This window comes from Enterobacter sp. BRE11 (assembly GCF_031844285.1).
Taxonomy (GTDB): Bacteria; Pseudomonadota; Gammaproteobacteria; order Enterobacterales; family Enterobacteriaceae; genus Pantoea.
The window spans coordinates 1-57,671 of sequence record NZ_JAUZUX010000018.1 but is presented as its reverse complement, the minus strand read 5'-3'; the positions used below and the strand labels follow the sequence as shown (position 1 = coordinate 57,671).

The 57,671-nt window shown below is 59.1% G+C and carries 46 protein-coding genes and 1 pseudogene (1 of these 47 running past the window's edge); 31 read left to right on the top strand and 16 right to left on the bottom strand.

Annotation, left to right across the window (positions count from 1 at the left end; translation table 11 throughout):
* Positions 1-49 carry the start of a GTP cyclohydrolase II gene (gene ribA / locus Q9R34_RS18005; RefSeq protein WP_485895495.1) on the bottom strand. Its footprint begins 548 nt before the window's first position, so only the first 49 of its 597 coding nucleotides appear in the window; its start codon is at positions 47-49; its stop codon lies off the left edge, out of view.
* Between the two features lie 229 nt (positions 50-278).
* Here ribA and pgpB point away from each other — a divergent pair, with 229 nt between their 5' ends.
* From pgpB to yciH, 5 genes are all read left to right on the top strand, one after another.
* Entirely contained in the window at positions 279-1,043 is a 765-nt protein-coding gene (gene pgpB / locus Q9R34_RS18000) for a phosphatidylglycerophosphatase B (protein ID WP_485895493.1), read from the top strand.
* Between the two features lie 128 nt (positions 1,044-1,171).
* The gene (locus Q9R34_RS17995) at positions 1,172-1,480 is read left to right on the top strand and encodes a LapA family protein (protein WP_485895492.1); all 309 of its coding nucleotides are present in this window, start codon (positions 1,172-1,174) and stop codon (positions 1,478-1,480) included.
* 6 nt (positions 1,481-1,486) lie between these two features.
* Positions 1,487-2,656 (top strand): lipopolysaccharide assembly protein LapB, encoded by a 1,170-nt coding sequence (gene lapB, locus Q9R34_RS17990; RefSeq protein ID WP_485895490.1) that lies wholly within the window; start codon positions 1,487-1,489, stop codon positions 2,654-2,656.
* A 200-nt stretch (positions 2,657-2,856) separates the two neighbouring features.
* Positions 2,857-3,579 (top strand): orotidine-5'-phosphate decarboxylase, encoded by a 723-nt coding sequence (gene pyrF, locus Q9R34_RS17985; protein ID WP_485895488.1) that lies wholly within the window; start codon positions 2,857-2,859, stop codon positions 3,577-3,579.
* The gene (gene yciH, locus Q9R34_RS17980) at positions 3,576-3,899 is read left to right on the top strand and encodes a stress response translation initiation inhibitor YciH (RefSeq protein ID WP_485895486.1); all 324 of its coding nucleotides are present in this window, start codon (positions 3,576-3,578) and stop codon (positions 3,897-3,899) included. Before pyrF ends, yciH begins: the two co-directional genes overlap by 4 nt.
* A gap of 83 nt (positions 3,900-3,982) precedes the next feature.
* On the opposite strand, the gene osmB is transcribed toward yciH, so the two are convergent.
* Entirely contained in the window at positions 3,983-4,198 is a 216-nt protein-coding gene (gene osmB / locus Q9R34_RS17975; RefSeq protein ID WP_434123274.1) for an osmotically-inducible lipoprotein OsmB, read from the bottom strand.
* 351 nt (positions 4,199-4,549) lie between these two features.
* Between osmB and araD the strand changes: the two genes are divergently transcribed.
* The 3 genes from araD (at position 4,550) to Q9R34_RS17960 (ending at position 7,571) form a co-directional block, all read left to right on the top strand.
* Positions 4,550-5,251 (top strand): L-ribulose-5-phosphate 4-epimerase, encoded by a 702-nt coding sequence (gene araD, locus Q9R34_RS17970; protein WP_485895484.1) that lies wholly within the window; start codon positions 4,550-4,552, stop codon positions 5,249-5,251.
* 329 nt (positions 5,252-5,580) lie between these two features.
* A complete protein-coding gene (kdgT, locus tag Q9R34_RS17965; RefSeq protein WP_434123276.1) occupies positions 5,581-6,564 on the top strand; it encodes a 2-keto-3-deoxygluconate transporter in 984 nt (327 codons plus the stop codon).
* A 140-nt stretch (positions 6,565-6,704) separates the two neighbouring features.
* Positions 6,705-7,571: a crotonase/enoyl-CoA hydratase family protein gene (locus tag Q9R34_RS17960; protein WP_033746837.1), complete on the top strand. Its 867-nt coding sequence runs from the start codon at positions 6,705-6,707 to the stop codon at positions 7,569-7,571.
* A 12-nt stretch (positions 7,572-7,583) separates the two neighbouring features.
* Here Q9R34_RS17960 and pdeR read toward each other — a convergent pair whose 3' ends face one another.
* From pdeR to Q9R34_RS17935, 5 genes are all read right to left on the bottom strand, one after another.
* Complete coding sequence (gene pdeR, locus Q9R34_RS17955; RefSeq protein WP_485895482.1) at positions 7,584-9,569, bottom strand: cyclic di-GMP phosphodiesterase; 1,986 nt, start codon at positions 9,567-9,569, stop codon at positions 7,584-7,586.
* Between the two features lie 159 nt (positions 9,570-9,728).
* Positions 9,729-10,013, bottom strand: a complete 285-nt coding sequence (locus Q9R34_RS17950) for a YbdD/YjiX family protein (RefSeq protein ID WP_485895480.1) — start codon at positions 10,011-10,013, stop codon at positions 9,729-9,731.
* Entirely contained in the window at positions 10,006-12,072 is a 2,067-nt protein-coding gene (locus Q9R34_RS17945) for a carbon starvation CstA family protein (RefSeq protein WP_485895478.1), read from the bottom strand. Before Q9R34_RS17945 ends, Q9R34_RS17950 begins: the two co-directional genes overlap by 8 nt.
* A gap of 181 nt (positions 12,073-12,253) precedes the next feature.
* Positions 12,254-14,188, bottom strand: coding sequence for an exoribonuclease II (locus Q9R34_RS17940; protein ID WP_485895476.1), 1,935 nt, complete (start codon positions 14,186-14,188; stop codon positions 12,254-12,256).
* A 122-nt stretch (positions 14,189-14,310) separates the two neighbouring features.
* Positions 14,311-16,614 carry an FdhF/YdeP family oxidoreductase gene (locus Q9R34_RS17935; RefSeq protein ID WP_434123281.1) on the bottom strand — a complete coding sequence of 768 codons (2,304 nt, stop codon included), beginning with the start codon at positions 16,612-16,614 and terminating at the stop codon, positions 14,311-14,313.
* 250 nt (positions 16,615-16,864) lie between these two features.
* Between Q9R34_RS17935 and Q9R34_RS17930 the strand changes: the two genes are divergently transcribed.
* The gene (locus Q9R34_RS17930) at positions 16,865-18,451 is read left to right on the top strand and encodes a PTS transporter subunit EIIC (protein ID WP_434123282.1); all 1,587 of its coding nucleotides are present in this window, start codon (positions 16,865-16,867) and stop codon (positions 18,449-18,451) included.
* Between the two features lie 49 nt (positions 18,452-18,500).
* Positions 18,501-18,710: a hypothetical protein gene (locus Q9R34_RS17925; protein WP_434123283.1), complete on the top strand. Its 210-nt coding sequence runs from the start codon at positions 18,501-18,503 to the stop codon at positions 18,708-18,710.
* 56 nt (positions 18,711-18,766) lie between these two features.
* Here the strand turns inward: Q9R34_RS17925 and Q9R34_RS17920 are convergent, their stop codons facing one another.
* Entirely contained in the window at positions 18,767-18,979 is a 213-nt protein-coding gene (locus Q9R34_RS17920; protein WP_434123284.1) for a hypothetical protein, read from the bottom strand.
* 499 nt (positions 18,980-19,478) lie between these two features.
* Here Q9R34_RS17920 and ymcF point away from each other — a divergent pair, with 499 nt between their 5' ends.
* Together ymcF and Q9R34_RS17910 are read left to right on the top strand one after the other, a co-directional pair.
* Complete coding sequence (gene ymcF, locus Q9R34_RS17915) at positions 19,479-19,634, top strand: cold shock small protein YmcF (RefSeq protein WP_434123333.1); 156 nt, start codon at positions 19,479-19,481, stop codon at positions 19,632-19,634.
* A 271-nt stretch (positions 19,635-19,905) separates the two neighbouring features.
* Positions 19,906-20,823, top strand: a complete 918-nt coding sequence (locus tag Q9R34_RS17910; RefSeq protein ID WP_434123334.1) for a LysR family transcriptional regulator — start codon at positions 19,906-19,908, stop codon at positions 20,821-20,823.
* Here Q9R34_RS17910 and Q9R34_RS17905 read toward each other — a convergent pair.
* The 5 genes from Q9R34_RS17905 to sapC all read right to left on the bottom strand — a co-directional run bounded on the left by Q9R34_RS17905 (position 20,799) and on the right by sapC (position 25,718).
* The gene (locus Q9R34_RS17905) at positions 20,799-21,926 is read right to left on the bottom strand and encodes a CMD domain-containing protein (RefSeq protein WP_485895473.1); all 1,128 of its coding nucleotides are present in this window, start codon (positions 21,924-21,926) and stop codon (positions 20,799-20,801) included. The genes Q9R34_RS17910 and Q9R34_RS17905 overlap by 25 nt on opposite strands.
* Positions 21,927-22,121: 195 nt before the next feature.
* On the bottom strand, positions 22,122-22,910 hold the full coding sequence (fabI, locus tag Q9R34_RS17900) for an enoyl-ACP reductase FabI (protein WP_485895471.1): 789 nt from the start codon (positions 22,908-22,910) through the stop codon (positions 22,122-22,124).
* A gap of 118 nt (positions 22,911-23,028) precedes the next feature.
* Complete coding sequence (gene sapF / locus Q9R34_RS17895) at positions 23,029-23,832, bottom strand: putrescine export ABC transporter ATP-binding protein SapF (RefSeq protein ID WP_434123288.1); 804 nt, start codon at positions 23,830-23,832, stop codon at positions 23,029-23,031.
* A complete protein-coding gene (sapD, locus tag Q9R34_RS17890; protein WP_103795928.1) occupies positions 23,833-24,828 on the bottom strand; it encodes a putrescine export ABC transporter ATP-binding protein SapD in 996 nt (331 codons plus the stop codon).
* The gene (gene sapC, locus Q9R34_RS17885; RefSeq protein WP_485895469.1) at positions 24,828-25,718 is read right to left on the bottom strand and encodes a putrescine export ABC transporter permease SapC; all 891 of its coding nucleotides are present in this window, start codon (positions 25,716-25,718) and stop codon (positions 24,828-24,830) included. Before sapC ends, sapD begins: the two co-directional genes overlap by 1 nt.
* A gap of 396 nt (positions 25,719-26,114) precedes the next feature.
* On the opposite strand from sapC, the gene Q9R34_RS17880 reads away from it, so the two are divergent.
* The 9 genes from Q9R34_RS17880 (at position 26,115) to arnF (ending at position 35,010) form a co-directional block, all read left to right on the top strand.
* On the top strand, positions 26,115-26,324 hold the full coding sequence (locus Q9R34_RS17880; protein ID WP_485895467.1) for a DUF1471 domain-containing protein: 210 nt from the start codon (positions 26,115-26,117) through the stop codon (positions 26,322-26,324).
* A 103-nt stretch (positions 26,325-26,427) separates the two neighbouring features.
* Complete coding sequence (locus Q9R34_RS17875) at positions 26,428-26,832, top strand: cupin domain-containing protein (protein WP_485895465.1); 405 nt, start codon at positions 26,428-26,430, stop codon at positions 26,830-26,832.
* Between the two features lie 792 nt (positions 26,833-27,624).
* A complete protein-coding gene (gene arnB / locus Q9R34_RS17870; RefSeq protein ID WP_434123292.1) occupies positions 27,625-28,761 on the top strand; it encodes a UDP-4-amino-4-deoxy-L-arabinose aminotransferase in 1,137 nt (378 codons plus the stop codon).
* A 1-nt stretch (position 28,762) separates the two neighbouring features.
* A complete protein-coding gene (gene arnC, locus Q9R34_RS17865) occupies positions 28,763-29,749 on the top strand; it encodes an undecaprenyl-phosphate 4-deoxy-4-formamido-L-arabinose transferase (RefSeq protein WP_485895463.1) in 987 nt (328 codons plus the stop codon).
* The gene (arnA, locus tag Q9R34_RS17860) at positions 29,746-31,725 is read left to right on the top strand and encodes a bifunctional UDP-4-amino-4-deoxy-L-arabinose formyltransferase/UDP-glucuronic acid oxidase ArnA (RefSeq protein WP_485895461.1); all 1,980 of its coding nucleotides are present in this window, start codon (positions 29,746-29,748) and stop codon (positions 31,723-31,725) included. The genes arnC and arnA overlap by 4 nt, the downstream gene beginning before the upstream one ends.
* Complete coding sequence (gene arnD / locus Q9R34_RS17855) at positions 31,722-32,606, top strand: 4-deoxy-4-formamido-L-arabinose-phosphoundecaprenol deformylase (RefSeq protein WP_485895459.1); 885 nt, start codon at positions 31,722-31,724, stop codon at positions 32,604-32,606. Before arnA ends, arnD begins: the two co-directional genes overlap by 4 nt.
* A gap of 33 nt (positions 32,607-32,639) precedes the next feature.
* Complete coding sequence (gene arnT / locus Q9R34_RS17850) at positions 32,640-34,301, top strand: lipid IV(A) 4-amino-4-deoxy-L-arabinosyltransferase (RefSeq protein ID WP_485895544.1); 1,662 nt, start codon at positions 32,640-32,642, stop codon at positions 34,299-34,301.
* On the top strand, positions 34,298-34,630 hold the full coding sequence (gene arnE, locus Q9R34_RS17845) for a 4-amino-4-deoxy-L-arabinose-phosphoundecaprenol flippase subunit ArnE (protein WP_434123296.1): 333 nt from the start codon (positions 34,298-34,300) through the stop codon (positions 34,628-34,630). Before arnT ends, arnE begins: the two co-directional genes overlap by 4 nt.
* Positions 34,627-35,010: a 4-amino-4-deoxy-L-arabinose-phosphoundecaprenol flippase subunit ArnF gene (gene arnF / locus Q9R34_RS17840; protein WP_485895457.1), complete on the top strand. Its 384-nt coding sequence runs from the start codon at positions 34,627-34,629 to the stop codon at positions 35,008-35,010. The genes arnE and arnF overlap by 4 nt, the downstream gene beginning before the upstream one ends.
* Here arnF and Q9R34_RS17835 read toward each other — a convergent pair.
* Positions 35,005-36,492: a sensor domain-containing diguanylate cyclase gene (locus Q9R34_RS17835; RefSeq protein ID WP_485895456.1), complete on the bottom strand. Its 1,488-nt coding sequence runs from the start codon at positions 36,490-36,492 to the stop codon at positions 35,005-35,007. The genes arnF and Q9R34_RS17835 overlap by 6 nt on opposite strands.
* 1,021 nt (positions 36,493-37,513) lie before the next feature.
* On the opposite strand from Q9R34_RS17835, the gene Q9R34_RS17830 reads away from it, so the two are divergent.
* Positions 37,514-37,909, top strand: coding sequence for a VOC family protein (locus tag Q9R34_RS17830; RefSeq protein ID WP_485895542.1), 396 nt, complete (start codon positions 37,514-37,516; stop codon positions 37,907-37,909).
* A gap of 51 nt (positions 37,910-37,960) precedes the next feature.
* Here the strand turns inward: Q9R34_RS17830 and Q9R34_RS17825 are convergent, their stop codons facing one another.
* A complete protein-coding gene (locus Q9R34_RS17825) occupies positions 37,961-39,049 on the bottom strand; it encodes an oxidoreductase (RefSeq protein WP_485895455.1) in 1,089 nt (362 codons plus the stop codon).
* 105 nt (positions 39,050-39,154) lie between these two features.
* Here Q9R34_RS17825 and Q9R34_RS17820 point away from each other — a divergent pair, with 105 nt between their 5' ends.
* From Q9R34_RS17820 to Q9R34_RS17780, 9 genes and pseudogenes are all read left to right on the top strand, one after another.
* On the top strand, positions 39,155-40,063 hold the full coding sequence (locus tag Q9R34_RS17820) for a LysR family transcriptional regulator (RefSeq protein ID WP_485895453.1): 909 nt from the start codon (positions 39,155-39,157) through the stop codon (positions 40,061-40,063).
* Between the two features lie 371 nt (positions 40,064-40,434).
* The gene (locus Q9R34_RS17815) at positions 40,435-42,081 is read left to right on the top strand and encodes a ShlB/FhaC/HecB family hemolysin secretion/activation protein (RefSeq protein ID WP_485895452.1); all 1,647 of its coding nucleotides are present in this window, start codon (positions 40,435-40,437) and stop codon (positions 42,079-42,081) included.
* 12 nt (positions 42,082-42,093) lie between these two features.
* A complete protein-coding gene (locus Q9R34_RS17810) occupies positions 42,094-53,109 on the top strand; it encodes a hemagglutinin repeat-containing protein (protein ID WP_485895450.1) in 11,016 nt (3,671 codons plus the stop codon).
* A complete protein-coding gene (locus tag Q9R34_RS17805; RefSeq protein WP_485895448.1) occupies positions 53,106-53,642 on the top strand; it encodes an Imm42 family immunity protein in 537 nt (178 codons plus the stop codon). Before Q9R34_RS17810 ends, Q9R34_RS17805 begins: the two co-directional genes overlap by 4 nt.
* A 431-nt stretch (positions 53,643-54,073) precedes the next feature.
* A pseudogene (locus Q9R34_RS17800) lies at positions 54,074-54,127 on the top strand (hypothetical protein); the annotation flags it as partial.
* Positions 54,128-54,151: 24 nt separating this feature from the next.
* Positions 54,152-54,661, top strand: coding sequence for an endonuclease toxin domain-containing protein (locus tag Q9R34_RS17795; RefSeq protein WP_485895446.1), 510 nt, complete (start codon positions 54,152-54,154; stop codon positions 54,659-54,661).
* Positions 54,661-55,158, top strand: a complete 498-nt coding sequence (locus Q9R34_RS17790; protein ID WP_485895445.1) for a contact-dependent growth inhibition system immunity protein — start codon at positions 54,661-54,663, stop codon at positions 55,156-55,158. The genes Q9R34_RS17795 and Q9R34_RS17790 overlap by 1 nt, the downstream gene beginning before the upstream one ends.
* Before the next feature lie 296 nt (positions 55,159-55,454).
* Positions 55,455-56,978: a polymorphic toxin type 17 domain-containing protein gene (locus Q9R34_RS17785; RefSeq protein WP_485895444.1), complete on the top strand. Its 1,524-nt coding sequence runs from the start codon at positions 55,455-55,457 to the stop codon at positions 56,976-56,978.
* A 14-nt stretch (positions 56,979-56,992) separates the two neighbouring features.
* Positions 56,993-57,220, top strand: coding sequence for a hypothetical protein (locus Q9R34_RS17780; protein ID WP_485895442.1), 228 nt, complete (start codon positions 56,993-56,995; stop codon positions 57,218-57,220).
* Positions 57,221-57,282: 62 nt separating this feature from the next.
* On the opposite strand, the gene Q9R34_RS17775 is transcribed toward Q9R34_RS17780, so the two are convergent.
* A complete protein-coding gene (locus Q9R34_RS17775) occupies positions 57,283-57,627 on the bottom strand; it encodes a SymE family type I addiction module toxin (protein ID WP_485895440.1) in 345 nt (114 codons plus the stop codon).
* Between the last annotated feature and the right edge of the window lie 44 nt (positions 57,628-57,671).

The following is a 57,671-nucleotide window of genomic DNA, read 5'->3' as shown; positions in this document are numbered from 1 at the left end:
CGCCCCAGGGCGTGGGCAGTTTGGCTTCTGCCACCCGTTTAAGCTGCATGTGACTCTCCAGAACCTTCAGAGGATGCGCTATTCTAAAACAGCGCACAGGCCAGTATGGCCTGAAAAAATTGGCAATATTGTGCCACAACGTGAAGTTGGGCTGGTAATTTGTCAGAGCGATTGTAGTGATAAAGCACGATTATCCAATGCGCAACAAGTTATGTTATTATTTTTTAAGATAAAGTTATTTACAAGCGGCAATATGATGCCGTACCAGAGGAGAAAGGATGCTGCAGATTTTGCGTCGTACTACGGCAGGCATGTTGCTGCTGATGATCATTCCGCTCGTAGTCTGGGCGTCCGGCTGGCGCTGGCAGCCCGGCGAAAGCGACGCGCTGCTGCGTTTCCTCTTCTGGATGACCGAAACCGTGACGCGCCCCTGGGGCACCCTGACCAGCCTGTTGCTCAGCCTGTGGGTGCTCTGGTGCCTGCGTTTTCGCCTCAAGCCTGCGCTGCTGCTGCTGGTGATCATGAACGCCACTATTCTCACCGGGCAATACACCAAATCCTATATCAAGGACCAGGTCCAGGAGCCGCGCCCCTATGTGGTCTGGCTAGAGCATAACCACGGCCTCGACGAACGCGAGTTCTACAGCATGACGCGCAAAGAGCGCGGTCAGCGCGTCGATCAGCTGCTCGCCAGCGACCGCATGCTGCCAGGCTGGCTGAAGCGCCACTGGGCGTTTGAAACCGGCTTCGCTTTCCCTTCCGGCCATACGCTGTTCGCCGCCAGCTGGGCGCTGCTGGTATTGAGCCTGCTCTGGCCGCGCCGCCGCTATGTCACCATCGCGGTGGTCGGCGTCTGGGCGGGGGCGGTGATGGCCAGCCGTTTGCTGCTGGGCATGCACTGGCCAGGCGATCTGGCGGTAGCGGTGGCGCTCTCCTGGCTGCTGGTCTCCTGCGCCACCTGGCTGGCGCAGCGCTTTTGCGGCCCGCTCACCTTGCCGCCTGAAGAGCGAAAGGAAGTGGCGCAGCGGGAAAACGGATTGTAATTCCGCGCTTTATCCCCATATTATTGATTGCGCTTGCGTAAACGCGATGCGCCTGGCGCTGCAGGGAGCAGTATTGTTGCCGCTTTTTTGGCATACTTCCACCGGATAACCTCACAACAGGATGCACTGTGAAATATTTGCTGATTTTCTTAGTGGTATTGGTCATTTTTATCATTTCCGTCACCTTAGGCGCGCATAACGACCAGGTCATCACCTTTAATTATCTGCTGGCGCAGGGCGAATTCCGTGTCTCTACGCTGCTGGCTGCGCTGTTCGGCGCGGGATTTGTGCTGGGGTGGGCTATCTGCGGTCTCTTCTGGCTGCGTGTCCGCGTCTCGCTGGGCCATGCGCAGCGCAAAATCAAACGCATGCAGGCGCAGCTGGATAAAAGTGCGCCACCTGCGGCCGCATCGGCCCCCGTTGCGGGCCGGGAATAGTCCTCCATGCATGAATTGCTGTTTCTGTTATTGCCCGTCGCTGCGGCTTACGGCTGGTATATGGGGCGACGCAGCGCGCAACAGAGCAAGCAACAGGAAGCGAGCCGCCTGTCGCGGGATTACGTTGCAGGCGTTAACTTTCTGCTCTCTAACCAGCAGGACAAAGCGGTCGATCTCTTCCTTGATATGCTGAAAGAGGATAGCGGCACGGTGGAGGCGCACCTGACGCTGGGCAATCTGTTTCGCTCGCGGGGCGAAGTGGATCGCGCGATACGCATTCACCAGTCGCTGATGGAGAGCGCCTCGCTCAATTACGATCAGCGCCTGCTGGCGGTCCAGCAGCTGGGGCGCGACTATATGGCCGCCGGGCTTTACGATCGCGCCGAAGATATGTTCAAGCAGCTGACGGATGAAACCGACTTTCGCATCAGCGCGCTGCAGCAGCTGCTGCTGATCCATCAGGCGACCAGCGACTGGCATCAGGCGATAGAGGTCGCCGAGCGGCTGGTGAAGCTGGGCAAAGATAAGCAGAAAGGGGAGATCGCTCACTTCTACTGCGAGCTGGCATTGCAGGCGATGAGCAGCGACGATCTCGACCGCGCGATGACTCTGCTGAAAAAGGGCGAGGCAGCCGATCGCCAGAGCGCGCGCGTATCGATCATGATGGGGCGTATTCTGATTGAAAAGGGCGAGTACGCGAAAGCGATCGATCATCTGCAGCGCGTACTGGATCAGGATAAAGAGCTGGTAAGCGAAACGCTGCCGATGCTGGAAACCTGCTATCAGCGTCTGAGTCAACCTGACGCCTGGGCGGCGTTCCTGCAGCGCTGCGTGGAGGAGAATACCGGCGCGGCGGCTGAGCTCTACATGTCCGATATTCTCGAGCGCCAGGAAGGGCCGGAAGCGGCACAGCTTTATATCAATCGCCAGCTGCAGCGCCACCCCACCATGCGTGTTTTCCATCGCCTGATGGACTTCCACCTGCTTGAAGCGGAAGACGGACGCGCCAAAGAGAGCCTGATGGTGCTGCGCGACATGGTTGGCGAGCAGATCCGCACCAAGCCGCGCTATCGCTGTCAGAAGTGCGGCTTCACCGCCCATGCGCTCTACTGGCACTGCCCCTCCTGCCGCACCTGGTCTTCAATCAAACCGATTCGCGGGCTCGACGGTCAATAGCCGACCGTCGCGCTGTTGCATACGGCACCTTTCTTAGTTACAACATACTGAAGAGCGGCTGAGGCATCAACGCGGCACTGTGCAACTTGTCGCCTGACAAGAGGCGAGAGCGCCGCAAACGTTGTCCCTGGCGGAAGCCGCGGGTAGAATGCTTGCCGTTTGTCCCCTTTGCCTGTCGCCGTCAACTACGAGGAAATGCTATGCCTTTATCGTCAACCGCGATCGCGTCGCCTGTTGTGGTGGCGCTCGATTATCACGATCTCAACAGCGCATTGCGTTTTGTCGACCAGATTGATCCGCAGCACTGCCGCTTAAAAGTCGGCAAAGAGATGTTTACGCTGTTTGGCCCCGCGCTGGTGAAGGATCTGCAGCAGCGCGGCTTTGAGCTCTTTCTCGACCTTAAATTTCATGACATCCCTAATACTACCGCCCATGCGGTCGCTGCGGCGGCCGATCTTGGCGTCTGGATGGTGAACGTGCACGCCAGCGGCGGCGCACGCATGATGAACGCCGCGCGCGAAGCGCTGCTGCCGTTTGGCAAGGATGCGCCGCTGCTGATCGCCGTCACGGTGTTAACCAGCATGGACGCCGAGGATCTGCGCGGCCTCGGCATCACCCTGTCGCCCGCCGAACAGGCGGAACGGCTGGCAAAATTAACCCGCGAGTGCGGCCTCGACGGCGTCGTCTGTTCGGCGCATGAAGCCGCGCGTTTCAAAACCGCATTCGGTACCGATTTCGCGCTGGTGACGCCGGGCATTCGTCCGGCAGGCAGTGATGCTGGCGATCAGCGCCGTATCATGACGCCGCAGCAGGCGCAGCAGGCGGGCGTAGACTATATGGTGATCGGGCGTCCGATTACCCAGTCGGCCGATCCCGCCGCCACGCTGTCCGCTATTTTAACCTCCCTTAAGGAGTCCTCATGAGCCGCGACAATCCGCTGGTCTACTCCACCGATGTGGGCCGCATCGAGCAGCCGCAAGAGAAAGCCGAACGTCCGAAAGGCGACGGCATTGTGCGCATTCAGCGTCAGACCAGCGGCCGCAAAGGCACAGGCGTCTGCCTGATTACCGGGCTCGATCTTGACGACGATGCCCTGAATAAGCTGGGCGCGGAGCTGAAGAAAAAATGCGGCTGCGGCGGCTCGGTAAAAGAGGGCGTTATCGAAATCCAGGGCGACAAACGCGATCTGCTTAAACAGCTGCTGGAAGCCAGGGGGCTGAAGGTCAAACTGGCGGGCGGTTAAATAAAAATCGGGCTACGTCTGTAGCCCGATGGTTATGTTAATACGCTGTGTAGCCTTTTATTATTTAAACGGCTTTGCGGTCATTAATGGACCTGATGACCGATAACGCCGCCCACCGCCGCGCCGCCCAGCGTGCCGAGCGCGCTGCCGTGCGTTAACACTGAGCCACCAATTGCGCCGGCACCGGCACCGATAGCGGTGTTACGATCGCGCTTTGACCAGTTTGAACAGCCGCTCAGCGCGACAACTAAAGTGGTAGCCAAAACAGCTGTGGTGATACGTTTCATGGTTGTTGTCATAAACTTCTCCTTGATTGTGCTCACAGAGGCAACACACTCAGTATAGGTGTTTTTTTCCTCTGTTCTTATATCTACCCGTATTACGCCATCGCTTCTTCCCTGAAGGTGCCGATATGCCTTTCACTATGGACAATGTTGTCTCGGGCAGATAAATGCAGTCGGCAAACAGATCCGCCCATTGCATGAGTGAATTCTAAGCCTTAAGCAAATTTTCCGAAGAGGGAAGATTCCTAATTCGCGCCACATTTTTTATTTATCAGCCGTTTTCCGCCTCTTTTCCAGCCAGTCTCTCCATAAGCTTTTTAGCCAGCACCTGCACAATTCAGAGATCAATCTGAGCAGGAGAAAACAATGCTGAAACAACTTAAACAGCAGGTTCTGGAAGCGAACCTGGATTTGCCGCGCTACAACCTTGTCACCTTTACCTGGGGCAACGTTAGCGCAGTGGATCGCGAGCAGGGGCTACTGGTGATCAAGCCTTCGGGCGTCAGCTACGCCAGCATGCAGCGCGACGATATGGTGGTGGTCGATCTCGCCAGCGGCGAGGTTGTAGAGGGAAGCAAGCGTCCTTCATCCGATACCGCCACCCACCGCGCGCTCTATCTGGCCTGGCCGGAAATTGGCGGCATTGTGCATACCCATTCGCGCCACGCCACTATCTGGGCGCAGGCTGGCCGTGCGATCCCCGCCTGGGGCACCACGCACGCGGACGATTTTTATGGCGAAATTCCCTGTACCCGCGCCATGCGCGATGACGAAATTCAGCACGACTACGAGTGGAACACCGGCGGTGTCATTATCGAGACGTTTGCTCAGCGCGATCTCTCGCCCAGCGCCATTCCGGCGGTGCTGGTGAATTCGCACGGGCCGTTCGCCTGGGGGCGCGACGCCCATGCGGCGGTGCACAGCGCCGTAGTGCTGGAGGAGGTGGCCTATATGGGGCTGTTCAGCCAGCAGCTGCGCGCTGACCTGCCGCCGATTAACCAGACGCTGCTTGACCTGCACTACCTGCGCAAGCACGGCAAAAACGCCTGGTACGGCCAGAAAGAGTAATCTGCCGCGCCAGCACAGTTAAAGATAAGGTAAGCATCGATACGCAGGCGGCATCACCGAAGGTGAGGGGCCCCACATTAGGGGAAACGCCACCCTTTACCTTCGGCTGATGCCGCCTGCGTTTACTCAGGACGTTAACTCTTCCTCTTAGTCATTCTCCTGGTATGGCGACGCAGATCAAAATATCGAAACATACCGGCAAACAAAAATAAAACAGCGTTTCATTTTTACGATGCGATCACTGTTTTCCCTCGCCGCGACCCGTACTTTGCTGTCAGGCCTTCGGGCATAAAAACGCACCTCCCTCTGGACAGCAAAGGTGATCCCTTATGCATATCAAACGTGCTATCGATAAAATCCCTGGCGGCATGATGCTCATCCCGCTCTTTCTTGGCGCGCTATGCCACACGCTGGCGCCAGGTGCTGGCAAATACCTGGGCTCCTTCAGTAATGGCCTGATGACCGGCACGGTGCCGATCCTCGCCATCTGGTTCTTCTGTATGGGCGCCTCTATCAAGCTCAGCGCGACCGGCGCGGTGCTGCGCAAGTCGGGCACGCTGGTGATCACCAAAATCGCGGTGGCCTGGATAGTCGCGGCGATCGCCTCACGCGTGGTGCCGGAAAACGGCGTTGAGGTCGGCATGTTCGCCGGGCTATCGACGCTGGCGCTGGTGGCGGCGATGGATATGACCAACGGCGGCCTCTACGCCTCGATCATGCAGCAGTACGGCAGCAAAGAAGAGGCGGGCGCCTTTGTGCTGATGTCGCTGGAGTCGGGACCGCTGATGACCATGGTCATTCTCGGCACGGCAGGCATCGCCTCTTTTGAACCGCACGTCTTCGTTGGCGCCGTTTTGCCGTTCCTGATCGGCTTTGCCCTGGGCAATCTGGATCCGGAGCTACGGGAGTTTTTCGGCAAGGCAGTGCATACGCTGATTCCCTTCTTCGCCTTCGCGCTGGGCAACACCATTGACCTGACCGTTATTGCGCAAACTGGCCTGCTGGGCATTTTGCTGGGCGTGGCGGTCATTATCGTTACCGGCATTCCGCTGATTATCGCCGACCGGTTGATTGGCGGCGGTGACGGTACTGCAGGCATCGCCGCGTCGAGTACGGCGGGCGCGGCGGTGGCGACGCCGGTGTTGATAGCAGAGATGCTGCCGCAGTTTAAACCGGTTGCGCCAGCCGCCACTGCGCTGGTGGCGACCTCGGTGATTGTCACCTCGGTGCTGGTACCAGTCATAACTGCTGTTTATTCAAAACGCGTTAAGCGTTCTCGCGTTGCGGTTGGCCAACGCGCGGCGATCAAGTAACCCCGCTTAAGCATCCCCGACCGCTAAGTCGGGGATATCTCTGGATTTTACTTTACAAATCAATCTCTCATTTGGTCTGGCCTCTCTCTGCATTACGCTGATGTGGCGTTTAACGCATCAAATAAACAGAGGATGAGATGATGACAGTAATTAACCAACCAACCTGCCGACTGTTCACCGAAGTGGGACAGACCACCCAGCTTGCCGCCTACTATGAAGAGGGCCGCCGCACCATGTGGATGATGCTGCGGGCGCAACCGCGCCCCAGTTTCAACCACGAATTAATCGAGGAGATCATGAACCTGAGCTATGCGGCCCAGCGTTCCGGTCTGCCGATCGATTTCTGGGTTACCGGCTCGCTGGTGCCGCAGATGTTCAACGCGGGCGGCGATCTGCGCTTCTTCGTGGAGTGCATTCGCAACAACCGTCGCGAGGCGCTGCGCGCCTATGCGCGTGCCTGCGTCGACTGCATTCACTCGGCGGCGCGCGGCTTCGATACCGGCGCGGTCACCATTGCGATGATTGAGGGCAGCGCGTTAGGCGGCGGCTTTGAGGCCGCGCTGGCGCACCACTTTATCCTGGCGCAAAACAACGCGCGGCTCGGCTTTCCGGAGATCGCCTTCAACCTGTTCCCCGGTATGGGAGGCTACTCTTTAGTGGCACGTCGGGCCGGGATGAAGCTGGCGGAAGAGCTGATATGCGAAGGGGAGTCGCACAGCGCCGAATGGTATGAGACGCGCGGCCTGGTGGACAAAGTTTTCCAGCCCGGCGAAAGCTACCGCTGCACGCGCACCTTTATCGATACGCTGCGGCCGAAGCTGAACGGCGTGCGCGCCATGCTGAAGGCGCGCCAGCGCGTTCTGCAGCTGTCGCGCGCGGAGCTGATGGACATCACTGAGGACTGGGTCGATTATGCCTTCACGCTGGAGCCGAAAGACATCGCCTATATGGAACGTCTGGTGCAGTTACAAAACCGCCATAGCGCATCCTTGCGTAAAGCGGGCTAATCACGCGGAGTTTTAAACGCGGGCAGGATGCTTAGCCAGCCAATGCCCGAACTGTTCTGCGGGCATTGGTTTTGCGTAGAAATAGCCCTGACGCCCGTCCACGCCGTTGAGGAGAACAAATTCTTCTTCCGCTTTCGTCTCGATGCCCTCGGCGATGACCTCCAGCGTCAGCGCCTTAGCAACGGCGACAATTGCGCGCACCAGCGACTGAGAGACCGGCTGCTCATTAATATTGCGAATAAAACTTTGATCGAGCTTGATGGCGTTGATCGGCACGCGCGCCAGCTGCGACAGCGAGGAGTAGCCCGTGCCGAAATCATCAAGATGCACCTGCGCGCCCAGCTCCTGAAACTGCTTCATCAGGGTCAGCGCCTGCGCTTCGTTTTCAATCAGGCAGCTTTCAGTCAGTTCAATATCGATTGGGCAGGTTGCCAGTCCGCTGTCCATCAGCGCCAGCTTGAGATCGCTGTAGATGCTCTGGTCGATCAGCTGTCGCGCCGAGACGTTGACCGCCACGCGCAGGTTGATGCCCTCTTCGCGCCAGGCCAGAATCTGCCGCAGCACGGTCAGCATTACCCAGCGGCCGAGCGGCACAATCAGCCCCGACTCTTCGGCATAGGGAATAAATTCGGCGGGCGAGACCATGCCGCGCTCCGGCGAATTCCAGCGCACCAGGGCTTCCGCGCTGCGCACCACGCCGTCTCTGTCGAGCTTCGGCTGATAGAACACCGTCAGGTGATCCTGCTCTAGCGCCTTGCGCAGGTTGGTGTCGAGCCAGAGATACTCAAACACGCGCTGATTCATCTCAGCGGCGAAGACGCAGAACTTGCCGCGCCCGTTCTCTTTGGCATGATACATCGCGGTGTCGGCATTGCGGGTCAGGCTTTCGCGATCCTCGCCGTGCAGCGGTGCCAGCGCGATACCGATAGAGCAGCCGCTATAGACCTCAATCAGACCAATACGGAAGGGCTGGCGCAGACGCTCGAGAATGCGCGACGCCATCGCCTCCAGCGCCGCCTGGCTGGTATGCTCCGCCAGCACCACGAACTCGTCGCCGCCGAGGCGCGCCAGCGTCTGGTCTTTGCCCAGGCAGCTGAGGATCGCCAGCGACACCGCCTGCAGCAGCTGATCGCCAAACATATGGCCGTAGGCGTCGTTCACCTTTTTGAAATTATCGAGATCGAGGTAGACCACGCCGGTCTCATCCTCTTTCGCCAGCTCCAGCGCCAGGCTAATTTGCTGGTGGATGGCGTTGCGATTGGGCAAACCGGTCACGGTATCGGTGTTCGCCATCACCCGCAGGCGCTCCTGAGCCCGCCGCTCCTCGGTTATGTCCGTTCCGGAACAGATGAGGAAAATTTCATTTTTCCCGCTACCGCTGTGAACGAACTTATTACGAAACAGAAAGAGTCGCTGGCCCTTACGGGTCTTCACCCAGCGCTCCACCTCATAGGAGTTGCCATCGCGAAAGAAGCCCGCGATGTTACGGCGTGAGGCAGCGGCCTCCTGCTTGGTCATAAAGAGCTGAAAAACGTTGCGGCCGATCACTTCATGCTCGTGGAGGCCGGTGTACTCCTCGCTGAGGCGGTTGAAGCGCTGAATATTGCCGCGCTGATCGACAATCACGATCACCGAGTTGGCTTCGGAAACCACCTGTTCGGCAAACGAGAGCCCGAGCGTCAGATCGCGCGCGACGGCAGAGGTGTCACCCCACGCCGAGGCGGTACCAGCCCAGCTCGACTGGTTTACCTTACGACCGACAAAATGCATCGGCACCGGCGTGCCGTGGAGCGGTAGCGTCAGGTTGACGCTGGAGGTGATCACCGGCATAGCGCGCAACAGGCTGGCCTGCGCGGGCGTCAGCGCGACAGCCATATTGGTGTGTGCGGTTTCATCTTCTGCTAATTGCAGGGCATCGCTGTCGGTGGTCAGGCGCCAATGAGGGCTGGTCGTGCCAAACAAGGTATACAGCAACGTTTGCCCTTGTTCATCGGTCATGGAAAGGTCCTCCGGGGGAGTGCTCTACTGGCGTTATCTCATTATTTTATCAACAGTATTCGGCATCTCACTTCAGTACAAGATGCCAGCCAAATATATTTTCCAGTCTGGTAAAGAATGGCACAAAAAAGCCCCGCGTCGCGGGGCCGATTTACCTGCTTAGCAAGGACATTTTCCCAGCTTGCCAGCCTGACTGGGGAACCGGGCATCAAGACAGTAACGATGAAAATCGCGCTCGCTCATCGGCGGCAGATCCGGGTGCTGACGCTGCATATGCTGAAGATAATTTTGATAATCCTGAACCCCTACCATGAGACGAAAGCTTTGCTGCACGCCGCGCCACAGCGTGCGCCAGCTGAAGCGCCTGGGGGCGTCGAGCGGGCGGCAGCGGGTAATGGTGTCAAGACGCGCCGGGCGCGCGGCGCGGCGAATGGCATCAGACATGGCGAACCTCCTTACGCAGCGACGGCTCCGCTTCGTGCGTGGTCGGCACGCTGCTGCGCAGGGCGCGGCGAATCACGAAGAAGGCGGCGATCAGCATGGTAACCGCCACCAGCATAAAGAAGCCGCACAGCACGGCGTTAATCTGGTTACTGAAAACGATAGTTTGCATATCCGCTACGCTTTTCGCCGGGGCGATAATCACACCCTCATCGATGCCTTTGCGGAACTTGTTCGCCTGCGCCAGAAAACCGATAGAAGGTTTCACATGGAAAATTTTCTGCCAGCCCGCCGTCATCGAGGTGATAAACAGCCAGGCGGTGGGGAGAATCGTCACCCAGGCGTAGCGCTGCTTCTTCATCTTAAACAGCACCACGGTGCCGAGGATCAGCGCCATTGAGGCGAGCATCTGGTTGCCGATGCCGAACAGCGGCCACAGGGTATTAATGCCGCCCAGCGGATCGACCACGCCCTGATAGACGAAAAAGCCCCAGCCGGCGACCGCGACCGCCGTGCCCGCCATATTGCCCACCCATGAGCGGTTATTCGCCAGCGACGGCACCACGGTGCCGACCAGATCCTGCACCATAAAACGACAGGCGCGCGTCCCGGCATCCACGGCGGTCAGGATAAACAGCGCTTCGAACAGGATGGCGAAGTGATACCAGAAGGCCATCATTGCCCGGCTGTTGAAGACGTCGGTGATGATATGCGCCATGCCCACCGCAAAGGTCGGCGCGCCGCCTGCCCGCGACAGCACCGACGCCTCGCCGACGTCGCGCGCGATGCCTGAGAGCATCTCCGGCGTCACCACGAAGCCCCAGCCGTTAATCACCTGCGAGGCGCTCTCGACCGTGGTGCCGATCATCGCCGCCGGGGCGTTCATGGCGAAGTAGACGCCAGGATCGATAACCGACGCGCAAATCAGCGCCATGATGGCGACGAAAGATTCCATCAGCATTGCGCCGTAGCCGATAAAGCGAATATGGCTTTCGCGCTCGACCAGCTTCGGCGTAGTGCCGCTGGAAACCAGCGCATGAAAACCGGAGATGGCGCCGCAGGCGATAGTGATAAACAGGAACGGAAAGAGCTGACCGGCGAAGACCGGGCCGCTGCCGTCGATAAAGCGCGTTACCGCCGGCATCTTCATCTCCGGCATGGCGAAGACGATGCCGACCGCCAGCCCGACGATCACGCCGATTTTCAGGAAGGTGGAAAGATAGTCGCGCGGCGCCAGCAGCAGCCAGACCGGCAGCACTGAGGCAACAAAGCCATAGATCACCAGCACCCAGGTCAGCGAGGTGCCTTTCAGGGTAAAGAAGGGGCCCCAGTAGGGATCCTGCGCCACGTTGCCGCCGAAGATAATCGCCGCCATCATCAGCACAAAGCCGATCAGCGACACCTCGGCGATTTTACCGGGACGGATAAAGCGCATATAGACGCCCATCAGCAGCGCAATCGGAATGGTCGCGGCGATGGTAAAAAGCCCCCACGGCGAGTTGGCCAGCGCTTTCACCACCACCAGCGCCAGCGCCGAAAGAATGATGATCATCACGCCGAGCGCGCCGAGCATAGTTATCACGCCAGCAAAGGCGCCCAGCTCCTGACGCGCCATTTCGCCCAGCGAGCGGCCGTCGCGGCGGGTTGAGATAAACAGCACGAGGAAATCCTGCACCGCGCCCGCCAGCATAACGCCGACGAGGATCCAGAGAGTGCCAGGCAGAAAGCCCATCTGCGCCGCCAAAATCGGCCCGACCAGCGGCCCGGCGCCAGCGATAGCGGCAAAATGGTGGCCGAACAGCACCCACTTATTGGTCGGCACATAGTCGAGGCCGTCGTTGAAGCGCTCGGCGGGCGTACGGCGGCGATCGTCCAGCTCGAAAATATTGCGGGCGATAAACAGGCTGTAAAAGCGATAGGCAATGCTGTAGCAGGCGACGGCAGCCACCACCAGCCAGACGGCGTTGACGTGCTCGCCGCGGTTTAACGCCAGCATGGCGAATGCGCCCGCGCCGACTAACGCCACCGCTAACCAGACGGCACTGGTTTTGACGTTCTTCATGACCTCACTCCTTGTATGAACCGAAAGGGACGTTCAAAGACAACGAGTCAAAGGTAATGTAATGGAATGTAAGTGAAAGTTAATGTGTTGAGAAGTGTGAAGCGGGGAACAAATTTAACATTTGTGTAAAGAGAGAGGTGAAAATGCGGGATAACAGCGATTATCCCGCCTCTTTTCATGCTCAGACGGCCGGACGGGCCACCACGCTACGCGTTTCCATGCGCACTTCGGCGATGGTCACGTCGATCACGTCGGTCACGCGGAAAGCGACTTCGCCTTTGATCTGTACGGTGCCGCTCTCCTGGCTGCACACCAGCTCGTCGCGTACCGCGTGGATAAAGGGCGCCGGAATAAAGGCAACCGCGCCGTTCTCCAGCAGGCGCACGCGCATGCCGCCGCGCGAGACGTCGATAATCTCGGCGCTGAACTTGCGGTCGGTGCCGGCGTGCGGCGCCAGCCAGCGCGCGTAGAGCCAGTCGCCGACGTCGCGCTCCGCCATACGGTTCAGGCGACGACGTTCGCCCATGGTCGCCGTCAGCGCCTCATCCGGACGCGCGCCTTGCTCGCCGCGGATAATCGCTTTCAGCAGGCGATGGTTGATCATGTCGCCCGATTTACGGATCGGCGAGGTCCAGGTGGCGTACGCCTCCAGGCCCAGACCGAAATGGGGACCCGGCTCGGTGCTGATCTCGGCGAAAGACTGGAAGCGACGGATGCGGCTGTCGAGGTATTGCGTCGGCTGCGCGTCGAGCTGACGGCGCAGCTGGCGGAAGCCCTCCAGCGTGGTGATGGCGGCGGCATCGACGGTGACGCCGTGGCCGGCCAGCACGGCGGCGGCCTGCTCGGCGTTGGTGGCGTCGAAGCCGGTGTGCACGTTGTAGACGCCGAAGCCCAGCTTCTCGCGCAGCACCTTACCGGCACAGACGTTAGCGAGGATCATCGCCTCTTCCACCATGCGGTTGGCGATGCGGCGCGGCTCGGCGACGATATCCAGCACTTCGCCTTTCTCGCCGAGAACAAAGCGGTAATCCGGGCGATCTTTGAACACCAGCGCGTGGTTCTGACGCCACTCGCTGCGCGCCAGGCAGATGCGGTGCAGCAGACGGATCTGCTGGGCGATCGCTTCGCTCTGCGGCTGCCACTCGCCGCTCTTCTCCAGCCAGTCGGAAACCTGGTCATAGACCAGCTTGGCTTTCGATTCGATCCAGGCGGCGAAAAAGTGGACGTCGTCGCCCAGTGAGCCATCCTGCGCCACGATGACGCGGCAGACCAGCGCCGGGCGGCGCACGTTGGGACGCAGCGAACAGACGTCGTCGGAGAGTTCGCGCGGCAGCATCGGGATATTGAAGCCCGGCAGGTAGTTGGTGAAGGCGCGCTGCGCCGCCAGCTTGTCCAGCTCGCTGCCTTCCGCCACGTAGGCGGTGGGGTCTGCGATGGCGATAGTCAGACGCAGCGTGCCGTCGGCATTCTCTTCGACGTAAAGCGCGTCATCCATATCTTCGGTGCTGGCGCTGTCGATGGTGACGAAATCGAGCGCGGTCAGATCCTCGCGCGTCAGCTGCTCGTCCAGCATCTCGCCAAAGCCGATCTGCGGCGCTTCGCGCTCCAGGTTATGGCGCGACAGGGTGACCCACCACGGCGCCAGATGATCGTCGGCTTTAACGATAAATTCGGTCAGTTCGGCGTAGAAGCCGCGGTCGCCTTTCAGCGGATGGCGGCGCATTTCGGCAACGGCCCAGTCGCCCGCCTGGAAATCATGGCTCAGGCCACGCACCGGACGGCAGGGGATCGCCTCTTTTAACAGCGGATGGTCCGGAACGATGGAAAGACGGTCATCTTTCTTCTGCACGCGGCCGACAAAGCGGCTAAGGAAAGGTTCGATCAGCGTTTCAGGCTCGGCGCTTTCACGATCTTTATCGCTGTGGATGATGGCGGATACCCGGTCGCCGTGCATCACTTTCTTCATTTGCGGCGGCGGAATGAAATAGCTTTTCTGCGCGTCGACTTCAAGAAAGCCGAAACCTTTTTCGGTGCCTTTAACGACACCTTCTGCGCGGGGCGTCTGCGCGTGGAGCTTCTCTTTAAGCTGCGCGAGCAGCGGATTATCCTGGAACATAGTCAGTTTAGTTTCGTGGCCTAAGAGCGGCTGCTAGTTTTACGCGAATCAGGGGCGCGCGGCAAGGCAAAAGAGGGCAAAAAAGCCGGATTAACCGGCTTTTTACTAAGGAAACTCTGCGCTTACGCGATGCGTTGCGTCGGCAGAGAAACCGACAGTTCCAGCTTCACCGGCACCGATTTTGAGGTCGGCGTGCCGCTGATGTCGCCGAAGCTGTTCAGCGGAACCAGCGGGTTGGTTTCCGGATAATAGGCCGCGAGGTTGCCGCGCGGAATATTATAGGGCACCAGTTTAAACCCGCTGACGCGACGCGAAACATTGTCGTTCCACAGGGTTTCGATATCCACCAGCTGACCTTCGGTAAAGCCGAGCGCCTGCATATCTTCCGGGTTGATAAACACCACTTCGCGCTGGCCGTAAACGCCGCGGTAACGGTCATCGAGGCCGTAAATCGTGGTGTTGTACTGGTCATGCGAACGCAGGGTCTGCAGCGTGAAGGGCACCTCCGCCACGTCCATCGGGAAGAGCGAGGCGGGCAGCGCCGCGCTGCTAAACTCTGCTTTCTGCGTCGGGGTATTGAAGCGCAGGTCCGCCGCCGCGTTGCCCAGGTAGAAGCCGCCCGGCTGGTCGCACTTCTCGTTGAAGTCGGCGAAGCCCGGAATGGTGGCGGCGATATGGTCGCGGATCAGGTTATAGTCGGCGGCCAGCTTCAGCCACTGCACCTTCTCGTCGCCCAGCACCGCGTGGGCGATGCCCGCCACGATGGCGGTTTCCGAGCGCTGCGTCTCCGCCAGCGGAATGCCGATGCCTTCGGAGGCGTGCACCATGCTGAAGGAGTCTTCTACGGTGATGAACTGGTTACCGGTCGCCTGGGTGTCGCGCTCGGTGCGGCCCAGCGTCGGCAGAATCAGGCTCTCCGCGCCCGGCACCAGATGGCTGCGGTTGAGCTTGGTGCTGATATGCACCGTCAGGCCGCAGCGCTGCAGCGCCTCTTCGGTGCGCGGGGAATCGGGCGCCGCCGCGGCGAGGTTGCCGCCCAGGGCGATCAGCACTTTGATCTCGTCGCGCAGCATGGCGTTCAGCGCTTCAACGGTGTTATGGCCGTGCTCGCGCGGCGGCTCGAAGCCGAAGTGGCTGCCGAGCGCGTCGAGGAACGCTTTGCTCGGCTTCTCGTCGATGCCCATAGTGCGGTTGCCCTGCACGTTACTGTGGCCGCGCACCGGGCAGAGGCCTGCGCCTTTCTTGCCAAGCTGGCCGAACAGCAGCTGCAGGTTCACGATTTCGCGTACCGTATCCACCGAGTGTTTGTGCTGGGTGATGCCCATCGCCCAGGTGATGATAACGCGATCGGCGCTCTGGTAGATGGCCGCGGCTTCGCGGATCTGCGCTTCGCTCAGGCCGGACTGCTGCACAATCTGCATCCAGTCGGTATTGTCGACCGCGTCGAAATAGGCTTCGACGCCGTGGGTGGTGGCGTTGATAAAGGTTTCGTCGAACAGGCCTTTCTCACCGGCCGCTACGCGCGCGCGATGCGTCTCGAGCAGCGCTTTCACCATGCCGCGCACCGCCGCCATATCGCCGCCGAGATTCGGCTGGTAATAGGCGGAGCTGATGGTGCCCGCTTTAGAGGTGACCACCTCCAGCGGCTTCTGCGGATCGGCGAAGCGCTCAAGACCGCGCTCGCGCAGGGTATTGAAGGTGACGATCTTCGCGCCGTGATCGGCGGCGTGACGCAGGCTGTGCAGCATACGCGGGTGGTTGGTGCCCGGGTTCTGGCCGAAAACGAAGATCGCGTCGGCATGGTCGAAATCGTCGAGGCGGATGGTGCCTTTGCCGACGCCGATGCTGCGCTTCAGACCGGCGCCGCTCGCTTCGTGGCACATATTGGAGCAGTCCGGAAAGTTGTTGGTGCCCGCCAAGCGGCCGAACAGCTGATAGAGCCAGGAGGCTTCATTGCTGGCGCGGCCCGAAGTATAGAGCTCCATCTGGTTCGGGTTGTCCATCGCCTTGATATGCTGCGCGATCAGCGCAAAGGCGTCATCCCAGCTTACCGGCTCATAGTGGTCGGTTTCGGCGTTATAACGCATCGGGTGGGTCAGACGGCCCTGATACTCCAGGAAGTAGTCGCTCTGCGCATAGAGTTTGGTGACGCTGTGCTGGGCGAAGAAATCGGTGTCGACCACGCGGCGCGTCGCTTCCCAGGTCACCGCTTTGGCGCCGTTTTCACAGAAGCTAAAGGTACTTTTATTGTCGTCGCCCCAGGCACAGCCCGGGCAGTCGAAACCGCGCGCTTTGTTCATGCGCATCAGGTTGCGCATATTTTTCAGCGCCGCTTTGCTGTCTAAAACGAAACGGGTTGTGGCTTCCAGCGATCCCCAGCCGCCCGCAGCGGCGCGGTAGGGCTTAATTTTACGTTTGAATTTCATGGTGAGTGCAGGCTTATGTTTTTTGTAGGAAGTTTGTTATCAGGATATATCCTGACGGTGAGGGAAGTGTGCGACTGCAATCATAAGTTGTCTAATTGATTGACTTAATGGTGCGATAGCCGCCGTTTATCGCGCCGACTGCAAAATTGTGATGCTGCTCAAATTTTACTCTCTGGCAACCTGTTGATAACGGGAGTTACGGGCGTATCGGGTCAATACTTGCACCTTCATCTCTTAAAGGGCGCACCTCATGAAACAGCTCACCAGCCAGATCCATGCGTTTGGCAAAGCGTTGATGATGCCAATTTCGGTGATTGCGGCGGCGGGGATCTTCCTCGGCCTCGCGGCCGCGATGCAGAACCCGGCGATTACCGGCGACGCCTTTGCCCAGATGCAGGTGCCGCAGCTGATTATCGGTTTCATTCGCAAAGTGGCGGGCGCGCTCTTCGCCAACCTGCCGGTGTTCTTCGCCGTGGCAAGCGCCATCGGCCTGGCGAAGGCGGAGAAGCCGACGGCGGCCTTCGCCGCGGTCATCGGCTACATCACCATGAACGTCGGCATCAGCGCCACGCTGGCGGCGAAAGGGCTGACGGCGGCGACCACCACGCCCGCTGCGCTACAGCAGGCGGGCATGGACCAGACCACGGCGATGATGACCTCGGCGGAGTATATCCAGATGCTCGGCATCTTCACCTACAACATGAGCGTGCTGGGCGGCGTGATTGCCGGGCTGCTGACGGTGCTGCTGCACAATCGCTTCTATACCCAGCAGCTGCCAACCGCCATCAGCTTCTTCGGCGGACGCCGCTTCGTGCCGATCGTCACCGTGGTTGTCCTGCCGCTGGTGGGGGTGCTGCTGGCGCTGATCTGGCCGACGCTGGGCGCGGGCATCGCCTGGATCGGTGCGATGATCGGCAAAAGCGGCCAGTACGGCGCCTTTCTGCTCGGCACGGCGGAGCGCATTTTGATCCCCACCGGGCTGCATCATATCCTCAATGAAACCGTGCGCTTTACCCCGATTGGTGGCGTCGCCATCGTCGACGGGCAAACGCTGGTAGGGGCGCTAAATATCTTTAACGCCTCGCTGACCCATCCCGGCTCGGTGCCTGACGACGTGCTGCGCAACGCGACCCAGTTTCTCGCTCAGGGTAAAATCCCGGTGATGATGTTCGGCCTGCCGGCCGCCGCGCTGGCTATCTATCACACCGCGCGGCCTGAACATAAACAGCGGGTCAAGGCGCTGATGATGGCGGGCGCGCTGACCTCTTTCACGACCGGCATCACCGAGCCGCTGGAGTTCTGCTTTATTTTCGTCTCGCCGGTGCTCTATCTGCTGCACGCGCTGCTGACCGGTCTCTCTTTTATGCTGATGTCGATGCTGCACCTGATGATCGGCAACGTGCAGGGCGGCGTGATCGATCTGGTGGTGTTCGGCATTCTCGGCGGCAGCAACACGCACTGGTGGTGGACGCTGGCGCTCGGCGCAATCTATGCGCCGCTCTACTACTATGGATTCCGCTTTGTTATCACCCGCATGGGCGTCGAGACGCCGGGGCGCGAATCAGAAGATGAAAAGCCGCAGCAGGTGGCGGCAGACGAGCGTACAAAGGTGATTATCAGCGGCCTGGGCGGTCAGGCGAATATTGAAGATGTCGACTGCTGCTTTACCCGCCTGCGCGTCCGGGTGAAAGACATGAAAGAGGTGGTGGATCAGACGCTGCTCACCACCGGCGCCAACGGCATCAACCGCGTCAGCGAGCACGATATTCAGGTTATCTATGGGCCGCAGGTTGAAAAGATTGCCAGTGAGGTAAAAAGCGCGCTTGGCGTGGCCTGAAGGATTTACGTCTACACTTAACAGACTGGAAGCGAACGAGGAGACGGGAATGTTTAAACATAAAACCAACGAAGAACGTAAGCAGGAAGGGGACGTCAGCAAGAGCGCGCCCGAGAGCACACCGCACGTCCATAACGCCTGGGAAGAGGACGATCATCCGGCGGTCGATGCGCCCGCTGAGCACGGCGAAATCCCGCGCACCCGTGACGATCACAATGATGACAAGAACGATCCTTACGAGGATCGCGAAAAGAAATAGCACCACGCTGCATTCCCACCTTGCTGAACCTGTAAAGGGAGGTGGGAATCCCGCTATCACGACTGCAGGGAGAACTGCCAGGAGCCGATTGCTTTGCGTTCCAGCACCATAATCTTTTCCTGGCCGTCGATAACCACGAAATATTGCTCTTTGACCTTCAGGCGCTTAGGAAAATGTTCATTCCCTTCATAGCGCACCGTAATTTTCTGACCAAATATCTCCGCATCCGCGCTGACATCAAACTGCGGAAGATAAATTTTGTTTTTCACCGCTTTCTCCTTCTTTATATTTAATTCATATTCTTAGCCGGGCGTCGCGTGCCGTAAAGAGTGTAACAGCAAAATTCTTTTTTACTTGCTTGCAATGGCAGGCCAAAGCATGCGTAAATAGGTGCCTGGCCTGAAAAGCAGGCAGCTTTATCCTCTGTTTCTGCCGTCTCTCATTTCCGGAAGTGCCGCGCTTAAGCCTCTCTTTTTGAGTTTTATCTTAATCTTACCGATCTGCCTCTGCACTTCAGCTATGCTTATCTGCAGGCTAAAAGAAAGAGAGATTATTTCTCATGACACGCCTGGCACGATGAGAGGGATTTAACGCAGAAAAAAGCGCCGGCTTTATGTGCCCGACGAGGACGGCAGGCGCGGTTTGCACGCTTTTCCGCTCTTAAAAACAATGACCTCCGCACGCCCGATAAGGAGTGGAGGATAGAATTCACTGCGCAGAATGGCCTAAAGGTCCATTATCTGCCAACGTCACAGGACGCTAAAAATTATTTCAGCCATTATTTCTCTGCGCTGCCCACATTGTCAGGGCTCGCAATATCGCCGCTCCGTTTTTGACGTTAGCGTTAAAAACCCGCTTGGCGCAAAGTGCATTTTTTGTAAATCGGCCATGATCCAAATAGATCCGCAACCAATCGCTGCCTGATTTTCTTTTTGCTCATCCGATTTACCTTACTTATTCAAGGCCGCCATTGGGCGGCCTTTTCACGTTTTTAGCAGAACAATCTGATTAGCGCTTATAACAGGGACGGGCCGGTGAGCGTTAAGAATAATCCTGGCCAGCAGCATTGACATCGCCAGCAAGGTACCTGAAGATCTTCTTCAGGATAAGTCACGTCTGAAGTCGGTACAGGGAAAGGTACAGCATTATATTTTTCTATACGGCTATGCTGTTATGTTATTGACGGGTAAAGAAAATAGACATTAAACAATTAATTTACCTTTGCAACCTCGAGCGTGAACGCCACTTTGGCCGCGCCGCCGAAGCCAGCTTCGTCAGCCAGCCGACGCTCTCCATGCGCCTGAAAAACCTGGAACGCGAACTCGGCCTGTCGCTGATCAACCGCAGCAATAACTTCGTCGGCTTTACGCCGGAAGGGGATCGCGTGCTGGCGTGGGCGCGGGAGATCGTGTCGGTCTATCAGGGGCTGAAGCTGGAGGTGGAGTCGCTGAAGCACGGCGTCAACGGCACGCTGCGCATCGGCGTGATGCCGCAGTGCAGCGTGGCGCTGCCCGCGCTGCTGAAGAGGGTACAGAGCCGCTATCCTCAGCTGAACTACCGCATCGCCGCGCTCAGCGCCGATCAGTTGCTGGAGGCGCTTAACAGTCATACCGTCGACGTCGGCATCGGCTTTTTCGAGCTGGCGACGCTGCGCGAACTCCATTTTCAGACGGCATTTCTGCCCGAGCGCGGCGTCGAAGCGATATTCGATCCGACGCAGTTTCCCACGCTGGTGGGCGATGCACCGCTCACGCTCGCCGATCTTGCCGCCGTGCCGCTCTGCCTCTCCGAGCCGACGCGCTATTTTCGCCGCTATCTTGATATGGCCTTCCGCGAAGCCGGGGTGACGCCGCAGGTCATGGTGGAGAGCGCCGCGATCCTCGAACTGGTGCAGAGCGCGCAGGTGGGGCTGGGGGTGCTGGTGTCGCCTGTCGGTCATCTTCTGCCGTCGATGCTGCAAGGCATGGCGCAGCGGCCAATTGCCATTACTCATATGGCGCGCCAGGCGGCGCTGGTGATTGCCGAACCGGGTCGCGCCTCGCTGCTGTCACAACACTTCTTCGACGAGGCGCGCAGCCACCTTGAGGGCTACGCCACTTCGCCCATGGCATAAAACAGCCGGCTGTTCCAGTTGCCGATCGCCACCGCCTGAATCAGGGCGAAGAGCGCGTCCGGCTGCCACCCTTCGGTGACCAGCGGCTGCAGATGCGCCGCGCTGAAGCGTTCAGGCGAGCGGGTGAGCTGCGCCGCCAGCGCCACGACGCGGCCCTGCGTCGTGGTCTGATCGGCGGCGTCATCCACCGACTCCAGCAGCGCATTGCGCACCTCATCCAGGAAAAACTGAAACGCCCAGCGGCTGCCGAGCGCGCGCGCGCAGGTCGCCTCCGCCAGCGGGGTAAGGTCGGTCGGGGTAATGCGCTGGCGCAGGGTCTGCCAGCCGTAGAGCGCGGCGGCGTCGTGCGCCAGCAGCCAGACCGCCTCGGCGAGATCGGGACGCGGCTGACAGAAGGTCACGGCGGCCAGCTGTTCGGCGCTGGCGTAGCGCAGCTCCAGCGGCTTCACCCCCGGTTTCCAGCGCGGCTTTTCCTCAAACCCCTCTCGGTCGGCGTCGGGCGGCGGCGTCACGCCCGGCAGCCAGCGCACCGGCAGCGCCAGCAGCGCCTGCACACCGGCCGCTACGCGCGCCTGGTAGCTGACGAAGCCGACGATCTGATTCAGCGTCACGATATCCGGCTCGGTCAGGCCCACGGCATCCAGCGCCCTGAGCGCCGCCGCGTTGATCAGCGTCGGCTGCATCGCCAGCTGGCGCGCATACTGCGTCAGCTGCGTCAGGCGATTATTGCTCTCGCGCGACGAGTCGGGGCCGGGCAGCGGATTAAGGCGCGCCGAGTAGTGATTGCACAGCCGCTGCACGCCTGCGACCTGCGCCACGGTCAGCGCGGTGCTAAGGCGATCGTAAAGGGTAAGGGTATGGGTCAGCGTCGCCGCGACGCGATCGGGAAACAGCAGCTGGCAAAGATCGCGGGAGGCCAGCAGCATCGGCTGGCTCGCCTGCAACAGCGGCTGAAGCGCGCTCGCCTCCTGCTGCAGGCCGAGCAGGAAACGGTCGTTAATCAGGGCAGCTTCGGGAACCAGCGGCTCAGCCTGAAGGGCGTGGGGGCTGGTCTGGCTCTCGTAAAACCAGTGGTTGTGGCCAGGATAGCGGCGTTGTTCCATGGTTATTCCTTTTGCAAATAACTGGCACGTCGCGCATGGCGTGAATCCGAAACCGTGACGCGCGCCCAGGGGCTGGCTTATCGTCGCTTAACGGCGGGGAAGGGCAAAAGACCGATCGGTGATAATTAATAGCGCGAAGCTATAAGGCGGGGAAAGTGAGCAAAAAAAAGGGCGAGCCAGGCTCGCCCTCAGAACTTATTTCAGTTCCAGTTCGTTCATGGCGGCGATGCTGAAGCCGCCGTCAACGTGAACGATCTCGCCGGTGATGCCGCCGGCCAGGTCAGAACAGAGGAACGCCGCCGAGTTGCCGACGTCCTCGATGGTGACGGTGCGGCGAATCGGGGTAACCGCTTCGCAGTGCGCCAGCATCTTACGGAAATCCTTGATGCCTGACGCCGCCAGGGTACGGATCGGACCGGCGGAAACGGCGTTGACGCGCACCCCTTCCGGACCCATCGCGTTCGCCATATAGCGCACGTTGGCTTCCAGCGACGCTTTCGCCAGACCCATCACGTTGTAGTTCGGGATGGCGCGCTCTGCGCCCAGGTAGGAGAGCGTCAGCAGAGCGGAGTTGGGGTTCAGCATCTCGCGGCACTCTTTCGCCATCGCCACAAAGCTGTAGGCGCTGATGTCGTGAGCAATTTTAAAGCCTTCGCGGGTAACGGCGTTCACATAGTCGCCATCCAGCTGGTCGCCCGGGGCGAAGCCGATGGAGTGAACGAAACCGTCAAATTTCGGCCAGGTTTTTGCCAGTTCAGTAAACAGCGATTTGATGCTCTCGTCTTCGGCCACATCGCATGGCAGCACAATCTCTGAACCCAGATCTTTAGCAAACTCTTCCACACGACCTTTCAGTTTGTCGTTCTGGTAGGTGAAAGCCAGTTCTGCGCCCTGCTTGTGCATCGCCTGCGCAATTCCGTAGGCAATAGAGAGTTTACTGGCAACGCCAGAAATCAGAATGCGCTTACCGGAAAGAAAACCCATAGCTGTAATCCTTATGGTCATTGTTGTTGGCGGCCGAGTTGGTTAAAAAACAGGCGGCCGCGTTAATCGACGTGCGGATTCTAGCACGTCTCAGGAAAATGGGGTAAACCAACCTGATTCAGGCTTTGCGACGCCAGGCTTCTGCCGTCAGCGCTTCGCCGAAGTGGCTCGAAATAAGCCGTTTAGTCAGATCGTGCAGCGGTGAAGCCAGCACGTCGGCAGTACCGCCGCGCTCCACCACCTCCCCCTGGTGCATCACCAGCACCTGATCGCTGATGTGCTTCATCATGCCGAGATGCTGCGTCACATAAATATAGGTGATGCCGTGCTGCTCCTGTAGCTCCAGCATCAGATTCACCAGTTGGGAGCGCATCGTCATATCGAGCGAGGCGAGGGCTTCGTCGGCGATAATGACCTTCGGCTGCAGGATCAGCGCGCGCGCCAGGCCGAGGCGCTGCTTCTGGCCCGGCGCCAGCATATGGGGATAGTAGCCGGCGTGGTCACGCAGCAGCCCTACCTGGCGCAGCGTGGCGATAATGCGCTTTTCGCGCGCCTCAGGCGTCAGATCGCTGTTGAGGCGCAGCGGCAGGTCGAGGATCTGGCTGACGCGCTGGCGCGGATTGAGTGAGGTGGAGGGGTCCTGAAAAATCATGCGGATGCGCTGGCTGCGGTAGCCGTAGTCGCCGAATTCAAGCGGATGGTCGTTAATCAGGATTTCGCCGCTGCTCGGCGCCACCATGCCGCTCAGCATTTTCGCCAGCGTCGATTTGCCAGAGCCGTTCTCGCCGATGATCGCCAGCGTCTGCTTTTCGCGCAGGATAAAGCTGACTGATTTCACCGCCTCGACGTGCTGGCGGCGAAAGAGGCCGGTGCGATAGCGGAAAGTTTTGCTCAGATTGCGCACTTCAAGCAGCGTCTCCATCTACTGCTCCTCCATATTCAGCGGAAAGTGGCAGGCGAAAAGGTGCGTCTTGCTGCCGCTCAGGCGCGGGGTTTCCACGCATTTTCGCTGCGCATAGGGGCAGCGCGGGCCAAGCCGACAGCCAATCGGCAGGCTCTCCAGCGACGGGATCGCGCCGGAGAGCGTGTTCAGGCGGCTTTTGTGCGGCAGCGCGCGGCCGAAATCGGGCATCGCGCGGATCAGCGCCTGGGTATAAGGATGGTGCGGCGTGGCGATCAGATCGTCGCTGCCCGCCGTTTCCACGGTCTGCCCGCAGTACATGACGTTAATGCGGTCCGCCCACTGGCTCATGGTGCGCAGATCGTGGCTGATCAGCAGGATAGTGGTGTTGTTATTCTGGTTGAGGCGACTCAACAGGCGAAAAATTTGCGCCTGGGTGGTTGGCTCCATGGCGTTGGTGGGTTCGTCGGCGATCAGCAGCCGAGGCTGGTTGGCCAGCGCGATGGCAATCATCACCTTCTGGCACTCGCCTTCGGTCAGCTCGTAGGGAAAGCTGCGCATGATATCTTTATGATCCTTGATGCCGACGCGGTGCAGCAGCTCAATGGCGCGGGTTTTGCGCCAGAACCAGAAGCGTCCCATCCACGCACCTTTATAGGTCCAGCGCGGAATCGCCTGCATCAGCTGGCGGCCGATACGCTCCGAAGGATCGAGACAGGACTGCGGTTCCTGAAAAATCATCGAGACGTTGTGACCGACGATGCGGCGACGCTCGCGCGGCGACAGGCGCAGCAGGTCAATATCGTCGAATACCATGCGATCGGCGGTGACGCGCCAGTTATCCTTGGTTACGCCGCAGATCGCCTTTGCCACCAGGCTCTTGCCCGAGCCCGATTCGCCCACTAATCCACGCACTTCGCCTTCCATCAGCGTCAGGTTGATGCGGTCCACCGCCTTGACGGGGCCGTCGGCGGTCATAAATTCAATGGTCAGATTACGAATATCGAGTAACGGCATTATTCCACTCCCGCCTCTACAGCACGGCGGATACCGTCGCCCAGCAGGTTAACAATCAATACGCTGACCATCAGCGCGGCGCCCGGCAGCATCACCGTCCAGGGGGCGACGTAAACCAGCTCCAGCGAATCGCCCAGCATGGCGCCCCATTCGGGCGAGGGCAGCTGCGCGCCGAGATCGAGAAAGCCGAGCGCGGCGATATCCAGAATCGCCAGCGACAGCGAACGCGTCACTTCGCTGATCAGCATCGGCAGCACGTTGGGCAAAATCGCATGGCGCAGGATATCGACGTTAGTGGCGCCGTCGAGGCGCGCCGCCACCACATACTCTTTTTCCAGCTCGTCATGCACAGCGCTATAGGTGGCGCGCACCAGGCGCGGCAACAGCGCCAGCCAGATCGCCAGCAGCGCGTGCTCAAGGCGCGGGCCGAGAAAGGCCACCACGATAATCGCCAGCAGCAGCGTGGGGATCGATAGCAGGGTATCCAGCACATGGTTCATCACGGCCGAGCGCAAACCGTGCGTGATGCCCGCCAGCACGCCGAGCGCCAGTCCGCACAGCGTGGCGAAGAGCGTGACCAGAATCGCTGAACCCACGGTCGGCGCCACGCCGCTCAGCAGGCGGCTTAACACGTCGCGTCCTAAATCGTCGGTGCCGAGGAAAAAAGAGACGTCGCCGTAGCGCGACCAGGAGGGCGGCAGCAGCTGATAGCCGAGAAACTGCTGGTCGATACCGTAGGGGGCGAGTAGCTCGCCGAACAGGCAGAGAAACAGCAGTGCGCCAAAGCCGTACAGCCCAATCATGGCCGTGGTGTTGCGATAAAAATGGTGCCAGCTGCGGCGAAAGGCGCCGGGCAGCCGTTTTTCGGCATAGACGTTATCGTAGGGCATGAACACTCGCCTGAAGAGGAATCAGCGTGGTTTGCAGCGCTTTACATTTTTTACTCATATCAATGCGTTGCCTAAATTTTCAGCGTTAGGGTGTCGGGCTGCGGCATCGCCGCGTCAGCATGACGAAGTTTGTAAGGATTATCCGTCGATAACCCGCTTACAGGCAAGGAAAGGGCGGCAGCAATTTCGCGCCGGGCTCATGGAAGGTGAGAATTTGCGCCGTCAAGGGGGCAGGACCGCACTGACAGGAAGGGAAAAGAGGGCGGGAAAAGTCTTTCAATATTTTTGTGGTTTAAATGCAAATATGTCCGCTTTCAAACCGTCCCCCCCAGGCGCATGATGTCTACATCGAGGCAGAATGCCTCACCAGCTGAAATCAACTTTAAGGAACTGACCATGAAAACCATCAAAAACTTCGTTGTAGTTGCTGCGCTCTCTTTCGTCTCATTCGGCAGCTTCGCCCAGAGCATTACTGCTTCTGCCGCCACCCTCGACGCAGCGGAAGCGCAAATCGCCGCGCAGGCGCACCAGGCGGGTGCCGCTTACAAAATTACCGGGGCTCGCTTTGATAACGGCGCCTACGTTTCCGCTGAACTGATTAAATAACGCTGTCGCAATACCTGTTTCAGAGGCCGCTTAGTGCGGCCTTTGGCGTTTCTGGCGCCTCCCGTCCGCTACACTCTGTTCAGACTCACGAACAGGAGAAACCATGACGGAGAAAAAAAACCGCTCAGACCCGCGCGCCACCGAGGTTACGCACCAACAGGTATTGCAGAGCGGCAGCGCCTGGAATGGCCAGCCTTATCAGGCTTACCCAGTCGGCAAGCCACAGATATCGGTGATGCGTATGTCATTACCCGCCCACAGCGAACTCCCCTGGCATACCCATCCGGTGCCTAATACCGCCTTTGTGCTTTCCGGGCGCCTGACCATTGAGGATAAAGAGAGTGGCGAACGGTTTCACGCTGGCGCGGGAGAGGCATTGAACGAAACACTCAACCGCGCGCACCGTGGCTACACCACCGACCAGCCAACCGAGTTAGTCATTTTCTACGCAGGCGTGGAGGGAGAGGAACTTTCTCTGCCACTGCCGGGAGAGGAAGCGGAGTATTAATCGTAAAATCAGCAGAGGCGGTGGCGCAGCGGTGGCCGTTTTAGCTGTTGCGCTGCCGGCAACGTTGGGAGTAATACTTTTTTCTTAAACGAAAGATAAACCATTACGCGATTGTGATGATAAGAAGGCGGGAATTAATGCGTTATTTTGCGTGTCGTATCGTTGCAGCGCTATATCTGCGGCATAAAATAATGCCCGATTTTTCGCCCGCTCCATTCAATTGCGCATTTCTGCAAAGCCGTTTTTCTGCTGGCGGCTTTTAGCAGGCCAGTTAAGTTCATGACATCTGTAATAGATTTCTCTTTGAAAAGGCAGCAATGTCATTCCGCGAGCAAGATATATCATTTCTGGATGCATTCAAATTAAGCTATTGTTTTTAATAATTATTATATTGTTATTTATGCCCATTTTGTTAGGGTGTTAATAATTGGCTGTGGAAAGCTCCCTGTTTTTTTCTGGTAAAAACTTGATCTCGATAAGCGCTGATATAGACTCATAGCGCATAGCCTGCACCTGAATAATAAGAAAAGCAGCGGCCGCTTTACTATTTGCGCTCCTCCTCTTTGTTGCTCTTGCTCTCCCTCCACACCAGATGAAATGAGGCGTCAGCCTGTTTAAGGCTGTCTTAAGGTTTGGTCAGCATTATTTTTCCCATCCTGTCCTTAAGCAGGGTTGGCGAGATTCACTAAACCTACGTCGAAAGGAAACAATTCTTTCATATTTGTAAGCGTTATTTTTTCAGGCGGCGCTTGCGTATTTATTTCGAACATCTGGAACGGATGGGGTTTTATTATGTCATTTCTCCCTTTTTCGCGGCCTTCGTTAGGTGATGAGGAGCTGGCGGCGGTCAAAGCGGTGTTTGAATCCGGATGGATTACCACCGGTCCGCAGAATGCGGCGCTGGAACAGGCTTTTTGTCAGCTCACCGGCAATCAGCACGCCATTGCCGTCAGCTCGGCGACGGCAGGCATGCATGTCACCCTGCTGGCGCTCGATATTCAGCCCGGCGACGAGGTGATTACGCCGTCGCTGACCTGGGTTTCCACTATTAATATCATTACGCTGCTGGGCGCGACGCCGGTGATGATCGATATTGACCGCGATACGCTGATGGTAACGCCCGAACAGATTGAGGCCGCCATCACGCCACGCACCCGCGCCATCATCCCGGTGCACTATGCCGGCGCGCCCGCGGATGTCGACGCGATTCGCGCCCTTGGCGCACGCTATAACATTCCGGTGATTGAAGATGCCGCGCATGCGACGGGCTGCTATTACCGGGGACGCCATATCGGCAGCGCGGGCACCGCCATTTTTTCGTTTCACGCCATTAAAAATATGACCTGCGCCGAAGGCGGCCTGATTGTCACCGATGACGCGCAGCTGGCGGATCGCATGCGCAGCCTGAAGTTCCACGGGCTGGGGGTCGACGCCTACGATCGCCATACCCACGGCCGCAAGCCACAGGCGGAAGTGATCGCGCCTGGCTTTAAGTACAACCTGCCCGATATCAGCGCGGCCATTGCGCTGGTGCAGCTAAAAAAACTGCCTGATTTTAACGCGCGCCGCGCCGCCATCGCCGGGCGCTATCTGCGCGAACTGGCCGACACGCCGTTTCTGCCGCTGACGCAGCCAGGCTGGCCGCATCAGCATGCCTGGCATCTGTTTATTATTCGCGTCGACGAGGCGGCGTGCGGCATCAGCCGCGACGCGCTGATGGAGGCGCTGAAGGCGCAGGATATCGGCACCGGCCTGCATTTCCGCGCCGCGCACACCCATAAGTATTACCGCGAACGCTACCCGCAGCTCTCACTGCCCAACACCGAGTGGAACAGCGAGCGCATCTGTTCCCTGCCGCTCTTCCCGGATATGCACGACGAGGACGTTACTCGCGTCGTCAGCGCCTTGCGTCAGCTGGCAGGAGTCTGAAATGCAGCAAGAAAAAGCCATTCGCAAAGTCTCCGTGGTGATCCCGGTCTACAACGAAGAAGAGAGCCTGGCAGAGCTGGTGCGCCGCACCGACGCCGCCTGCGCCACGCTGGGGCTGGCGTATGAAATTCTGCTGGTGGACGACGGCAGTTCTGACCGCTCCGCCCAGATGATCGGCGAGGCCGCCGCTATGCCCGGCAGCCATGTGGTCGGCGTCTTGCTGAACCGCAACTACGGCCAGCATTCGGCGATTATGGCCGGCTTCAGCCACGTCTCCGGCGATCTGATCATCACCCTGGACGCCGACCTGCAAAACCCGCCGGAGGAGATCCCGAACCTGGTGCGCGCCGCCCAGCAGGGCTATGACGTGGTCGGCACCGTGCGCCAGAACCGCCAGGACAGCTGGTTTCGCCGCCGCGCCTCACGCGCCATCAACCTCCTGATCCAGCGCGTCACAGGAAAAGCGATGGGGGATTACGGCTGCATGCTGCGCGCCTATCGCCGCCATATCGTTGATGCGATGCTGAACTGCCACGAGCGCAGCACCTTTATTCCCATCCTCGCCAACACCTTCGCGCGGCGCACCATCGAACTGCCGGTGACCCACGCCGAGCGTGAATTCGGCGACTCCAAATACAGCTTTATGAAGCTGATTAACCTGATGTACGACCTGGTGACCTGCCTGACCACCACGCCGCTGCGTCTGCTGAGCATCGTCGGCAGCCTGATCGCGCTGGCCGGTTTCGCCTTCTCGCTGGTGTTGATTGTGCTGCGCCTGTTTCTCGGCGCCAGCTGGGCGGGCGACGGCGTCTTTGTGCTGTTCGCCATCCTGTTTATTTTTGTCGGCGCGCAGTTTATCGGCATGGGGCTGCTCGGCGAATACATTGGCCGTATCTACAACGATGTGCGCGCGCGGCCTCGCTACTTTATCCAGCATGTTATCCACCCCCAGCAAACAGCCTCTTCTGTACAGGAATCTGAGCAATGAAAACCATCGTCTTCGCCTACGCCGAAATGGGCTGTGCAGGCATCAGCGCGTTACTGAACGCTGGCTATGAAATCAGCGCCATCTTCACCCACGCCGACACCTCGCCGGAAAGCCACGCCTTTCCCTCCGTGGCGCGCCTGGCGGCGGAGCAGGGCATTCCGGTTTTCGCGCCGGAAGATGCCAGCCATCCGCTGTGGGTCGACCGCATCAAAGCGATGCAGCCCGACTTTATCTTCTCGTTCTACTACCGCGCGCTGCTGAGCGACAGCATCCTCCGCACCGCCCGTGTGGGCGCCTTTAACCTGCACGGCTCGCTGCTGCCGAAATATCGCGGCCGCGCGCCGCTCAACTGGGTGCTGGTCAACGGCGAAACGGAAACCGGCGTAACGCTGCACCACATGGTGAAGCGCGCCGACGCGGGGGATATCGTGGCGCAGCAGCGCGTGGCGATCGATGCGCAGGACAACGCCCTGACGCTGCACCGCAAGCTGGTCGCCTGCGCCACCGAACTGCTGGAAGGGGCGCTGCCGGCGATGAAGCGCGGCGAGATCGCCGCACGGCCGCAGAACCACAGCGAAGCGACGGTAGTCGGCCGCCGCACGCCGGAGGACGGGCGCATCAACTGGGAATGGCCGGCGCAGCAGGTGAACAATCTGGTGCGCGCCGTTACCGATCCCTGGCCAGGCGCCTTCGCCTTTGCCGGCACGCTAAAGTTCGTGGTGTGGAAAGGGCGCGTGCACGCCGACGCGCCGCAGGCGAAACCTGGCACGGTCTTATCTGTCGAGCCCTTCCTGATCGCCTGCGGCGACGGTGCGCTGGAGGTGCTGACCGGACAGAGCGACAACGGCGTCTACATGAACGGCAGCCAGCTGGCGCAGAGCCTGGGGATGGTGCCGGGGGCGCTGCTCTATTCGCAGCCGGTTGCGGCGGTTAAGCGCCGTACCCGCGTCTTGATCCTCGGCGTCAACGGCTTTATCGGCAACCACCTGACCGAGCGCCTGCTGCAGGATGACAACTTTGAGGTCTACGGGCTCGATATCGGCTCTGACGCCATCAGCCGCTTCCTCGACCAGCCGCGCTTCCACTTTGTCGAAGGCGATATCAGCATTCACTCCGAATGGATTGAGTACCACATCAAGAAGTGCGACGTGGTGCTGCCGCTGGTGGCGATCGCCACGCCGATTGAGTATACCCGCAACCCGCTGCGGGTGTTCGAGCTCGACTTTGAAGAGAACCTGAAGATTATTCGCGACTGCGTGAAGTACAAAAAGCGCATCATCTTTCCGTCCACCTCCGAAGTCTACGGCATGTGCACCGACAGCCATTTCGACGAGGATTGCTCTAACCTGGTGGTCGGCCCGATCAACAAGCAGCGCTGGATCTACTCGGTGTCGAAACAGCTGCTGGACCGCGTCATCTGGGCCTACGGCGAAAAAGAGGGGCTGCGTTTTACCCTGTTCCGTCCGTTTAACTGGATGGGGCCGCGCCTCGACAACCTGAACGCCGCCCGTATCGGCAGCTCGCGCGCCATCACCCAGCTGATCCTTAACCTGGTGGAAGGCTCGCCGATCAAGCTGATCGACGGCGGCGCGCAGAAGCGCTGCTTTACCGATATCCGCGACGGCATCGAAGCGCTGTTCCGCATTATTGAAAACAAAAACAACAACTGCGACGGCCAGATCGTCAACATCGGCAACCCCGACAACGAGGCCAGTATCAAGGAGCTGGCGGAGCATCTGCTGGCGAGCTTTGAGCGCCATCCGCTGCGCGATCGCTTCCCGCCGTTTGCCGGTTTCCGCGAAGTGGAGAGCAGCAGCTACTACGGCAAGGGCTATCAGGACGTCGAGCACCGCAAGCCCTCGATCAAGAACGCGCGCCGTCTGCTGGAGTGGACGCCGACGGTGGCGATGGACACCACCATCGACAATACGCTTGATTTCTTCCTGCGCACCGTCGAGCTGCAGGAGAAGCCATGAAGAGAGTCGGGCTGCGCGTCGACGTCGACACCTGGCGGGGCACAAAGCTGGGGGTGCCGGCGCTGCTGGAGCAGTTCAGCCTGCACCAGCTGCAGGCGAGCTTCTTTTTTAGCGTCGGGCCAGACAACATGGGACGCCACCTGTGGCGTCTGATGAAGCCGCGTTTCCTGTGGAAGATGCTGCGCTCGCGCGCGGCGTCGCTCTACGGCTGGGACATCCTGCTGGCCGGCACCGCCTGGCCAGGGCGGCATATCGGGCACGGCCTGGCGGATACCCTTCGCGCGGCGGCGGAACACCATGAAATCGGCCTGCACGCCTGGGACCACTTCGCCTGGCAAACCTGGGCGGGCGTCTGGCCGCAGGAGAAGCTGACGGAGCAGACCGCGCGCGGTAAAGCGGCGCTGGAGGCGATATTGGGTGACGTTGTCACCTGTTCCGCCGTGGCGGGCTGGCGCGCGGACACGCGCGTTATCGCCGCCAAAGAGGCGTTCGGCTTCCGCTACAACAGCGACTGCCGCGGCAGCGGGCCGTTTATCCCGCTGCTGGCCGACGGCAGCCCGGCGACGGTGCAAATCCCGGTGACTCTGCCCACCTGGGATGAGGTGGTCGGCCAGAAAGTGAGCGCGGCGCAGTTCAACGACTACATCCTCGAACAGATGCAGGCCGCCAGCGGCTCGCCGGTCTACACCATTCATGCCGAGGTCGAAGGCATCGTGGGACTGCCCGCCTTCCGCGAGCTGCTGACGCGCGCCGAACGGATGGGCATTCGCTTTTGCCCGCTCAGTGAGCTGCTGCCGGAAGATCTCACGACGCTGCCCCAGGGCAAAGTGGTCCGCGGCGAGATCGCCGGGCGCGAAGGCTGGCTGGGCTGCCAGCGTTAACTTAAAACAGGACGCTACGCTATGTGGACACCGATGCGCGCCGGAACGAAAACGGCGCTGCTGCTGGCGCTTTTCGCCCTCTACTACCTGATACCCATCGAATTTCGCAGCCTGTGGCAGCCGGATGAAACGCGCTACGCCGAGATCAGCCGCGAAATGGTGGCGGGCGGCAGCTGGGTGGTGCCGCACTTTTTCGGCCTGCGCTACTTTGAAAAACCGATCGCGGGCTACTGGGTCAACAACATCGGCCAGCTGCTGTTTGGCCATACCCTGTCTGGCGTGCGCGCGGGCGCTATTTTCAGCACCGCGCTGAGCGCGCTGCTGCTCTACTGGCTCGGCGTGCGGATGTTCGCCAGCCGCGCCGTCGCGCTCAGCGGCAGCGTGATTTTTCTTACCTCGCTGCTGGTCTACGGAGTCGGCACCTACGCGGTGCTCGATCCCATTCTGCTGCTGTGGCTGGTGGCGGCGATGTGCAGCTACTGGCTGGCGGCGCAGGCGGGCAGCACGCGACAGCGGCTGTGCGGCTATCTGCTGCTCGGCGTCGCCTGCGCCATGGGCTTTATGACCAAAGGCTTTCTGGCGCTGGCGGTGCCGGTGCTGGCGATTGCGCCCTGGGCTATCTGGCAGCGGCGCTTCGGCGAGCTGCTGCGCTGGGGAATGGTAACCATTGCAACGGCGCTAGTGATTAGCGCGCCCTGGGCGCTGGCGATCGCGCGGCAGGAAGGGGACTTCTGGCACTACTTCTTCTGGGTGGAGCATATCCAGCGCTTCGCCGAGGCGGACGCGCAGCATAAAGCGCCGTTCTGGTACTACCTGCCAATCCTGCTGGCAGGCTGCCTTCCCTGGCTGGCGCTGCTGCCCGGTGCGCTGGCCACGGCGTGGCGTCAGCGCGAACAGCAGGCCGGTGCCGCCTACCTGCTGAGCTGGGTACTGCTGCCGCTGCTCTTTTTCAGCATCGCCAAAGGCAAGCTGCCCACCTATATTCTGCCGTGCTTCGCGCCGCTGGCGCTGCTGATGGCGCGCTACGCCCACAGCGGCGGCGCGCGGCTCGGCAAGGTGTTCCGCATCAACGGCGGGATCAATCTGCTGTTCGGCCTGATCGCCACCGCGGCGGTCGTGCTGTTTCTCGCGCCCTGGGGGCTGGCGCACCATCCGCTCTATGCGCGCGACGAGACGCTGCGCGTAGCGGCGGCGGCGGCGGCCTTTGCTGGCTGGGGCCTTGCGGGCTGGCTCAGCCTGCGGCCAGGTGACCACCGCTGGCAGAGGGCGGCGCTCTGTCCGCTGGTGCTGGCGCTGCTGGTGGGGTACGCCATTCCGCAGAAGGTGCGCGATTCGAAGCAGCCGCTGGGCTTCGTCAGCGCCGTGCGCGAGCAGCTGGCGGGCAGCCGCTATCTGCTGGTTGACAATCCGGGCGTCGCCTCAGCCATCGCCTGGACGCTGCGCCGCAGCGACATCACCCTCTACGACGCCAAAGGCGAAGTGCAGTATGGCCTGAGCTACCCCGATGCGCAGTCGCGTTACGTTGATGGCGCGGCCTTTGCCGACTGGCTGCGAGAACATCGTCGCCAGGGGCGGGTGTCGGTGGTCATGATGCTTAACGCGGGCGAGAAGACGCCTGACGCGACGATGCCGACGCCGGACGAGGTTTACCGTCAGGGGCGGCTGCTCTACTACGGCTACGAGGCCAGGCCATGAGCCTGTTGTTGATTGCGCTGGTCAGTCTGCTGAGCTGTCTGGCGCAGCTCTGCCAGAAGCAGGCGGCGACCCTCGGCGCGCGCCACGGTAAACGCCGCCTGATAGTGTGGATTGCCTTGAGCCTGCTGCTGCTGGGCGTCGCAATGCTGCTCTGGCTGTGGGTGCTGCGCCTGGTGCCGGTCAGCCAGGCCTATCCCATGCTCAGCCTCAATTTTGTGCTGGTTGCGGTCGCCGCGCGTTTCATCTGGCAAGAGACTTACACGCTGCGGCAGTGGCTCGGCACGCTGGCGATTGTGATCGGCGTGGCGCTGACAGGGAGTCATCTTTGAAAGGTCTGGGGCTTGCGCTCGGTTCAGTTTTACTGGTTACGCTGGCGGAGCTGGCGCTTCGCCTGGCGATGCGCGATTTTCCACCCGTCGCTGATTGGCTTCACATCGACTGGTCCCGCTACGCTACGCTGCTGGTGCTACTGGGCACGGGGCTGTTCGCTTATGGGCTCTCTATGCTCTGCTGGATGCTGGCGCTGCGTCATCTGCCGCTCAACCGGCTCTACCCGCTGCTGAGCCTGAGCTATGTGCTGGTATGGCTGGCAGCGGTGCTGCTCCCGGTATTCGGCGAGCCCTTTCGCTGGAGCGGTCTGGCGGGCGTGCTGCTGATTGTGCTGGGCCTGCTGGCGATTGCCGTCCCGCCGCGTCGCAAAAAGTTATAACAGGCAGATGCCGTTCGTCCCGGCGATGCAGTTGCGTCCCGCTTTTTTCGCCACATAGAGCGCCTCGTCGGCGGCCAGCTTAAGCGAGTCAGGCGAGTCGCCAGGCGGCGCGGCGCTGATACCCGCGCTGAGGGTGACGATTTTGTCCGGCAGATCGCTCGCCGCATGGGGCAGCGCCGCGCGGCGAATCGCCTCCAGCGCCCGGTGCGCGACATTCTCCGCATCACGGGCGTGGGTGCCCGGCAGAATAATGGCGAACTCTTCGCCACCGTAGCGCGTGACCCGGTCGGTGCCGCGCAGCGGCAGGTGTTTAAGCAGCGTCGCCACCTCCTGCAGGCAGCGGTCGCCAGCGATGTGGCCATAGGCATCGTTGTAGCGTTTGAAAAAGTCCACATCAAACATAATCAGCGAGACGGGCGAGGCGGCGCCCTGCAGGCTCTTCTCCAGATAAAAATCGAACTGCCGGCGGTTGCCCAGGCCGGTCAGGCCATCCAGCATCGCCAGATCGCTCAGCGTGCCGTTGAGCCGCGTCAGCTCATCCTGCGAGCGCATCAGCGCCTGCTGGTTGCGCTGGTTGGCGCGCAGCTGACGCAGCACGAGATAGCCGAACAGCAGCACCAGCAGCCAGGTGAAGATATTGACGCCGATGCCGGTGATATTACTCTTCCACCAGGCGTGCCGGATCGCCCGGGTTTCATAGCCGACCGCCACCACCAGCGGATAGCGCTCCAGCCGGGCGTAGCCAAAAAGACGCTCCTCGCCGTCCAGGTGACTCTCCCAGGTAGCGCTGCCGATGCGCGACTGGCTCAGCAGGCGGGTGAACAGCGGGCTGGAAGAGAGGCTGCGGTTGAGCATGCTGTCGGGAAAGGGGCGGGCGTAAAGCAGGACGCCGTCGGTGTTCATCAGGGCCAGAAGATCGCCTGGGCTCTGTTCATACCAGCCGTAAAACTGGCGGAAAAAAGCGACTTTAACCGAGCCGAGCGCCACGCCGCGAAAATTGCCCGCCGCGTCGTTGAGTCGCAGAGAAACTGGGATCACCAGCTCGCTGGCGCTGCGGCTGCGAATGACGTGGCCGATATGTACGCCCGGATCGGCATGGTCGCGGTGCCAGATAAAGGATTCGCGGTCGGCGTTATTCATCTGCTTAAACTGCATGTCGCGCGAGGTGGCCAGCCAGTTGCCCTCTTTGTCATAAATAAACAGTCCGGCCAGCTGCGGCAGCGGCAGCGCGAGTCCGGCGAGAATGCCGTTTCTGCCGCTGTAAGCCCCGGGATGGCTAAACACCTCATCTCCCTGGCGGGCGATCTCATCCAGCGCGATATTGACCTGTAGAAAGGTGTCCTGGGCCTGACGGGAGAGCGAGAGCGACTGATTGCGCGCCTGCACCGAGAGATCCTGCAGCCGGTTCTGCCATGACTGCCAGAGCGCCCAGCTGCAGGCCGTCACGATAAAAACGCTGATAAAAAGCAGAAACAGCAGCACTAAGCGCTCTGTTTTTCTCAAGCGGGGCAACAGCAAAGTCTCTCTCCGGTAAAACAACGGGTTATCTGTAAAAGGTAGCAGTAAAAAGCGGACCTGGCGGCGAGCGGAAAGCGAGAGGGGACTGGCGCGTTGGGGAAGCGCAGCGGCAAAACGAACTGGGCCACGGAGGCATTATGGCGCTCACCGCGTCGCCCTGGAAAATCGCGAATCTGCACAGCAAGCCGATATTGGGTGGTTAACCTTACCAGACAGAGGAGAGTAGCGAAGTGCTATGCCCAAAGGGGAAGCGCTCCTTACAGCATGTCATTGAGCGAGAACGAAGGGGCAGTCAGGGATTATTTATTTTTGCCTTAAGGTCAGGCTAATGTTTGAGATAACTATCCAGGACTCAGGCGGAAAGCCGTGATGACCTGTTGTTTTATCAACATAAGAGCGAAGAAAGCGGAATAAAATGCTGGTTAGTTTCTGATAGCCAAAACCTTTTTCAGCGATAGGTTCTACTGATGTATCAATATATTTCAGGATGTTTGATAGTGCATTTACGATACCACTTTCAACCAGTAACCCCGATGAGTAGCTTTTACTACCTTACCCTGGAATGCGATCCCTCAGGCTGTTTTGTTCTGCACACCAAATCCTGCGCTCGGCTTCCCGACGTGGCGCTACGGGTGTTTATCGGCACCTTTTATCATCCGCGCGACGCGATGCTGACTGCAAAGAACAGAAAGGTGAATTCAAAACCTTGCCGTGAATGTCTGACGCATATTTGCCGTTAAAGGCGGCACTGGCAGCCCCCCTGGCCAGCCTCGCCGCGCCGCTACTGAAAAAAGCGCAACAGCGCGGCGCTTAGCTCTTCAGGTGCCGCTCCCGCCATAGCGTAGGTTGATTGTCGCGTCGGAAAGCGCTATCTCTGCATGAGTAAACCCTTCAAACATATTTATTTTCCTGGCGGGCGGATTGTACGCATTATAGTCGAAAGCACCCGCTGGGCGTAGCAATCCAGCTGGAAAGAGAGGCAATGATGGAATTTCAGCATATGCGTATCGCCAGGCCCGTAAGCCTGCTGAGCAAAAGTGGGGAGATGTACGCCAGCGGGCTGGATCTGCAGGTCATCGGCGAATTTCGCGATCATGAGGGATTTAGCGGCTATATGTTAGGGCGCGATGATTTGCCCTGGCATCTTGAATTTACGCAGTCTCATTTTCATCCTGTCACACCGTCTCCATCCGCCGAAGATTTGCTGGTGCTCTATGTGCCTGACCAGGCTGACTGGGCGACGCGCTGCGCGAAGATGGATCTGGCTGGCTTTGTCAGGGTGAAATCGTTCAATCCCTACTGGGACAGAAGAGGCGTGACATTCACGGATGCCGATGGCTATCGCGTCGTGATTCAGCAGATGCGCTGGGGCGAGCGCTGATGACTATGCCGGACCTGCATCTACAGCAGCAGCCCGGCATGCTGGCGAAAATTAAACTTCGTCTGGTTTGATATTCGCTACCGGCGATAGCACGTTTTCCGGCAGGGCGCGCAGCGGCGCCTTCTGCGCGACGCGCGTCGGCCAGTCGTGGTTGGCCAGCGCCGCCTTGCCGATCGCCACAAAGTCGGCGCCTTGTTCAAGCTGCTCTTCAGCCAGGTCGCCGGTATCCAGGCCGCCGTTAACAATAAGCACGGTATCCGGCGCCGCCTCGCGGGCGATAGCGGCAAAAGTCTGTTCGCCGTCGCTAAAGGCGGGTTGCCACGCCTGATATTCCGTCACGTGGATATAATCCACGCCCGCCGCCTGTAGCAGTGCAAACACTTTCTCGGCGCCCGCTTTGCCTTCTTTCCATTTGTGATGGAAATCGTTGACCTTGCCCTGCGAGATGCGCACGCCCAGGATAGCATCAGGCCCGATTTGCGCCCGCACCGCCTTGATTACCGCCAGCGTCAGGCTCAGGCGCGCTTCAATGTAGCCGCCCCAGCGGTCGGTGCGCTGATTGGTGTAGTCGGTCAGAAACTGATCGAGCAGATAGCCATTGGCGGAGTGGATCTCGACGCCGTGAAAACCCGCCGCGTTAACCGCGCGCGCCGCGCTGGCGGCAAAGGCGCTAATCGCCTGCTGGATCTGCTCCTCGCTCATCGCCTCCGGCAGCGCATAGTCACCCTGACCGTGGTAAAAGCCGAGCTGCTGGCCGACCGGCTGCACAGCCGAAGGGCCAACAGTAGAGCGGCGATAGATATTGGCCTGCGAAAGCGCGCCGCCATGGATAAGCTGGGCGATAAACACGGCGCCCTGGCTTTTCACCGCGTCGACCACTTTGCGCCAGCCTTCAACTTGCTCATTGGTCACGATGCCAGGCTGAAAAGCGTAGGTCTGCGACCAGGCCTGGTCGACATAAAGTCCCTCTGAAATCACGCCGCCGAAACCGCCGCGCGCAAAGCTGGCGTAGTAGCGCTGCATTGTCTCGCCCGGCACGCCGGTTTCCGAAGCGGAGATGCGGGTCATTGGCGCCACCATGGCGCGGTTGTTAAAGGGGGTTGCGTTGATAACGCCGGCCGTAAAAAGTTTTTTAGCCATATCGGCAGGATCTCCTGAGTGATTATCTACTGGAGCTATTGTAATGCAGCGGCCGGTGGCAAATAATCGCCAAAATCGACAAGATGTATAACGGATAACGTTACAATGGATTTAAAAAACGTTGAGATTTTCTGCAGCATCACCGAAACCGGCAACCTTACCGAGACGGCCAGACGGGTTAATGCAACGGCCATGACCATTTCGCGACGGTTAGCGCAGCTGGAGAGCGAGCTGGGCGTGCGTCTGTTTCAGCGCACCACCCGCGCGGTGTCGTTAACAAGCGAGGGCGAGGAGTTTTTGCCCTATGCGCGCCTGATGCTGGAGGCGGGGGAAACCGCCAAAAGCCTGTTTAATTCAGCATCGCAGGGCGCCAGCGGGCTGCTGCGCGTGACGGCGGCGTCGGAATTCGGTAAGCGCCATCTGCTGCCGCTGCTGCCTGCGCTGATGGAGGCGAACCCTGCGCTGCGGGTCGATCTCAACCTGAGCGACAGCGTGGTCGATATCGTCGGGCAGGGCTATGACATGGCGCTGCGGCTGGCGCCGCTGAAGGATTCAACGCTGATCGCCCACCGGCTCGCCGATAATCCACGCATACTCTGCGCCGCGCCCGGCTATCTGGCGCGCTATGGCCAGCTGACCAGCCTCAGCGATCTGCAGCAGCATCGCTGCCTGAAAATTTCCGGGGTGGCGCACTGGATGTTCGAGCAGCACGGACAGGTGGTGAACTGCCCGATCGCCGCGTGCTTCAGCTGCAGCAGCGTCGAGGGCGTACGGGAAATGTGCGTAGCCGGGATCGGCATTGCGCAGCTGACCTTTCTCGATATTCGCGACGAGCTGCGCCGGGGAGAGCTGGTGGAGATTGCGCTGTCAGACGCCAGTCGACACGCGCTGGCGGTCTGGGCGCTGCTGCCGACCCGACAGTACATGCCTTATCGCACGACGCTGCTGCTGAAGGCGCTAAAAGTGGCCTTGCAGGAATTTGATGCCGGGCAAAACGGTGAAAATCCACTTTAACGTCCCCCGGAAAGGTGACATGAGGCCGTGCGACAAAGGCTCGCTTTCCCGCCTAAGGCGGTGCATCAGCGCCTGCTTTATTTATCAGTCGCGCCATGGATCATATTAAAAGAGAGGCTAACGCTAATCCTTAATATCGGGGTTTCAGCCAGGTAGTTATTTATTTACAGGGGGTGTCCATCTTTAAATCCTCTGGTTTGAGTTAACTCATTATTTAACTTTTTGCTAGAGCAGACCAGGATGACATTATTTTTTTATACAGTTAACCGGAACTTTCCCATTGTTTAAGTGATATTCTGTGTCGCAGGGAAGAACAGACACTGACAATTAACTTAACTTAACTTAAGTTTTTGATAATGGCTAAAACAGGGATGTTACTGACGCTATGCGTCAGCTTATTAGCAACTCCGGCTATTGCGGCACCGTTAAATCCCGCCGACCGCGATTATATTCAAAATCAGCAGCAGCAGCGACTGAATCAGGATCAGCAGCAGCGCGACGCCCTGTGGCGCTCGGTGTCGCCTGAGCGCCCGCCCGCTGCGGCCTCCTCGCCGGGCGGACCCTGTTTTTCGATTCACGCCATCGATATTCGCCACGCCTCGCTGCTCTCTGCGCGCCAGCGGGAAAGGATTACCGCGCCCTATATTAACCGTTGCCTTAACTTAACGGAAATAAACGCGCTGGTGCACAGCATTTCCGACTGGTATATGCAGCGCGGCTATATTACCAGCAGGGCGTTCCTCACTGAACAGGATTTATCAAAGGGCGAACTAACCATTCCGGTGCTGGAAGGAAAACTGGATGAAATTCGTCTTGAGGGCCAGCATCCGCGCGCCCTGACGATGGCCTTTCCCGGGCTGGAAGGCAACATCCTTAACCTGCGCGATATTGAGCAGGGCATGGAGCAGATTAACCGGGTGCGCAGCACGCCGGTGCAGATCGATATTCAGCCGTCGCCCAAAGCGGGCTATTCCGTGGTTAATCTCACTGCGAAGCCGGAATTTCCGCTGAGTGCCGCTGTGGGCTTTGACAACAGCGGGCAGAAAAATACCGGCGTCGGCCAGCTGAGCGCCTCGCTCACCGGCAATAACCTGCTCGGGCTGGCGGATCGCTGGTTTATCAGCGGCGGCCGCAGCAGCGCCTTCAGCGACTGGCGCGACGCGCAGAACCTGCAGGCAGGCGTCAGCGTGCCGTACGGCTACGGCCTGCTCGACTACAGCTACAGCTGGAGCAGCTATCACAGCAGCTTCGTCAACAACGGCTTTACCTGGCTGAGCAACGGCGACAACGTCGCGCACCGCCTGAGCGGCTCCTGGGTACTGTTTCGCAACGGCGATATTAAAACCGGCGTGCAGCTCGTCCTGAACCACTACAGCAGCCATAACTTCCTTAACCACACGCTGCTCTCCGGCAGCAGCCGCAAAATCACCAGCCTGCAGCTGGGGCTGAACCACACGCAAAAAATGTTCGGCGGCGTGGCCACGCTGAATCCGACCTTCAGCCGCGGCAAGCCCTGGTTTGATGCCGAAAGCGACGCGGGCAAAAACAGCGAGCTGCCAAAGGCGCAGTTCCGCAAGTGGAGCGTAGGCGGCAGCTTCCAGCGCCCCCTGACGAACGATCTCTGGTGGCTCAGCAGCCTCTATGGCCAGTGGTCGCCCGATCGGCTTTACGGCAGCGAGCGCCTGACGCTCGGCGGCGAAAGCTCGGTGCGCGGCTTTAAAGAGCAGTATCTCTCCGGCGACGCTGGCGGCTACCTGCGTAACGAGCTCAGCTACCGCCTGTTCACGCTGCCGGTCATGGGCGAGGTCAGCGCGCTGGCCGCGGTGGACGGCGGCTGGCTGAAAAGCGACGCGCAGAACCGGGAAGCGACCGGCACGCTGTGGGGCGGCGCTATCGGGCTCGGCACGCGCGGCCGTGACTTCTACACCCAATACACCCTTGGCATTCCCCTCAGCTATCCCGGCTATCTGCAGCCGGATCGCATCAGCATTTACGCCCGCGTCGGGCTGGCTTTCTAAAAGGTAAAGATTATGGACGATCGTCAACCTGTTTCCCTTGCCCGCCGCGCGCTGAGCTACCTCATCTGCTATCTGGTGGCCGTGCAGCCGATGCTGCCCGCCGCGGCGGCGCAGATTACGCCGGTCACCCCCGGCACGAAGATGGATGCCGCGGGCAACGGCGTGCCGGTGGTCAATATCGCCACCCCGAACGGCGCAGGCGTGTCGCATAACCCGTACCAGCAGTACAACGTCGGGCAGGAAGGGCTGATCCTCAATAACGCCACCGGCCAGCTTAATCAGACGCAGCTTGGCGGCCTGATCCAGAACAACCCCAACCTGAAAGCCGGGCAGGAAGCGCGGGCGATTATCAACGAAGTCACGGGCGCGAACCGCTCGCAGCTGCAGGGCTACACCGAAGTGGCGGGCAAAACCGCCAACGTGATGGTCGCTAACCCGTACGGCATTACCTGCAACGGCTGCGGTTTTATCAACACCCCGAACGTCACGCTCACCACCGGCAGGCCGCAGCTGGATGCGAACGGCAACCTCGCCGCGCTGGAGGTGAGCAAAGGCGCGGTGATCGTCGAGGGCAAGGGGCTGGACGGCAGCAGCGCTGACGCGGTATCGATCGTCGCGCGCGCCACGGAAATCAATGCCGGCATTCATGCGAAAGATCTCTCGGTGACGGTGGGCGCAAACCGCGTCGGCGCAGACGGGTCAGTCACGCCGATCGCCGGCGAGGGGGCCGCGCCGTCTGTGGCGGTAGATACCGGCGCGCTGGGCGGCATGTACGCCAACCGCATTCGCCTGGTCTCCAGCGAAAAGGGCGTGGGGGTCAACCTCGGCAACCTGGTGGCGAAACAGGGCGATATCCAGCTCGACAGCAGCGGCCAGCTGACGCTGAATACCAGCCTGAGCAGCGGCGCGCTGACGGCAAAAGGCGCGTCGGTCGCGTTGGGCGGCGATAACAAAGCGGCCGGGCAGATTGTTGTCAACGCGCAGCAGGATGTCGCCATTGGGCCAGGCGCGCTGGTGAGCGATGCTGACGTCGCCGTGGCGGCCAGCGGCAGGCTCACCACGCAAGGCGCCAGCCTGACGGCGGGGCGGGACATCCGCTTAAGCGGCGGCGCGCTGTCGGCAGACCAGGCCAGCCGGGGAAATGCGGGCGAGACGATTCAGCTGCAGGCGGTTAAGCAGCTGAGCAATGCCGGGCAATTTACCGCGGGCAAAACGCTCTCTGCCACCGCGCAGCAGCTCGATAACCGCGGTTCCCTTGCCGCGGCCGCCACCACGCTCAGCGCGGACACCCTAACCAACCACAGCGGCGCGATCCTTGCCAGCACCGGCAGCCTGGCGGTGCGCAGCGGTTCCCTGCTCAACCAGGGCGTGCTCTCCGCGCCTGCGCTGACCCTCGACAGCACGCAAACCGACAATAGCGGGCTGATTCAGGGCACACGCGCGCTCAGTCTGACGGGACAGCGCCTCGCTAACCTGGCGCAAGGCACGGTCAGCTCTGAGAACAGCTTTGGGCTGAATCTGCCCGAGCTGAACAATTTGGGCCTGATCACCAGCGGCGGCACCCTGACGCTGGCCGGCGCCAGCCTGACCAACGGCGGCGAGATCAACGCGGCAGGTATCCTTGCCAGCAACGACAGCTTCAGCAACCAGCAGGGGGCGCGGCTGCTGGCGGATAACGCCCTGCAGCTCAGCAACGCCAGGCTGACCAACGGCGGAGAGATCGCCGCCAGCCAGCTGAACATTAACGGCGGCACAATCGACAACAGCGGCACTCTACAGGGCAAGCAGGCGCTGCTCGCCGCAGGCCAGCAGCTCAGCAACAGCGGCACGCTGCTGAGCGGCGGGGAGCTGAAGCTGAATGCCGGTCAGCTGGAAAACAGCGGCCTGATGCAGGGCGAGCGGCTGAACCTGACGGCCGCTGACTGGCAAAACCGCGGCAACGCGCTCAGCGTCGGCGACGCGCAGCTGAAGGCTGACAGCCTGAACAACAGCGGCAAGATCCTGGGACAGCAGGGCGTGCAGCTTCAGGCGGGCAACACAGACAACAGCGGCTGGCTGCTGGCGCAGGTGCTGACGCTGCAGAGCGATCTGGTGAACAGCGGGCTGATGCAGGGCACGGATGCGCTGACGCTCCAGGGCGACCAGCTCAGCAATCAGGCGGGCGGTCAGCTGATGAGCGCCGGTACGCTGGCGGTGCAGGGTGATAATCTCATCAACCAGGGCAGCCTGCAGGGCGATCGGCTCGACCTGCGGGTAAACCGCTGGCAGAACCTGGGCAGTGCGCGCGCCGCCTCGCAGCTCACTGCAGAGGTCAGCGGCCTGCTGGATAACGGCGGCGCGCTGCTGAGCGAAAAGCGTGTTGATCTGACAAGCGGCGAGACGCACAACGCCGGTACGCTGGCGGCGGACCAGCTTAATGTTACGGCTGCGAATCTCTCCAACGCGGGTCTGCTGCAGGGCAACAGCGCGCTCACTCTCAACAGTGCGACCATTACCAACGCGATCGGCGGTCAGCTTATCAGCGGCTCCTCGCTGCTGCTCTCGCCGGTGACGCTGACCAACGCCGGACTGCTGCAGGTTGCTGGCGACCTCGACTTAAACGGACGCGACTTCAGCAACAGCGGACGGGTCACGGCGGACAACGTCACCACCCGTCTGACCGGCACCTTCAGCAACGGCGACGCCGGGGTGCTGCTGGCGCGCCAGCAGGCGACGCTGCAGGCCGCGACGCTGGACAACGCCGGGACGCTGGCCGCGCAGCAGCTCGCCGCCTCAGGCGATACGCTGACTAATCGCGGTCTTGTGCAGGGCGACGCGGCGCTTTCAGCCGGGTTTGGCCAGATCAACAACCTGAGCGCGGGCACGCTGCTGAGCGGCGGCGATCTCGGCCTGCAGGCAAACAGCGGCAACAACGCTGGGGCGATGCAGGGCAGCGCTCTGCACTATCAGTTAGGCGCGCTGACCAACAGCGGCACGATAAACGGCATCGCGACGCTGACCGGCACTTCGGCCGGACTGCTCGACAACAGCGGCACGATGGTGACAAAAGGCAGCGCCAGCCTGACGGCAGGCCGTCTGGACAACCGCGGCAGGCTGATGGCGGATAGCCTGGCGCTGCGCGGCGATACGCTCAGCAACGGCGGGCTATGGCAGGGCAGCACGCTGCTGGACGCGCAGGCGACGGACGCCGTCACGCAGACATCGTCCGGTAAGGCCCTGAGCGGCGGCGATCTGCTGCTCAGTGCGCGCGATCTGAACAGCGACGGCACGCTGCAGGGCAATCGCGTACAGATCGACGCTGAGAGCTGGCAGCATCAGGGCTCGCTGCTGAGCAGCGGCAATCTTACGGCGTCAATCAGCGGCGCGCTGCGCAACGGCGGCGAGGTGATGTCGCAGGGCGCTTCGCTGATTACCGCGCAGGATGCCGAAAACAGCGGCTCGCTGCTGGCAGAAAAAGCGATGACGCTGCGGGGCGGCGCGCTTAACAACGGCGGCACCGTGCAGGGCGAGACGCTGACCATTACGCCCGCCAGCGTCACCAATCAGGGCAGCCTGATTGGTCTGCAGTCGCTGACGCTGGGCCCGGCCGCAGCGGTGCGCGGCCTGCGCCTGCTGGCGGTACAGGCGCAGCCCGCGCGCGTCTTGATCAATAACCCCGGCGGGCAGCTGCTGACGCAGGGCACGCTGAGCATTACCGGCGACAGCGTCACCAATAACGGGACGTGGCAGGGGCAGCAGATCCTGCTGAACGCCGCGAGCCTCGCCAACGGCGGCGCGATCCAGAGCGCCGACACCCTGCAGCTCAGCCTGCGCGACCGGCTCTCATCCTCGGCGGGCAGTAAAATCACCGCGAACGGCGCCGCCGCGCTCAGTGCGCTCAACCTCAGCAATCAGGGAGAGTGGATAGCGAAAAACCTGACGCTGAACGGCAGCACCTTAGATAACGGCGGAGAGATTTCCGGCGTTAACGGGCTGACAACCCTGCTCGGCAACACGCTGACGCAGCAGCAGAACGGCGCGCTGCTGAGCGGCGGTCGGCTGGAACTGCAGGCCGCCGACGTCAATAACGCCGGACGGGCGCAGGGCGCGGATCTGATCATGACCACCGGCGCCGTCACTAACAGCGGGCGCCTGCAGGGCGACAACAGCCTGCTGCTCACCGCCGGCGGCCGCGTCACCAACGAGGGCAGCGGCACGCTGCTGAGCCAGAGCGGACTGACGCTCACCACGCCGGAGCTCTATAACTACGGCCTGATTCAGGGCGCGAACAGCCGCCTAACCGCCACCAGTTCGGCAACCAATACCGGCAGAGTGCTGTCGGCCGGGGAGCTGACGCTGAACGCGCCGCAGCTGACCAACAGCGGCTGGCTGCAGGCGACGCAGCTGACGCTGAATGCGACGAATGCCAGCAACAGTGGCACGCTGCTGGCCGACGGGCAGGGCACGCTGACCGGCGCGCAGCTGCAAAACCAGGGCACCGCGCAGGGCGGTAGCCTGACGGTGAACTACGCGCAGCTCACTAACAGTGGAACGCTGCTGGGCGTCAGTCAGCTTAACGTGAAGGCGTCGCAGGTGACGCAGCAGGCGACCGGCAGACTCTTCAGCGGCGGCAACCTGCTGCTGGAGAGCGGCGGCTTCGATCAGCTGGGTCAGGTGGTGGCGCTCGGCGACGCCGCCCTGAACCTGATTAACGGCTTTACCGCCAGCCACACGCTGGCGGCGGGCAACCGGCTCAGCATCAGCAGCAACGGCGCGATCGATAATCAGGGCACCCTGCAGGGCCAGGCGCTGACGCTGAGCGCGGGCGGCGATTTGACCAATAACGGCCAGATCACCACCGGGAGCGGCGACAGCAGCCTGAACGGCAACCGCATCACCCTGAACGGCAGCGGCACGTTACAGGGCGGCGGCAACGTCAGCCTGAACAGCCGCAGCGACATCACGGTCAATGGTTTTACCGGTACGCTGGGCAGTCTGACCCTGAGCTCGCCGGGCAGCATCGTCAACGCTGCGCTGATTTATGCCGGGCAAAACCTGGCGCTCTACGCGAACAGCATCCGCAACCAGCGCGGGGATATGCTGGCGGGCAACAGCCTGTGGATGCAGGGCGATGCGGCGGGGAATGCTAATGGCGAGGTGATTAATACGTCGGGCACCATTGAGTCGCAGAATGGCGATATCAATATCAGGACCGGGCATCTGCTGAATACGCGGGATGGGTTGCAGGTTCAAGAGAGCACAAAGCAAATCAATACTGTCTCGGGGATAGGTAACGCTTCAATTAATTTGCCCCATACGCAAATGGCGGATGGAACTTGGGGTTATTACTCGAAAACAGGTATACATCAGACAGGTCCATGTAATGGTCATGGTGCCTGTAATTACAATAAAGTTACAAATTACTACTATGCGCCTTTCGCCGATTACGCAACTCAAAAGTTTGCTATTTCGGAAACGAACGTCAGTGTCGTTTCAAAAGGCAGCGCTGGGCGTATATCGGCCGGTAATGATTTGATTATCTATGCAAATTCCCTTGAAAACCAAGCCAGCAATATTCTTGCAAATTATGATGTTTCACTCTTGGGTTCTCAGCTTAATAATCAGAGTTGGCAGGCAGGAAAAAAAACTGAAAACCTGGTTTATAAGTACGCTTTAAAGAACAGCAAAAATGCACCCACTTTAGCAACTACATCTTCTAACACTAAGGTACCTACTAAACCCAAAGTCGATACGATTTATTTTGAACTTGTTGGTCATGAGTCAACTTACACACCCGGCGACCTTTATCGTTCAGTGATTCAGGCTGGCGGCAACGTCAGCGCCAGCTTTAGCGGTGACATCAGCAACACTTCCACCACTGCGAATGCCGGGTGGACCGGCAATACCCTGACCGCACCAGTCGTTTCAGGGTTAGCCGCGCTAAACCAGATGGGGGCGACACAGCGCCAGACCTTAGCAGGCAGCAGCCAGGTCGCTGTAAACTCGCCTGCATGGCGGGATCAGTTACAGAATGCGTTACAGCAGATAAATGCTGGCGTGGCGCTGGATGGGACAACCCCGGGGGAAGCGTCCCTGACGCAACTGTCAGGTGCACAACAGGGCCAGGCTGCATTGGGTCATGCAGGTAATCTGGTAAAGGGCAATCTTACCCCCGCTTCCTTGCTGCGCAATACACCTGCAAAAGTCGATACCAGCGCTTATCCTCTTCCAGCCAGCAGCAACGGTTACTTTGTCGCGGGTGACAATAACAGCCCCTATTTAATTACTATTAACCCCAAACTGAACGGGCTGGGTCAACTCGACAGCAAACTGTTTGGCGATCTCAATACGTTACTAGGCAAACAGCCCGGCAGTGCGCCGACGGAAACCCGTCAGCAATATACCGACGTCAATACCTTCCTTGGATCGTCTTATCTGCTTGACCGGCTGGACCTCAAACCAGAGAGCGATTACCGCTTCCTTGGCGACGCGGCCTTTGATACGCGATACGTCAGCAATACGGTTCTGAATCAGACGGGCAGTCGTTATCTGCACGGCATCGGTTCGGATCTGGACCAAATGCGCTATCTGATGGATAACGCAGCGGCGGCACAGCAGTCGCTGGGCCTGCAGTTCGGCGTATCGCTAAGCGCCGATCAGGTGGCTGCGCTGGATAAAAGCATTATCTGGTGGGAAGCGACGACAATTAATGGCCAGACGGTGATGGTGCCGAAAGTTTATCTGTCATCTAAAGATGCCGAAATGAATAACGGCAGCGTGATTGCAGGCAACAACGTCACCTTATCCAGCGGCAATATCGTCAACGATGGCAGTACGCTGACGGCAAAAAATGGCATGGCCGTCGACAGTCAGAACCGTATTGATAACCTCAGCGCCGGACTTATCAGCGCAGGCGGTGACCTGCAGCTCAGCGCGCTTGGCGATATCAATAATGTGAGTTCAGCCATACAGGGCAAAAAGGTCGCGCTTGAGAGCCTGGATGGCAGCATCAGCAGCATTACCACCTCGCAGCAGTGGAGCCTGGATGCAGGTACCAAATCGTTCAGCGAAACCCTCAACGGGCAGACTGCTTCAATAACCTCAATCGACGATCTGAGCCTGAGCGCCGGAAATAACATCGGGCTGACGGCAGCAAACCTCTCTGCGGGCGACGATTTGTTGCTCAATGCCTGGAACGATATCGCCATCAAGGGCAATCAGCAGATCGAAGGTCAGTCTCAGGGCGGTGAAAAGGTAGGCTGGTATAAGACCGAAAAAACCAGTGCTCAAACGGTGAGTAATGTCGGCAGTCAGATAAAGGCTGGTGGTAACCTGGCGCTAAACGCGGGACATGATCTGAGCATCACCGCCAGTTCGCTTGCAGGCAAAGGTGACACTTCCCTGGCGGCAGGCAACGATGTGAATCTGAACAGCGCCGCTACCAGCCAGAACCGCAGCAAAGGAAATAAAGAGTCGCATACCTCTGACGTTGACCGCACAGCCATAACCAGCGGCGGCGACCTTTCGATCTCAGCCGGACGCGATCTCACTAGTCAGGCAGCCGCAATCGTTGCAGACGGCGATGTCGGGCTGCAGGCCGGACGCAATATCAACCTGAACGCGGAAGAGAGCCGAACCGGCAACAGCGAACGCGGCAGCAAAAAAACCGTTATTAATGAAACGGTACGTCAGCAGGGCACCGAGATTGTCAGCGGCGGCAGCGCTACGCTGGTGGCTGGAAACGATATCACCAGCCAGGCAAGCACTCTCACCGCGAACAACGATCTGGCGCTGCAGGCTGGTCACGACGTGAATATCACGACCGCCACGGAGAGCGATTACGCCTACAAAGAAGAGACGAAAACCAAAAAAAGGCTGTTCAGCAAAAAGACCACACACACCATCAGCGAAGAGAGCGACACTGCTGAAAAAGCCTCGCAGCTGAGCGGCGATCGCGTTTCAATCATCGCGGGCAATGACCTGACGGTGAAAGGATCCTCAGTGATTGGCGAAGGCGATGTGGGCCTGAAAGCCGGGAACGATCTTACCATCGCGGCGGCTACCGATACCCAAACCAGCTATCGCCTGAGCGAAACCAAAAAGAGCGGCATGTTCAGCGGCGGCGGCCTTGGCGTGACCTTTGGCAGCGCCTCCACGAAACAGCAGCTGAAGCAGGACGGTACCACCCAGAGCCAGAGCGCCAGTACCATCGGCAGCACCGGCGGCAACGTGACGTTGGTTGCCGGTCAGGATGCGCGCGTGGCAGGTTCCGACGTCATCGCGAAGCAGGATATCAGCCTGGCTGGCGGATCGGTTACTATCGATCCCGGTAACGACACGCTGACGCGACGCCAGAGCTATGAGCAGAAGCAGAGCGGCCTGACGCTGCAGCTCACCAGCCCGATCACCGACGCGCTGCTGAGCCTGGGCTCGCAGGCAAAAGAGGCCAGCCAGGCGGGGGACGATCGCCTGAAGGCGCTTAACGCCGTGAAGATGCTGGAAAGCGGCTGGGCGATGTCAGACGCGGCCAGAGATTCTGCCTCGGCGCTGGCTAATGGCAAAATAGACGATGTCGGCATTAAAATCGCGCTTAACGTCGGGTCCAGCAAGAGCAAATCCTCATCGGAATACAGCAGCAATACCGTCAGCGGCAGTTCGCTCAGCGGGGGCGGTAGCGTTGCCGTCGTCGCCACCGGCGCGAACGGCGCCAGCGGCGATCTGACGCTGGCAGGCAGCGGTATCACTGGCAAAGAGGTAACGCTGGCCGCCGCGCACGACCTGAACCTGGTCGCCGCCAGCAACCATACCGAACAGAAGAGCAGCAACAAATCGTCCGGCTGGAGCGCCGGGGTGCATGCCGCCATCGGCAAAGAAACCGGCTTCGGCGTACAGGCCAGCGGCTATATGGCCAGCGGCGGTGAGAACGGCGACAGCACGACCCACGTCAACAGCCGCGTCAACGCGAAGAATAACCTGACGCTCAGCAGCGGCAACGACACGCTGCTCTCCGGCGCGCAGGCGCTGGGCAGCAGCATCAGCGTTAACGCAGGCAATAACCTCACGCTTACCAGCCTGCAGGACACCGATAACTATCAGAGCAGGCAGCAGAGCGCCAGCGGCGGCTTCAGCTTCACCTGGGGCACGGGCGGTTCGGCCGGGCTGAGCCTCAGCAAGAGCAGGATAAACAGCGAGTACGCCAGCGTCGGCGACCAGAGCGGGCTGTTTGCGGGCGACGGCGGCTATGACATCTTTGCCGGCAACCATGCGCAGCTTAACGGCGCGGTCATCGCCTCCACGGCGGATGCGGCGAATAACCGCCTGTCTGCCGGCACGCTGGGCTGGGAGAGCCTTGATAATCACGCCTCCTACCGCGCCAGCAGCGCCTCCTTCGGCATCAGCGGCGGCTATAACAGCAACAATGCGCCGGGCAGCCAGTTTGCGGGCGGGGCGCTGCCGACCTTTGTGAATATGAGCGGCAGCGCCTCCGGCACCACGCGTTCGGCGGTGGCGGACGGTACGATTACGGTGCGCGACGCTCAGCATCAGGCGCAGGACGTGACGGGCCTCAGCCGCGACACGGAAAACGCCAATGGCCGCATCGACAAGATTTTCGACAAGGAGAAAGTCAGCAACCAGATGGCGTTTGCGCAGGGCGTCCAGCAGCTGGCAGGAAACGTTGTCGGCGACGTGAAGGCGTGGAAGCTGGATGCGGCCGCGAAAGAGACCTCAGAGCGCCTGCTTAAAGAGCATCCTGACTATGCCCGCCTCACGCAGACCCAGCTCAGCGCAATCGTGCAGAGCGACCCGGGCTACAAAGCGGCGGCGGCGCAGTGGGGCACGGGCGGCAGTTATTCGATGGCGATGACCGCGGTGGCGGGCGCGCTGGGCGGGCTGAGCGCCAGCAACCTGGGTGCCGCAGCGGGCGGGGCGATGGCGCCGTACCTCGCTAACGCCATCAAAAAGGCCACGACAACCTGGGATGCTCAGGGTAATCCGCACACCGACGTGGTGGCGAACACCATGGCGCATGCGGTCGCGGGCGCGGTGCTGGCGCAGATAGCGGGCGGGAGCGCGGCGGCAGGCGCAGCGGGGGCGGCAGGCGGAGAGCTGGCGGCGAAAGCCATCGTGGCGGTGATGTATCCGGGCACGGACATCCGCGACCTGACGGAGAGCCAGAAGCAGACGGTGAGCGCGCTGAGCCAGATGGCGGCCGGGCTGGCGGGCGGGATAGCGTCGGGTACGGCGCTGGGTGGCGGGACCGGGGCGGGGGCCGGGAAGAATGCGGTTGAGAATAACTTCCTGAGCGTGACTCAGCTTGATAACTTCGCGCAGAAAGCCAGGACGTGTGAGGGTGCAGCCTGTCAGCAAGTGATTCATGACATGGTAGATACCAACCTGAAACAGCAGAAGGAAATGCTGGAGTTCTGTAGCAGCCAACCTGATAAATGTGGGAATAAGTATGGTTATCTGGTTGAGCAATGGGAAGTGTTCGATAAAGTCATCAAGCAGTTGGACGCTGACGGCAAGTTACCTAATGAGTTCAAGAACTACTTTTCCGCAGTGTACAGTTCCAGTATGGAAGCCGAAGGGACCGTTGCCAATTTAGGGTGGCAACAGAAGTTCGAGGCCCTTGGACTGGACAAGGATACAGCGGCAGCGATGGCGGCTACTGTGCCTGCAATGATTGCAGCGAAAGGACCAAAAGGAAGTGCAATACCTGTTCCTACTCCAACAAAAGCCAGCAATGGATTGGTTTATCAATCGAATTCCAAGCATACATTAGGTGGTGAAGGTAACAGGCCTAATGCAGGTATTGAACCTAAAAATTCTCTAACCATTTTCGAAAGTTCTGTACCTTTAACAATAAAAGGCAGGGAACATAAAGCACGATATGCGTTAGACAGTAATGGTAATGTGCATAGATTTTCACCAGACAATATTGGTAGTTATCACTGGTCAGGAAGTACCGCCGACCAACGAAATAAGCTAGAACTACCAAATGACGTTAAAGCCGCCCTAAGAAAGCAAGAAGGATGGAAGTTAAAATGATCATTGGAAACGCACTAGAGATAGCAATTCAAGTAGAATACATTATCCCACTAAATTCACCAAGTGGCCTTTTTAATTTCATAATAGATGATGTCCTTATTCCGGGGAAAGGGGCGTCAATAGATCTTTACACGGTGATATCATCACTCAAGGCTAGTTTGGATTACCATTTAAATTCAGGGATTCAAGATATCGGCGATATAAAATTAGAGGAGTTAGATTTCTCAGATGGAGCTCCAGAAAACATAATCTGGCTGGATAGTGGTGAATTGTCTGACTATGGCTGTGTGTTTTGGCTGGGATTTAATGGTGAAGAAGAAAGGTTTTTTTATTCAGTAGATTATGAAATAACTATAAAGGAAAAAAGGTATGCTCGAGGAACTATTGAAAAACTAATTAATAGTCTACCATCCCCTGAAAAGCTCAAAATAAAAAAAATTAACGATATAGCATCCATTACAGATTTTGATTATTCATATAAAGTTCAGAATTTATCGTTAACATCGGCCAATGGCCGGAGTTCTTCGTTCTAAGCCCAAAATTTTCCCCCTTTCCGACTTGCGCCGTAAGTGCCGCAGGTGAACACTATTGTAACTATCTGAAATAACGTGCAAAAGAAGGGTTCGTGATGGTCATGTGCGTCGGCAAGAGTTGTTGTTGATAATCACTCGCTGAGCGCAACGCAGTCTCTGGCTTTTGATAAAGAGCTGTCTGATTGCCGGAAATCTGGTGGTGACTGCCAGGCTGTTATCGATAAGTGGAGAAAAATTAATGATAAGCAAAGCGCAGAAACTGATCAGAAGCTGAAAGATAGTCCGCTGGAGGCTGTAATTGTTGACAAAGAAATAGCTCAGGGCGGTATTGAAATGACGGAGCGTCCCGGGTGGTTGGGCAATATTCCCGGCGTGGACGTGATGACCAGTGAGAAGCCAAAGCCTACGTCCAGCAGTGGAACGGTCAGGATCTGGCAAATATTGATGTAAACAGTCCTCAATGGATGAAGTATGCGTCGTTTGCTTCAAACCCTGAGAATCAGGCAGCGGTGGCTTCGCTGGGACTACTTGCGAAAGATCTGACTGCTGCTGCTGTTTCGTTTATGAGTCGGAATACAGCGACAGCAACAGTCAGCGCTGCTGAAGTCGGCATGAAATGGGGCCAGGGCAATATGAAGCAGGGAATGCCTTGGGAAGATTATGTTGGTAAATCTCTGCCTGCTGATGCTCGTTTACCGCTGAACTTTAAAACCTTCTTTTATTATGATGGTGCGACTAAAACAGCAGTGAGCGCCAAATCAATGGATACGCAGACGATGGAGAAGCTGGCAAATCCTAATCAGGTATACAGTTCTATCAAAGGGAACATAGATGCCGCTGTTAATTTTAAAGGATATACACTATCTAATACCCCTTTAACACCGGGCATGATTGCTAATAAAGAAGTTCAATTAGCTATACCAGCTAATACTAAAAAAATGCAGTGGACAGAGATAAATAGAGCCATTGAATATGGTAAATCTCAGAGTGTTAAAGTAACAGTAACGCAGGTGAAATAATGAAATTTAATAAAGATCAGGATTATTGGGCTAGCTGTTATTACACCAATAAATTTTTGCTGATTGAAACTCAATCAGGGCTTGGGAGAACCAGTATGGATCCCCTCTTTCCCCCTCATTTGTTATCACCTGATGCTGATGAACAGTGTGCTGGTGAAACTATTTTACGAGCTTTATCCAATAGTCGGACACTGAATAATTTAGAGGATCGGGTTGCTTTTTTTGACCTTGAAAAAGTTAAAGAGAAATACGCGATCTGGATCTCAATGTTGATAAATAAATACGGCTACAAAACTAAACGCTCCTTATTCAAAGATATGAATCATTGCATTATTCATTATGTAAATGAGGTTATTACGATATCACCTATGCGCCATGAAAAACTGGAGGCTTGGGAAGGTCTTGAACAATCTGAAAATGTTATTTTATCAGCAGATAATTCCCCGGCCGAAATCGGCGCAGGACTGCGGTTAGCCCTCAGCCGCTGTAAAGGTTAGGTCAAGATCCCGGTTCGTACCGGGATCTTTTTTTCAGCAGATCACTCCCCAGCCAGGTGGATAATCAGCTGACCCGCAGCCGGGATCACCTCGATCTACTAACCGGTCTCAAAACCTGGCGCCACCATCTAGCGGACATAAGAGTAACAGATGGCGACGGCTTAAACTCCCATTGACCCCAGATATAGCCCACGATGTAACGGCGGGTTAAAGGCGTAACGGACCTCAGCCGCGACACGGAAAACGCCAACGGCCGCATCGACAAGATTTTCGACAAGGAGAAAGTCAGCAACCAGATGGCGTTTGCGCAGGGCGTCCAGCAGCTGGCAGGAAACGTTGTCGGCGATGTAAAAGCGTGGAAGCTGGATGCGGCCGCGAAAGAGACCTCAGCGCGCCTGCTTAAAGAGCATCCTGACTATGCCCGCCTCACGCAGACTCAGCTCAGCGCAATCGTGCAGAGCGACCCGGGCTACAAAGCGGTGGCGGCGCAGTGGGGCACGGGCGGCAGTTATTCGATGGCGATGACCGCGGTGGCGGGCGCGCTGGGCGGGCTGAGCGCCAGCAACCTGGGCGCGGCAGCGGGCGGGGCGATGGCGCCGTACCTCGCTAACGCCATCAGGAAAGCCACGACAAGCTATGACGCCCAGGGTAACGCGCACACCGACGTGCTGGCAAACACCATGGCGCACGCGGTCGCGGGCGCGGTGCTGGCGCAGATAGCGGGCGGCAGCGCGGCGGCAGGCGCAGCGGCAGGCGCAGCGGGAGCGGCAGGCGGAGAGCTGGCGGCGAAAGCTATCGTGAAGGTGATGTATCCGGGCACGGACATCCGCGACCTGACGGAGAGCCAGAAGCAGACGGTGAGCGCGCTGAGCCAGATGGCGGCCGGGCTGGCGGGCGGGATAGCCTCGGACTCGGCGCCAGGAGGCGGGACCGGGGCGGGGGCCGGGAAGAATGCGGTTGAGAATAATTATCTTAACAGCACGGAGAAGAGCCGCCAGACAGAACTCAATCACAAGCAGAATCTGACGCCGCAGGAGGAGAAGCAGCGAGACGCGCTGAATCGTAAGGATTTGGAAAGCGATCTGGCGGTTTATCTGGCCTGTAATGACAAGGGGGGAGACTGTCAGGCAGAAAGAGCGAAAGCGAGGGATGCGCAGGATACTTATTTCAATCAGACATACCAGAATCCGAAGGAAGCGCAGGCAGGCTATCAGCAGATACAAAATCTGTTGAACTCTACCGATCCAAATGCGAAGGAAGTATTCAGTATCCTGGAAGGCTATACAAAAGGATTTATGGCCATGGGGTACACGGAGGAGGAGTCCAGAGCTCGGGCAGGGGTTTATGTCGGAACGGTGTATGCCGCAAGTGGTATAAGCGGTGTTCTGGCCTCCGGGTCACTGGTTAAACAGTTTGGGAAGGATGTTGCTCCTGCTGTGAAGCCTGGAAGCTCAGCGCAGGGAGGAAAAGGTCCTGTGTATGTAGAAGAACCTCCTTTTAACCCTTCTGGAACAGGCGGAGCTGCGCAACCGTGGTCGACTAAAGGGCGTATGAAATATGTAGAACTTCCAACCCAAGGGAAAATACGTTTTGTTCCAGATAGCAATTATTCCCCAAGTAACCCGTTACCGAGAGGGCCAAATAATGGTTATCTTGATAAATTTGGTAATGAATGGGTAAAAGGCCCGTCTCGCACAGCAGGGCAGGCTTTTGAATGGGATGTTCAGCTATCCCCCAAAGGTAAGGCTCAGCTCGGTTGGGCAACAAGAGATGGTTCTCATTTAAATATATCTCTTGATGGGAGAATTACTCATAAATAATTAGAGGCGTATTTATGGAAAATAAAATTGGGTTTTATCAAGAGGTAAAAATATCTCCTGATTGCAAAGAAAAAAACAAGAGATATGCAGGTAAAAAAGGTGGAGTTATGGGGGTCAGTGAAGAAGGTGGGATACTTTATGGGTACTCAATAAAACTCTATGACGAAGAGTATCTTTTATCTTTTGATAAAGATGAAGTTATCCCAACAGGGAAGCAGCTTACGCAAGACGATTTTTATTAACCCAAGCAAAAACCCCGGCCTCTGAGCCGGGATTTTACTTTATACACCAGCCAGTTAGCGCCTTACCGCTGTGGCTTGCCGATCACTTCGATCAGCTCCGTGACCTGTTTTTGCTTGCGGGCGGAGACCTTACAGACCCGGCGCAGCGTCTGCATGATCTCCGGCTCGGGCGGCGGAGCCGTGAGCGGCTCCTGAGCGGTCAGCACCAGGCAACCGGGCATCACCCGCACCTTGAGCGGTGTACCGGTCTCAAACCCCGCATCATCCAGCCATCCACCCTTCAGCGTGATGGAGGTGGCCTTGTTGTGGGTCTTCCAGTGGCGGGTGTAACCCACGGTATAACGAGGGGTTTTTAACTCCGGGGCTTCAGTTGCGACAACTTCTGGCTTAGTATCGTGTTCAGCCATAATAACTACCTCAGTTAGTTGTTGTGGTCGTTGCTCTAGTTAAG

What these genes read in the sequence shown, in the direction of transcription:
- pgpB (WP_485895493.1), top strand. Translation starts at nt 279, where the DNA reads ATGCTGCAGATTTTGCGTCGTACTACGGCAGGCATGTTGCTGCTGATG.
- lapB (WP_485895490.1), top strand. Translation starts at nt 1,487, where the DNA reads ATGCATGAATTGCTGTTTCTGTTATTGCCCGTCGCTGCGGCTTACGGC.
- pyrF (WP_485895488.1), top strand. Translation starts at nt 2,857, where the DNA reads ATGCCTTTATCGTCAACCGCGATCGCGTCGCCTGTTGTGGTGGCGCTC.
- yciH (WP_485895486.1), top strand. Translation starts at nt 3,576, where the DNA reads ATGAGCCGCGACAATCCGCTGGTCTACTCCACCGATGTGGGCCGCATC.
- osmB (WP_434123274.1), bottom strand. Translation starts at nt 4,198, where the DNA reads ATGACAACAACCATGAAACGTATCACCACAGCTGTTTTGGCTACCACT.
- araD (WP_485895484.1), top strand. Translation starts at nt 4,550, where the DNA reads ATGCTGAAACAACTTAAACAGCAGGTTCTGGAAGCGAACCTGGATTTG.
- kdgT (WP_434123276.1), top strand. Translation starts at nt 5,581, where the DNA reads ATGCATATCAAACGTGCTATCGATAAAATCCCTGGCGGCATGATGCTC.
- Q9R34_RS17960 (WP_033746837.1), top strand. Translation starts at nt 6,705, where the DNA reads ATGACAGTAATTAACCAACCAACCTGCCGACTGTTCACCGAAGTGGGA.
- pdeR (WP_485895482.1), bottom strand. Translation starts at nt 9,569, where the DNA reads ATGACCGATGAACAAGGGCAAACGTTGCTGTATACCTTGTTTGGCACG.
- Q9R34_RS17950 (WP_485895480.1), bottom strand. Translation starts at nt 10,013, where the DNA reads ATGTCTGATGCCATTCGCCGCGCCGCGCGCCCGGCGCGTCTTGACACC.
- Q9R34_RS17945 (WP_485895478.1), bottom strand. Translation starts at nt 12,072, where the DNA reads ATGAAGAACGTCAAAACCAGTGCCGTCTGGTTAGCGGTGGCGTTAGTC.
- Q9R34_RS17940 (WP_485895476.1), bottom strand. Translation starts at nt 14,188, where the DNA reads ATGTTCCAGGATAATCCGCTGCTCGCGCAGCTTAAAGAGAAGCTCCAC.
- Q9R34_RS17935 (WP_434123281.1), bottom strand. Translation starts at nt 16,614, where the DNA reads ATGAAATTCAAACGTAAAATTAAGCCCTACCGCGCCGCTGCGGGCGGC.
- Q9R34_RS17930 (WP_434123282.1), top strand. Translation starts at nt 16,865, where the DNA reads ATGAAACAGCTCACCAGCCAGATCCATGCGTTTGGCAAAGCGTTGATG.
- Q9R34_RS17925 (WP_434123283.1), top strand. Translation starts at nt 18,501, where the DNA reads ATGTTTAAACATAAAACCAACGAAGAACGTAAGCAGGAAGGGGACGTC.
- Q9R34_RS17905 (WP_485895473.1), bottom strand. Translation starts at nt 21,926, where the DNA reads ATGGAACAACGCCGCTATCCTGGCCACAACCACTGGTTTTACGAGAGC.
- fabI (WP_485895471.1), bottom strand. Translation starts at nt 22,910, where the DNA reads ATGGGTTTTCTTTCCGGTAAGCGCATTCTGATTTCTGGCGTTGCCAGT.
- sapF (WP_434123288.1), bottom strand. Translation starts at nt 23,832, where the DNA reads ATGGAGACGCTGCTTGAAGTGCGCAATCTGAGCAAAACTTTCCGCTAT.
- sapD (WP_103795928.1), bottom strand. Translation starts at nt 24,828, where the DNA reads ATGCCGTTACTCGATATTCGTAATCTGACCATTGAATTTATGACCGCC.
- sapC (WP_485895469.1), bottom strand. Translation starts at nt 25,718, where the DNA reads ATGCCCTACGATAACGTCTATGCCGAAAAACGGCTGCCCGGCGCCTTT.
- Q9R34_RS17880 (WP_485895467.1), top strand. Translation starts at nt 26,115, where the DNA reads ATGAAAACCATCAAAAACTTCGTTGTAGTTGCTGCGCTCTCTTTCGTC.
- Q9R34_RS17875 (WP_485895465.1), top strand. Translation starts at nt 26,428, where the DNA reads ATGACGGAGAAAAAAAACCGCTCAGACCCGCGCGCCACCGAGGTTACG.
- arnB (WP_434123292.1), top strand. Translation starts at nt 27,625, where the DNA reads ATGTCATTTCTCCCTTTTTCGCGGCCTTCGTTAGGTGATGAGGAGCTG.
- arnC (WP_485895463.1), top strand. Translation starts at nt 28,763, where the DNA reads ATGCAGCAAGAAAAAGCCATTCGCAAAGTCTCCGTGGTGATCCCGGTC.
- arnA (WP_485895461.1), top strand. Translation starts at nt 29,746, where the DNA reads ATGAAAACCATCGTCTTCGCCTACGCCGAAATGGGCTGTGCAGGCATC.
- arnD (WP_485895459.1), top strand. Translation starts at nt 31,722, where the DNA reads ATGAAGAGAGTCGGGCTGCGCGTCGACGTCGACACCTGGCGGGGCACA.
- arnT (WP_485895544.1), top strand. Translation starts at nt 32,640, where the DNA reads ATGCGCGCCGGAACGAAAACGGCGCTGCTGCTGGCGCTTTTCGCCCTC.
- arnE (WP_434123296.1), top strand. Translation starts at nt 34,298, where the DNA reads ATGAGCCTGTTGTTGATTGCGCTGGTCAGTCTGCTGAGCTGTCTGGCG.
- Q9R34_RS17830 (WP_485895542.1), top strand. Translation starts at nt 37,514, where the DNA reads ATGGAATTTCAGCATATGCGTATCGCCAGGCCCGTAAGCCTGCTGAGC.
- Q9R34_RS17825 (WP_485895455.1), bottom strand. Translation starts at nt 39,049, where the DNA reads ATGGCTAAAAAACTTTTTACGGCCGGCGTTATCAACGCAACCCCCTTT.
- Q9R34_RS17820 (WP_485895453.1), top strand. Translation starts at nt 39,155, where the DNA reads ATGGATTTAAAAAACGTTGAGATTTTCTGCAGCATCACCGAAACCGGC.
- Q9R34_RS17815 (WP_485895452.1), top strand. Translation starts at nt 40,435, where the DNA reads ATGTTACTGACGCTATGCGTCAGCTTATTAGCAACTCCGGCTATTGCG.
- Q9R34_RS17810 (WP_485895450.1), top strand. Translation starts at nt 42,094, where the DNA reads ATGGACGATCGTCAACCTGTTTCCCTTGCCCGCCGCGCGCTGAGCTAC.
- Q9R34_RS17805 (WP_485895448.1), top strand. Translation starts at nt 53,106, where the DNA reads ATGATCATTGGAAACGCACTAGAGATAGCAATTCAAGTAGAATACATT.
- Q9R34_RS17790 (WP_485895445.1), top strand. Translation starts at nt 54,661, where the DNA reads ATGAAATTTAATAAAGATCAGGATTATTGGGCTAGCTGTTATTACACC.
- Q9R34_RS17785 (WP_485895444.1), top strand. Translation starts at nt 55,455, where the DNA reads ATGGCGTTTGCGCAGGGCGTCCAGCAGCTGGCAGGAAACGTTGTCGGC.
- Q9R34_RS17780 (WP_485895442.1), top strand. Translation starts at nt 56,993, where the DNA reads ATGGAAAATAAAATTGGGTTTTATCAAGAGGTAAAAATATCTCCTGAT.
- Q9R34_RS17775 (WP_485895440.1), bottom strand. Translation starts at nt 57,627, where the DNA reads ATGGCTGAACACGATACTAAGCCAGAAGTTGTCGCAACTGAAGCCCCG.